We start from the raw sequence: 57,671 nt of genomic DNA, 5'->3' as shown, positions 1-57,671 counted from the left end.
CAATAATTCCGGCATTTTTTAACGCAATGAGCGCAAGGAATAAACCAATACCACCACCTATCGCAAATTTAAGCGACATCGGGATTGCATTGACAATCGCCTCACGAATTTTAAAGAAACTAATCGCAAGGAATACTACACCTGAAACAAAAACAGCTGCTAAAGCTGTCTGCCATGGCACTCCCATGCCCATACAAACCGAATAGGTAAAATAAGCATTAAGCCCCATACCGGGTGCCAAGGCGATTGGATAATTAGCAATAATACCCATCACTAAGCAACCGATTGCTGCTGCCAAACAGGTCGCAACGAATACGGCGCCATGATCCATGCCGGTTTCAGATAAAATGAGTGGATTGACAATGATGATGTAGCACATTGTTAAAAATGTAGTTACACCAGCAAGAACTTCTGTTCGAAACGTGGTTTTATTGTCGCTTAACTTAAATAAACGCTCTAACCACCCTGCCGAAGAATTGGGCGCCGCCATAAGTAGCCTCTATGCAAAATCTGAGCTGTGGAATATGTACTTCTATGTAGGTATCTGAGCAATCTTGTTTTTCTGTTCAGATCTCTAGACAAAAATCTTAAATAGACGAAGCAACAAATATGCCACTCATTTGATTTCTGCTGTCATACACAGAAAATAGCCACAGCCCCTCTTGAAACACAAAAAAGCTGCATAACCCCTATGCAGCTTTTTTACTATACGTTCAATAAGTTTAACAGATTCAACAGCAACATGATCAAAATTTATGAAAAGATATGATCAATGGCACACTTTTTAAAGCAAATCACAATCACCCCTGTGCTTAGAAAAAAACTTTTTTATCACTGATATATTTTTGCAAATTATATGAAGCTAAATTGCTATGACTAACACGGTTAGGATTACGTTCGATGGTCTGCAAATTTTTTTCAGCTTCTTGGATGATCCTCATGAGCTCTTGATGTCTTTTATTTTGGGTATCTAAATATGCCCAATACCCTAATACAAATACAATACTCACGCATAACACTATTAATACTTTATTGATCATTATTATTATCTCTATGTTTTTAATGTTAATGATCTTAACAAAAAAAAAATAAGGTTGTGAATACTTTCACATTTATTTACAATAATTATTAACTACACAAGTTATTGATATAAAAATGTTTTCCAATATACAATTTAAAAAATTGATTAAAAAGAAAACTTTTCACTTAAAAATTCATTTTTAAAAATAGCTATATTATTTTAAATGAAACTTATATAAAATTCTTGGCCCATTTTTATTTTTAAGTATATTTAAATTTATCGTTTACTTTAACTTCATTATATTATTTATTGAATTTTCATATATTTCTTTCATTATTTAATTGTAAAAAGCCCACCTTCATCAATAAAGTGGGCTTTTATAAATTAATTAACCTGCGACTTCTTCAACTTTAGGTTTTACTTTTACAAGATCAGCTTCATAGATGACATCGTATTCTTCTAAATTTAAATGATGTAAACGCTGTCTAAGCTTTTTCAATGACCATGGCCATGCTGCAAAGTTACGACCATTTGCATCAAGGTAATAACTCTTACAACCACCACTATTGAATACTGTGGTTTGTAAATGCTTTTGTACAAGCTCATTATGCTTTTTAATTATTTCTGATTTTACAGAAAGTTTAGCAATACCTTTCGCTTTCATTTGCAATAAACCATCTACAATATATTGCAGTTGGGCTTCAGCAAGACCAATGAATGAGTCATAAACCAAGACATTCGGCCCTAGCATAAGAAATGCGTTCGGTACATTTTCAATGTTGGTTCCTAGGTAAGCTTCCGGTGAGGAGTCTTTCCAGAGTTCTGCCAGACATTCCCCTTTTTCGTTATGTACCCGTTTACCAATGGGTGGATGGGACACTTCAAAACCTGTACCCCAAATAATCACATCTACTTCGTGACGTTCACCGTTAGCTGCAACCACGGTGTTGCCTTCCACTTTAACTAAGCCATGTGGAATAAGTGTGGTATTCGGTGCTTGTAATGCTGGATAATAATTATTGGCAAATAAAATACGCTTACAGCCAATATCAAAGTTAGGTGTGACGTTTTTACGTAAAACTGGATCTTTAATTTGTAACTTTAACAATTGTTTCGCAGCAAAATTGACAGGCTTTAAAGCTTTTGGGTTGCGTAAACCAAAATTGATGACATTTAAGGTGCCTGCTACAGTCTGGCGCCAAGTGGCCTGTATTTTTGGGTATTTGGCAATAATTGATTTACTCAACTCCCCCAAATCCGTATCCGGTTTTGGCAGTACCCAAGGGGCTGTACGTTGGAATACAAACAGTTCTTTTGCTTTAGGCTGAATTTGGGGCACAAACTGGATGGCAGATGCACCAGTACCAATCACGGCAATACGTTTTCCAGTTAAGTTATAATCATGGTTCCATTTCGCCGAATGGAACATTTCACCAGTAAAGGTATCTAAACCTTCAAGGCGTGGAATCTGGGCTTCAGTAATTGGACCTGTAGCAAATAGAACTGTTTTAGCAATATATAAACCAGAGCTTGTCTCTAGTTTCCAGACATTTTTTACATTGTCCCATTCCGCTTTTAATAGTTCGGTATTGAATTCAATTAAGGACTCTATATCAAACTCACGGCTTACATTTTCTAAATAACTTAAAATTTCCGGCTGACGTGCAAATAAATGGCTCCATTTTGCACTTGGAGCAAACGAGTAAGAGTATAGAGCCGAAGGTACATCACAACCACAGCCCGGATAGGTATTTTCACGCCAAGTACCACCAACGCGGCTTGCTTTTTCAATAATTTTAAAATTAGTTAAGCCTGCTTCATTTAGCTTAATTGCAGCAGCAAGACCAGAAATACCCGCACCGACAATAAAAGTGTCATAAATATGTGCAACTTCTTGGGTTTTACGGGTGCGTGTATTTGTTCTAGGTTTAGTGACCATAATTTTTCTGCCTATACAAAATTTTATTTAAATAACTGATACGAAAGCCCAAGGAACTTTGCATATAGCGTTGGAGATGTCCTTTTCATAAGCCAGAATAATTTGGCGTCGATCTGTGGCGTGGTGTAGAGCTGCCCACGATCTAATCGATTCAATGTTAAAGTTGCAACTGCATCGCTGGTCGTCATGGCATAGTTCATGAGTGCATGGTCTGCAAGCTTGGAATAACGCCCCGGAATACGACCATTTTTAATGATATTGGTTGGCACCAAAGTCGGGCAAAGTACATTGACTTTAATATTGAATTTGCGAAGCTCGGCTGAAAGGGTTTCTGATAATGCCAAAACACCCGCTTTCGTTACATTGTAGACACTCATTTCTGGTGCTGCGGTATACGACGCGGCAGAAGCCACATTAATGATTGCACCGTAACCTAGTTTTTTGAACTTTGGCACAAATGCATGACAACCATGAATAACACCCCACAGATTTACATGCATACACCATTTCCAGTCTTCCAAACTCATTTCATCAAATTTGCCACCTAGACCTACGCCAGCATTATTAATGATGAGGGTTACAGGATGATCAAGTAACTGCTCTGCCTGATCAGCCAAAGTCTGTACTTGTTCTGCTTGCCCAACATCGCACTGTACAGCAAATGCTTTTTGTCCCAACTGTTCAATTAACTTTACGGTTTCTTCAGCAGCTTCTAAATTAATATCTGCGCAGACTACGCTGCCACCACGTTTTGCCAGTTCAACTGCAAAGCTTCGTCCAATCCCACTGCCTGCCCCAGTTACGACCGCATATGCGTTTCGGCTCGGCTGGTCTTTCTTACCAAATAAAATCATAGTAAATCCTAAAAAATTTTAGGGAGACGGCAGTAATTGTCATATTACTGCCATGACCAATAGGCTTATGAAACTGCACGAACTGGTGGTGTGAATTCCTTCACAAAGTAAGGCGCAATTGCACCGCCCTCGTTAAGTAATTTCTTTTTGTAGTACTCCAGATATTCGGTCGTGTCATGATCATTTGGATGGAAGTCTGGACGTAAGTAATCAAAAATCTGACCAATGGTGCTACCAAATACGCCATCTTTTGGACTAAAAATTAAGTTGACGCCACGACGTGCATCTTTCCAGAATTTTCTGGTCAACAGTTCTTTTGGCTTACGCAGTAGAGGTACAAATAAAGTTGCTGTTGGAATAAGCCCTAAAATAGTAATGAAAGCCATTAAAAAGCCCGTTGCCCGTAACGGATAATTACCGTTTAAAACCTGATAGACGTCATAAGCAATATCTTTATGCTCAGATTCTTCAAGCATATGCCACATCCATAAGGCACGACTTTTGGCATCGTCGGTATAATAGAAATTCTTTTCATGCTTCATCATGTATTCGGCAAGTACCGCTGTAAAATGTTCAATACCCGCCATGAGTGAAAGCTTTAATGGTTGCGGGAATTTTAAGAACACATATTTAAAGAAGTTCTCACCCAAGAAACGATAAAAATCGACCGGATATTCCAGCTCTTTAATTGCATCATTGAACTCATTATGCAATTTTGAATGGATGGCTTCTTGACCAATCAGCGAAGTAACACGCTGTTTTAAAATCGGATCTTGAATAAATTCACGGTGGTGACGAGCTGTTTCAATCACCAGATCTTCACCATAGGTCAAAAAAACCGAAAGCGTTGCAAAAAACAAAGTTGCAAACTGGTTGTTGACGTAAAACTCGATATCAATTTCTTTACCATCAAATCCGATATTTAAATGGCGAATTGGGATAGTTCCTTTATTTGAAAAATCTATCTTTTGATACTGAGCTATAACTGATTTAGGAGAAATAATATTTCGGATAGCTTGAGCGACCATTTTCGACACCCTATAAAATTTGTTAAATACAAGGCAGCATCGAATCAAACAGCTAAAGTTGTCTTTGGATTATTTCTTGCAATCTTTAACTGCTCTCGAACAAAAATTTGCTCGAATACCTCTGCCTTGTCATGTTTTATGAACTTAAGCGTTGTTAAGTTCACCAAATCAGGTTAAATAGTGCGCTTGCTATAACACTCTAACAAGGACAAAAAAAGCCAATCCATTTTGAAACTTTTTGCCAACTCAAATATTTTTCGATTATTTTAAATTATTTATATAACCTACTATTATTCATTATTTTTTAAATAAAATACATTTGTCCTAAAATGATAAAAACATGGCTTAAAAAGATAATATACGAAATATTCTGCCTATTTCTATACTTACCTTAGTTCTATATTTGATCGTTCCAAAAATCACACCAAGCTTTCTGTTTTTAGAGCTTTATTGCACAAATGAAAACGATAAACTGCATTCAGAGAAAAAATTGGATGAGGAGAATAAATCATGTTTGATATGCGTTTATCTCATGAGCGTGGTGCAGCACATCATGGCTGGTTACAGTCAAAACACACGTTTTCATTTGCAAATTATTGGGATCCGAAACAAGTTGGCTTTTCAGATTTGCTTGTGATTAATGACGATACGGTTGCTCCATCAAAAGGCTTTGGTACTCACCCTCACCGTAACATGGAAATTATTTCTTATGTGCTTGATGGTGCGTTAGAACATAAAGACTCAATGGGTACAGGTTCGGTTATTGTGCCTGGTGATATTCAGTTAATGAGCGCAGGCCGTGGGGTTGCACATAGTGAATTTAATCACTCTGCTCAAGAAAACGTGCACTTCTTGCAAATTTGGGTAGTTCCAAATGAAGTGAACACAACACCGGGCTATCAACAATTGCATATTTCCGAGGAAGACAAACGCGGTAAATTGCACTTGATGATTTCACCAAAAGGTGGCGAAAAAACTTTATCCATCAAACAAGACATTAATATTTATTCTGGTCTTTTTGATGGTGAGGAAACAGCAGAGTTTGCAATTCCTGAAGGTCGTTATGTTTACCTACATGTGGCAAAAGGCCGTATTGAGGTAAACGGTAAAACCTTTAATACCGGTGATGCTGCGCGTATTCGTGATGGAGGCAAGTTATCATTTACCAATGGTGACAATGCTGAAATTCTGATTTTTGATATGCGTCCGGAAGAAATTCCAACCATGCCATAAACAATAAAAACACCTGCGTAGAAGTATACGCAGGTGTTTTTTTATCGCATTTGAAAATCTAAAAATTATGATTGATCTTCTGAGCGTGCCATTTCGGTATTGATATAACTCATAATCATAGTGGTTAGTCCCTGTACCATTTCATCAAAACTAATAAATGGGTTGGGTAAAATAAGATGTCTTGCAACGTTAAAAATACCGCTATTAATACAAATATAGGTAATTACAGGTAAGTTATTAATTTTTAAATATTTAGGATTATGCATCATATACTTCATGATGACTTCCATTAAAGCCTGTTCAATTTTTGGAATATATTTATCATATTGCAACTCACCTGCATAACGTAAAACGGTTAAATAACGGTCATTATTTTTCTTTAATAAATCACTGAACGTATAAAAAATCATTTCAATAACAGGTTCTAACTCCAACTCTAAAATTGTAGGAGTTAGCTCTTTAATCATGTCTAAAATTTCACTCACAAAGTAGTGATTCATCGCATCATAGATTTCTTCTTTGTTTTTAAAATACTCATAGAGTGACCCCACACTCACCCCTGCAATTTCTGCAATATGACGTGTAGTGGTACCACTTGGTCCATGCAATGCTACAGCAATAAAACCTGCTTCAATAATGGTATCGACAGTGACTTTGGCTCGTGCCTGACGGGGTTTTCGCGTAGACATATTTTCTTATAAATAATCCGAACATAAGCTCAGATTAGCATGTAATTTAGCCCTACCCTAATAAAAAAACAAAATCCGAATAGTTGTCAACTTTCATGAAATATTTCTTTTAAAACTACAGTGAAATACAGTTATAAGTTCTTTTATGTTTGAGTATTTCTTTTTAATTACATTAAAATATTTAAATAAAAATCAATATACTAATAAATTTTAAAACTAATTTTTTATTTTATAAAAACATGAAACTTTGGATTTAGAAACTTGAAAAGTTACCCGAATTGAATCCGAACATAAACTCAGATTAACATGAAAAAATCTAAAAAGAGGTTGAGCCGTTTTACTGAACTTCCCTCTTTTTCCCGTTATTCAGTCAAATAATCACACAAATAACGGAGCAACATCACCGTAGTCAGTAAGCAGAGAAAACTGCTTTTTGAAAATGGAATTTACAGTGCCCTGTTGCAAATCAAAGCTTTTGGTTTTCGACGTAGCCGCACTATCACTGATTGATCTGAAGGTGTCACCATGATCTCGACCACAGTTAAAAAATCACTAAACAAAATTAAATTTTACCGTGAAATCGAGTTACCGGATTTTGCCAGTAAAAAATCCATCCCAATCCGTCATTTAAATATCGGATTTGAAGGTAAAGAGATTGATGTTGAATTCTATATGAACAATCAATTTGCCACGATGTTTTTTGCTACGCTTTCAGTATTTCTGACTTATGGTGAAGATCTGGTGATTGAAACAGCTCGTCATCACCGTGAATTTATTCAAGACCCAGTTTTAAAACAGCGTGTTACTTCATTGATTGGACAAGAGGCGATTCACTCTAAACTGCACAATGAATATAACGATGCACTTAAAGATGTTGAATACCCTGTCGATTTATACCGTTTCTTGGGCGAAAACTTCTTTAAATATGTGTTTTTGAAATTCCCGCAACCGCTTAAATTATCGATGATGGCTGGTATTGAGCATTTTACTGCGGTACTTGCCGAATACATGATGAAGCACGAAAAGAATTTCTACTATTCAGATGATGCAAAAAGCCGTGCTTTATGGATGTGGCATATGCTTGAAGAATCTGAGCATAAAGATATTGCCTATGATGTATATCAATTACTCAATGGTAGCTACCCACTACGAGCTTCTGGCTTCTTCTTAGCTTTCTTTACTATTTTAGGTTTAATCCCAGCAACTACCTTGTTTATTCCGGTTTTAAGAAAACCACAGGAAATGTTGACTAGAAAATTCTGGAAAGACGCGCGCCGTGGTGTAGGGCTTATTTTTGGTCCAAAAGATGGTGTATTCGGTAGCACCATTGGCCAGATTTTTGATTATTTACGTCCTGACTTCCACCCAAATGATCATGACACGACCGAATATTTAGAGTACTACAAAGACAAATTACTCAAAGAAGGTGGCGCGATTGCACCTTACTTTGTGAAGGAATTTACCCCACCTGTACGCTTGTCATAACTGGCTTGCAACCAGCCATTACTTAATGGCTGGTTTTCCTTAAATCTATTTCGGGATGAATCATGATTTTATTTGGCAAAAAGAAAGTTAGACCAAGCCAAAAAGCTTATGCCGTCGTGACGGGTGCAGGCAGTGGAATTGGACGAAGTTTTGCAGTTGAACTGGCAAAACGTGGCGGCAGCGTAGTCTGCGCAGATATTAATTTAGAAGCTGCTGAAGAAACTGTAACGCTGCTTGAACAACAGGGTGCAAAAGCATTTGCAATGCATTGTGACGTAGGTAATCCTGAACATGTCACAAATTTGGCTGAAACTGCTGAAATTTTACTTAGTCATCCTGTCACCCTTGTCATTAATAATGCGGGTGTAGGTTTAGGCGGTAAGTTTGACGAACTCAGCCTAGAAGACTGGAACTGGGTCATGAATATTAACCTGTGGGGTGTTATTCATGGTTGTCATGCATTTGTGCCAAAGTTCAAAAAACTAGGTTACGGTGCAATTATTAATGTAGCTTCTGCGGCATCTTATACCGCAGCACCAGAAATGACTGCTTATAACGTAACGAAAGCGGGTGTTCGTGCGTTGTCTGAAACACTTTCGGCTGAGCTTCGCAAATTCAACATTAAAGTGAATGTGCTCTGCCCGACCTTGGTGCCTACCAATATCATTAAAAATGGTCGTATTCCGGGCCGTTATTCAAAACTTGCAGACCATGCGCTCATGAACTACGCACTCACCACAAGTGATGATGTAGCCAAACTCACACTTAACCGTCTTGATCAGGATGAGCTTTATACCATTCCTCAAATCGATGCGAAGTTGTTCTGGCTGATGAAACGTGCATCACCAAGTTTGTATACCAAGTTTCTTGGTACCTCTTACAAATTATTTAAATAAGAAATTTTATAGGTAGTACCCATATGACTGCTCAAATGAAAACAAATGCATCAGCAAAAAAAGCTGTCAATTCACCTAGCCATATTTACGATAGCTTTATTGTCGGTGCCGGAATTTCCGGTATCGCCGCAGCGATTCGTCTCGACCAAGTTGGCTATACCAACTATAAAATTATTGAAAAAGCAGGACGTGTGGGTGGCACTTGGCGTGAAAACACCTATCCGGGCTGTGGCTGTGATGTACCTTCGGCTTTGTATTCTTATTCGTTTGCACCTAGCGCAAAATGGAGTCACTTATTTGCGCGTCAACCGGAAATCTTAAGTTATTTAGAAGATGTAAGTAACGAGTTTAATATCACGTCTAAAATTGAGTTTAACAACGAACTACTCAATGCTGCTTGGGATGAATCACGCCATTTGTGGGTACTTGATACAACTACTGGTCAATATCTATCTCGAACTGTTATTTTTGCAACAGGCCCAATTACCGAAGCCCAGATTCCACGTCTTGAAGGTTTGGATACCTTTACAGGTGAAATGTTCCATTCAGCGAAATGGAATCATGACTACGACCTTACTGGAAAACGCATTGCTGTAATTGGTACAGGTGCATCTGCTATCCAGTTTGTGCCACAAATTCAACCTAAAGCCAAAGAGCTATTTGTGTTCCAACGTACAGCTCCTTGGGTACTGCCAAAACCCGATACAGACTTAGGTGAGTTTAGTAAATCAATTATTGCAAAATATCCAGCGATTCAGGCAAGTTGGCGTAAAAGTGTAGCGCTAACCCTCAATGCGATTAATTTTGGTTTACGTAACCCACTTGCGCTAAAACCAGTAAATGTACTCGGCAAGCAATTACTTAAACTTCAAATTGCAGACCCTGAGTTACGTAAAAACGTAACGCCTAATTTTGATATTGGCTGTAAACGTATTTTGTTTGCTAATAATTACTACCCTGCACTACAAGCACCAAATACCACGCTTATTCCACATGGCTTAGTTAAAGTCGAAGGCAATACGGTGATTGCAGCTAATGGCGAACGCCATGAAGTTGATGTGATTATTTGGGGTACAGGTTTTGAAGTATCTCACCCACCAATCGGCAAACGTGTGTTTAATGAAAAAGGCCAACGTTTAAATGATTTGTGGAAAAATAGTTCACCGGAAGCTTACTTAGGAACTAACATTGAAAATGTACCAAATGCATTCTTAGTGTTGGGACCAAACGTACTGGTTTATGACTCATTTATTGGTTTGGCAGAAGCACAGCTCGACTATATTGTAGATGGCTTGTTAAAAATTAAAAACAAAGGAATTAGCAAGTTAAATGTTAAGGCTGATGTAATTAAAAAGCACAACGACTTGGTGCAAAAGCACTTACAAACAACTGTATTCAATAGTGGTGGCTGTAAGAGTTATTACCTTGATGCTAACGGTCGCAACTTTGCAGCATGGCCGTGGTCATTGAAAAAGCTTAAACAACGTTTGAAAAAATTAGATTTGAAGGATTATGAAGTTACATATCAAATGTCAAAGACACATTAATTTGTAAATTTGACCAAATCAGTTGTAAGGAATGGGCAGTGTATTTTAGATTTTCATGAAATACACTGCCTTCTTCATTCAATCTTCAAGAAATAAAAGAACAGGTTAAAGATGAAAGAAGGTCAATCAAGTCGTACTGCCGAAGCCGCTGCTGCTTTACGTGCGAATCACTTTAAAAATACGACAAACCCTGTATTTTCAGATCCCTATGCTTTTGAAATGACCAGTAAAGGTTGGAAAAAGCTTTTATCTACACCACTCATTGTTAAATTAATGAATTCACCCATTTTAAACCGTACCTTAGGTTTATTGAGTGGGCAGGTTGTCGGCCGATCACGTTATGCCGAGGACTTACTTAACCAAGCTGTTCAACACAATATTAAGCAATATGTTTTGGTTGGAGCGGGTTTAGACTCTTTTGTACTCCGAAAATCACAGCATTATCCAACTTTAAAAATTTTTGAAGTTGACCATCCTGATACTCAGGCTGCCAAACAATCTAAACTCAAAAAATTAGGCGAACTTCCCTCTACTGTTGAATTTGTTTCTATTAATTTTGAAAAAGAATCTATCTCTGAAGCGCTTGCCCGAAGTCGCTATGTACGAAAAGCTCCGGCTTTCTTTTCTTGGCTGGGCACCACTCATTATTTAAAACCAGACACTACGCTACAAACTCTAAAAAGTATTGCTGAATTTGCTGCAAACGGCAGCGAAGTGGTACTCGACTATTCAACCGATTTTCAGGAATTAAAAGGTATTGAGCGACTTGGGAGTATGGGCGTTGCACAGTTTACCCATTTGCTCAAAGAACCTTTATTAGGTCAATTTAAACCTTCAGATTTACATCAGGCGGTTGAAAAAATGGGTTTTGAAGTAGTCGAAGACTTGTCTGGTGAAGCTATTACTGAACGTTATTTTTATAACCGTGCCGACAATATACGCCATACATCGGCAACACGTTTGCTACATTTACGTTTAAAGAAATAAAGATACTTTGACTATTGGCTATTTAACCGCATGGCATGAGGTGTTTTCCCATGCCATCTTTTATAAGCATGAATAAAACTGGCAGGTTCGGCATAACCTAACCACTCGGCAATTTGCTCAACAGAAGCTTTTGGTAATGCCAAATATTGCTCTGCTAAGACCTGTCTAACCTCTTCACGAATCTGGATAAAAGTCATTCCTTCCGATGCCAAGTGACGGCGCAGGGTTCTTATATTTAAATGCAGTCGATCAGCCACTATATCCATAGATGGCATTTCCCCACGCATACTCATCAGCTGCTGTTGCACTAAGGTTGTAAATTTATTTTGTGATTGGCGCTTTTCTAATATTTGACGACATTGTTCTTCTGCAGTGTGCAGAACCAACTCATTCGCCATGAGTAATTTTTGATCCACTTTTTGCGGATCAAGAATTACAAAACTTTTAGCTGCGCCAAATTCTGGCATGATCCCAAATAAATTTCGATAAGGCTCGGCATCACCTTTGGGTTGGAAAGAAAAAGCCAAATATTGGCAAAAATTGTCCTGCACCAAATCTCGCTGTACCGTAATGAGTGCAGCCGCATCGCGTTCAATAATGAATTGACGCACTGAAGATGGGATATCTTGCTCATCAATTTCGATACGGATTCCTTGCGGTGTATCCGACACATCAAAGCGGGTAAAAGCAAAGGTTAAAGTAAAATAGGTTAAAGCCAAATCCAGTGCTTCACGAATGCTCGCACTACTCATCAGAGCCATGCCTAATGGCCCAAATGTGGTGAAATGATAGCGTGTGCCCACCTCTAAGCCTAATGTCGGTCTGTCTCCTAGTTGCTCAACCAAGTTATGAATCAACTGTAATTCCTGATGGCCTGTCACCACCATATTAGGGTCAAGTAATTGTTGTTGGCTAAGCCCAGTTCCTTGCAAAATTGTCTGATAAGAGATGCCTGATTCCATCGAGAAATCAGCCATTAACCGAACACTATGTACACTGCGTTCAAATGCCCATGCATACTTCACTGTATCGCTCAGAATGTCCTCGAATCACAATATTTTGTCCTCATCCATCCTCTAAATCAAGTTAATAAACGTCTATTCTGCATACAGGAAATTGCGATTTTTTCGCTCACTGTTTTTAAGGATTTTAGAGCAGCCTATGTTTAATTCGTCGTCTAATTCAAATAAAAATGTACGCATCGCCATTATTGGCACTGGCTTTGGTGGTCTAGGACTTGCCATTCGTCTCAAACAAGCAGGTTTTGAACAATTTACTCTATTTGAAAAAGCTGCCGATGTAGGTGGTGTCTGGCGTGACAACACTTATCCGGGCGCTGCATGTGATGTGCCGTCACATCTTTATTCTTTTTCTTTTGAACAGGAACTTGGTTGGAAAAATCGCTACGGGACATCTCAAGAGATTTATCAATATTTACGTCACTGTGCCGATAAATATGATCTTCGCCCGCACACCAAATTTAACACTGAAATAGCCAGCGCCGAATTTGATGCACTGCAAGGTGTATGGCACATTCAAAGTACAACTGGTGAACAGTTTGAAGCTGAATTTTTAGTGGGTGCGGTAGGCCAACTCAACCGCCCTGCCTATCCAAAACTTAAAGGCATTGAAAACTTCAAAGGTAAGGCATTTCACTCAGCGCGTTGGGACCATGACTATGACTTAACTGGTAAACGTGTTGCAGTCATTGGCACAGGCGCAAGCGCGATTCAGTTTGTACCTGAAATTGCAAAACAAGTGGCTCACCTAGACGTTTATCAACGCTCAGCGCCCTATGTTATTCCAAAACCGGATCGGGTTTACCAACCTTTAGAGAAAAAAGCTTTCCGTAAACTGCCGATCTTGCAAAGTCTAGACCGCGCCTTGCAATATGGCCATCATGAAATTCGCCTACTTGCTTTTACAACTTCACTTAATGAAATGCCTTTGGCGGAATACATATTCCAGCGCCACATTCGAAAAGTTGTTAAAGATGGGAAGTTACGCCACCGCTTAATGCCGGACTATCCAATTGGTTGTAAACGTATTTTAATCTCTAACCACTGGTATGAAACGCTGACCCAACCTCATGTTGATGTGATTAATACCGGCATTCAAGAAATTACTGAACATGGCATTTTAGACACGGAAGGAAAGCTGCGTGAAGTTGATGCCATTATTTACGGTACAGGTTTTACAGCGACTGAATTTATGGCGCCAATGCAAATTACTGGACTTGATGGGCGTACATTAAAAGACACATGGAAAGATGGTGCTGAGGCTTATTTAGGTCTAACAGTAAACGGATTCCCTAACTTCTTTATGTTGTATGGACCAAATACCAACCTCGGGCATAACTCAATCGTCTATATGATTGAAAGTCAGGTGAATTATATTTTAGATGCACTGCGCACTACTTTGAAAAATAACCTGCTGTTCACCAACATTCGTGCCGAAATTCAACACGAGTTTAATCAAAATATTCAGGAAAAAATGAAAAAAACGGTGTGGGCACAAGGCTGTACCAGTTGGTATCAAACTGCTGATGGCAAAAATACCAATAACTGGCCAGGTTTTACCCTTGAATATCGCCAACGCACTCGTCGCTTTGACATTGAAAACTACACTCAGGTGTCGGCTATTTCTTAAATACGCTTCGCCATAGGAAATGAGAAAAATAAACGGAGAATTTTATGAAGTCTTTTAAAAATAAAGTCGCAGCTGTGACAGGCGCGGGTTCAGGTATTGGACAAGCAATTGCAATAGCCCTCGCCAAACAAGGCTGTCATCTGGCACTTTCTGATATTAGTGAAGCCGGGTTAGCCAAAACAGTCGAGCTTTTGGCACCTTATTCTGTCAAAGTCACCACTCAAAAAGTTGATGTAGCTAAGCGTGATGAAGTTGCCACTTGGGCAAAGGCAGTAGCAGATGAACATGGCCAAGTTAACCTGATTTTTAATAATGCTGGTGTCGCAATAGGGAGTACGGCTGAAGGTGTGAGCTACGAAGATCTTGAATGGCTCATTGGTATTAATTTTTGGGGCGTGGTTTATGGTACTAAAGAATTTTTACCTTACTTAAAGCAAAGTGGTGATGGGCATATTATTAATATTTCCAGTATGTTTGGCTTAACAGCTCAACCGACCCAAAGTGCTTATAACGCAAGTAAATTTGCCGTTCGTGGTTTTACTGAATCCTTGCGCCAAGAACTTGATATGCAAAATACTGGTGTGAGCGCGACTTGTGTGCATCCGGGTGGTATTCGCACCAATATTGCCAAAGCTGCACGTATGAATAATAGCGTCCAGTCTTTAGGAATGGACCCGCTAAAAAGCCAAGATGCTTTCGATAAATTACTTCGCACCCCTGCTGATGATGCAGCTCAGCAAATTTTGGAAGCTGTTCGTAAGGACCGTCGCCGTTTACTTATTGGAGCCGATGCAAAAGCCGTTGATGTAATTCAGCGTATTCTGCCGCAAGGTTACCAAAAGATCTTTGCAGCCGCGACAGCTTGGCAAACACGCCTACTCAACAAATCAGCAAAATAAAAATAGTGGTCAGCATGCTCTTAATCTTAAGGGATGCTGACTAATCTCACATGCTTAGTATGAGTCCTTATTATGAAGCAACTTCTTGCATGGACCATCCGTACCACACTACGTCCAGCTTTATCCCCTAAAACACCACTAAAGCTACAACGTTTTTGTAGTGATGCAGCCAGTGCTATTGTGCTTGGGCCTCGTGGTTATCAAACAAAAAAGCAAATAATTGCTCAAGTTCCTACGCTTCATATTCGGCCTAAGACCATTAAGTCAGGTCGCGGTATTTTGTATTTACATGGTGGTGGCTATGTCGTGGGCAGTAGCAAAAGTCACGCTAAACTTGCCGCTCAGATCGGACATGTAGCTCAAGCACAAGTCTGGTTACCTGAATATCGTCTGGCCCCAGAACACCCAAGCCCTGCTGCTATTGAAGATGTCGTTACAGTCTATAAAACTTTACTTGCTTACGGACAAGACCCTAAAAAACTTGTAATTGCGGGTGACTCCGCTGGCGGCGGGCTGAGCTTAAGCACCGTAATTGCTTTACGAGATGCTGGTTTACCTTTACCAGCGGCTTTAGTTTTACTTTCGCCTTGGGTTGACTTAAGTCTTTCAGGAAACACAATAAAAACTCATGCTGCTCAAGATGCAATGTTGTCAGAGGACTGGTTAACTTGGTGTGCAAAAAACTATTGCGGCCAAAAATCGGCAACCGATCCAACGTGTTCCCCACTCTATGCTGACTTAACCGGATTACCACCAGTTCTGATCCATGTCGGTACCGAAGAAGTTTTATTAGACGATGCAAAACGACTTGCTGAACAGACTGAAAAATACGGCATTCCGACGAACTTAAGGGTTTATGACCAAGTCGGACATGTTTTTCAATTTCATGCAGGTATACTAAAGGAATCTAATGACTCCATTGAGCGCATTGGGCAATTCATTGATAAACATACAGAGTCAATATAAAAAATATCATTAGACAGGAGCCTTCATCATGACAATAAACAATTATGACTATGATTACCTCATTATTGGTTCAGGCTTTGGTGGTAGTGTTTCTGCTTGCCGTTTAACTGAAAAAGGCTACTCGGTTGCCGTAATGGAAATGGGGCGACGCTGGAAAGCTGAAGATTTTGCTAAAAACAACTGGAATACCCGCCGCTGGATTTGGCGTCCGGGCATGAAACTTTTCGGTTATTTCAACATGCGTTTTTTTCGCCATGTCACCATTATTTGCGGTAACGCCGTAGGTGGCGGTTCAATTACCTATGCCAATACCCTACTGGTTCCACCTGAACATATTTGGGATGAAGGCACGTGGGCAGATGCCGCGGACTGGAAAAATGAAATGCCTCAGCACTATGCTGAAGCAGAACGTATGCTTGGCGTGACTGATAATAAAATTTTCGGCCCTGCCGACCACATGCTAAAGAAAATGGGTGAAGCAGTCGGTGTCGGCCATACATTTAAACCTACTCGTGTTGCCACTTTCTTTCCACCGGAAGGTGAAGAAGGTGGGAAGACCTACCCGGACCCTTATTTTAACGGCGAAGGTCCAGATCGTGGCACTTGTACCGCATGTGGCGGTTGTATGACGGGTTGTAAACACAACGCAAAAAATACATTAGATAAAAACTATTTGTACTTTGCCGAAAAAAATGGCGCTAAGGTTTATGAAGAAACCAAAGTAGTTGACGTTAAACCTCTCAATGGTAAAGCCGATGGCAGCGATGGTTATGAAGTCACGACTGAATGTTCAAGCTCATGGTTTAACAAGCAACGTCGTACTTGGCGAGTTCGTAATGTGATTTTCTCGGCATCTTCTTTAGGGACACAAGAGATGTTGTTCCGTTTAAAACAGTCCGGTTCTCTGCCAAATATTTCTGATGATTTGGGTAATCGGGTTCGTACCAATGCCGAGTCGATTTTAGGTGTTCGCTTTTTTGGTAAAGACGTCGACATGAGTAAAGGTGTTGCTATTGGTTCAAGTATTTACATTGACCATGACACTCATATTGAAGCGACTCGCTACCAAAGTGGTTCAGATGCCATGGGCCTTATGTGTACTTACATGGCTAAAGGCAAACCGGGTTGGACACGTATTTTCTTTTGGTTATGGGCACTCATTTGCCATCCATTTATTTTCCTTCGCATGAGTAATCCTGTCAGTTTTGCACGTCAAACCTTAATTTTCTTAGTGATGCAAACTGCCGATGCCTCAATCAACATGCGTTTAAAACGTAACTGGTTTTGGCCTTTTGGCAAGGTATTATCGAGCGAAGGTAAAAAGCTACCTGTTTATATTCCGCAGGCCAATGCATTTACCGAAAAAGTTGCCAAAATGTTTAATGGCCACCCCATGACGACCATTACCGAAATTTTGTTTAATGTACCTTTTACAGCTCACTGTATGGGTGGTTGTGCAATTGCTTCAAGTCCAGAGCGTGGTGTGGTAGATGGACAAAATCGGGTGTTTAACTATAAAAACTTATACGTTGTAGATGGTTCAATGTTAGGTGCAAATTTGGGGGTTAACCCAAGTCTCACCATTACGGCTCTAGCAGAACGTGCAATGTCTTATATTCCGGCTAAACATACTTTAGAAGAACAAACTTATACTCAAACCCATAATGAAGTTTTAGAAGCAGCAAAAGTATCTGCTTAACCACATCCAAAAGCAGGTTAAAACCTCAAATAAAAGGTTTTAACCTGCTTTTTTAATATTTAAAATTTAAAGGTGTAATCGACATTCAAACGTGTTTCATTTGCCGAGTGGAAAGTCATATTCGTTGGCATGTCATTACGGTAGTGAGAAAAGCGGGCCCGCATTCCTAAGCCTTTTAACTTGCCTTCTGGAATTTTATAACCCAAATCAAACTCTAGCGAATCTTCTTTAAATCGCTGATCGCCATATTGCAGTAAATCAATATTTTCACCTTTAGCATAACGGGTCATAAAACGTAGTCCGTTTAATGAAACATCCCCTATCCGTGCATTTTTAAAGTCATATTCATAACGAATCGAGTAGACTTTTTCGTCTTTATTTGAGTAGTCCGAACTCATAAAATCAAGCACAACCGGACTTTCAGTTCCCGACAAAAATGGCAGACCAGTCGAGCCAAACGACTGCATGTAGCCCAAAGAAACCGTATGATTTTGATAGTTCAAACCAAATAAGCCACTAATATGTCGGTTATCGACCTCTCCTATTTTTTTACTTCCAGTTTCTTCACTATTAAAAAACCGCACATCACTTAAAAAGTTAAGCTGGTCATTCAAAGGTTTTTTGCCGTTAAAGCCCAAAAATTGTTGCTGGTAAATGTCTTTGAGTTCAGCATGATAAGCACGTAAACGGTAGTCTTTTAACTGATAACTTCCACCTAAAGTATAAAACGAGTCAGTGGTGGCAGCTTTGTTAAATCGATGATTGATATTGTCTGTTCCAACATCGGTATAACGAATTGAATCGCGCTGCCGTACTTCGTCGACATAAAACCCTTCAAGTTGAAGATTTGGAATTTCATTTGAAACAAAACGGATACCGCGATAAGTCTGAGGGAACAAACGTGCTGGCGATGAAAAAATGGTCGGTAACTGTGGAACTAAATCTCCCACAAAAAGCTCATTTTTTCTAAATTTAGCCTTCCCAGTAATGCCTATTTTTCCATAATAATCATCACGCGAGTTATCAGGATTAACTGGGAGTAAGCCACTCCTTGCATAGTCATCAGCACGGCTTCCCATCAGGTTAAAACCTGCCATTGCCAGTACATCAACTCCGAACCCAACTGTCCCTTCGGTATAACCAGACTGTCCTTTAAAAATTAAACCCTGTGCCCAATCTCTGGCTGCTGTATAGGGATATGGATCTTTTTTATAGTCTCGGTCAAAGTAAAAATTACGGAGTGTCAGCTCAGCTTTACTGTCTGCTATAAATTCGGCATGCACAACTTGACTAAATAATGGGCACAAGCATACCCCCACCCATAATGGTGTCTTTTTCATTTTTTAACTCAACTATTTAATTTTTAATGGATTAAGGTGCTGTTTTAAGTGAGAAGTTTTGCTCTTTCTTACTTCGGTAAAAAGCGCTACCCAAACTCAAAATCAGGAAAATAGCTAAAATAAAGACCACACCGTAATAGGCATATAGCGTTGCAGGTGCTATGCCTTTATCTAAGAAAATGCCTGCGACTGTTGGCGATAAAATTGCCCCAATTCGTCCAAAACCAATTGCATAGCCCACGCCCCGACTACGAATTTCAGCATCATAAATTGTTGGAGAAATCGAATATAAACCTGCCACACAGCCATTAATGAGCGTGCCAAGTAATAAACCGACTGTGAGAGCAATGCTCACTTGAGATGAAACGGCGACAAATAGGAAAACACAGACAGCGGTTAATCCCAGAAATAAGCTGAGGGCATAGAAAATTTTCATACGTGAAGCAAGTAAACCAATAATGGCTGCCCCGAAAATACCACCAATACTAATTAAAATACCGGTACTTACGCCTTGTTCAGGCGACATTCCCATTGAAATCAGAATTTTTGGTGTCCAGCTCATGACAAAGTAAAAGCCAAACATCACTAAAAAGAATGCAAACCAAAGGCAAAGTGTCTGGAACCCCTGCTGCCCTGAAAATAATTTACCAATATCACCTGTATTTTTTTGATTATTCTTGCCGTAATAAGGTAAGGCTTTTAAAGCAGTTAAACCCATACGATTTACTGTTGCGTTAATACGTTCTAGTGCCTGTTTTGGTCTTTTCGCCAACAAATAATCTAAAGATTCAGGTAATAACCATGCGCTAATTAGTAACATCATTATGGTTGTGATACCCCCTGCCAAAAAGATTGAACGCCAACCTAAATGCTCAATCAAGGCCAGTGAGAGTACTCCGCCTAGTGTCGCACCAATGCCATAACCTGTAGACATTAAACTCACTGCGAGACTGCGCCAGCGTGCATTGGCATATTCACTTGCCAAGACATTACTACTCGCAAGAATCCCGCCCACCCCAATTCCGGTAATAAACCGAAGTGCGGCCAAAATGCCGTGACTTTGCACTAAAGCACAGCCCAACATGCTAAGACCTGCAATTACAAGACAAACCAAGATAAGTAAACGGCGACCGATTTTATCGGCTAAAGGTGCGAGAAAAATTGAACCGGCAGCCATACCAAAAAGACCTGAACTCAGCAATAAGCCAATTTGTGCGCCTGAAAGTGACCATTCTGCTGACACGGATGGAGCGGTAAAAGCCATTACCATCACGTCAAAGCCATCAATAATATTGAGACAAATACAGATCAAAATGATGAACCATTGATAACGGCTCATATTATTGTGATTGATCTCACTTAGAACATCTCTTTCCATTTGTGCATCTCCCAATGTGGATAAGAGATACACACGACATTGCTAATATGAGCGATTGGGTGGTTATGCATATCCGTATCCATCATGACCTAGAGGAATATTTGTTTTTTTGAGCATCCTGCTCTTTTTCTATACTGAATATTTGGATCCAAAAAATCAACTAAAATTATAAATTGATTATTAAAACATCTATAAACATATAAATTATATAAGTATAAAATTATTAAAAACATAAAATTAGATTGTTTGAATATTTTTATGGATCCACAATAAAAAATCTATTATGATCGATTCCAGAGCATTTTTTAGCCAAAAAAGCTCTGTTCATTTCCATGGAATGCAAGATGCATTTATAAAACTTCAAAGGATTGTTGTTATGAAACTCAAAAGAGTAAGCCAGCTTACATTGGGACTTTTTTTTGCCAGCCAATTGTTTTACACAGCGCAAGCAGCATCTCCAAAAAATCAACAACCACCGAATATCATGATTATTTTGGCCGATGATCTTGGATTTTCAGACATTAGTGCCTATGGCAGTGAGATTAAAACACCTCATATTGACAGCCTGTTAAAGCAAGGAAAAATGCTTTTCAATTTTCATGCTTCATCAATGTGTTCACCTACTCGTGCACAGCTTATGACAGGTGCAGATAATCACTTGGTCGGTTTAGGTGCCATGTATGAAACTTCAAAACGACAAGAAAAATTGGTTGGCGCCGATAGTCCGCGTGCACTGCTCAAAATTGATGGATATTCAGGTCACTTAACGCAAAATGCTTATACACTCGCAGAAATTTTAAAGACTAAAGATTATTACACCTTCATGGTCGGTAAATGGCACTTAGGCTATGCTCCCGAACAAAACCCTAAAGCCCGTGGTTTTGATCAATCTTTTGCCCTGCTCGATGGCTTCGATTTACATTTTAAAGACCAACCTAAAAACTATCCGCGCAACACCCAATACACGGAAAATGGTCAAAAGGTCACACTGCCTGACAACTACTATTCAACCGACTTTTTTACACAAAAAGCTTTTGAGTACTTAGATAAAAATAAAGCGCAGAAACCATTTTTTGCCTACCTAGCCTATACAGCTCCACACTGGCCAATACAGGCACCAGCTCATTATAGAGACTTATATAAAGGTAAATACGATCAAGGCTACGATGCGATTCGCAAACAACGCTTTGAACGTCAAAAGAAATTAGGATTAATTCCTACAAACGCAGAATACCCAACTGAAAGTGGTAATCAGGCTTTAGGCACTAAAAGCTGGAATGAACTCACCCCACAAGAGCGCAAATATGAAGCGCGTAAAATGGAAGTTTATGCTGGCATGGTCACCCAGTTAGACGACCGCGTGGGCGATGTTGTTCAATATCTTAAAAAGCATCATTTATATGACAACACTTTGATAGTGTTTATGTCAGATAACGGCGCTGAAGGTGGTGATCATAATTTCCCAATGGGTGATGCCGACAATCGCTATGAAAATATAGGTAACGCCAGCTCATATGTTTACATGGGACCACGCTGGGCCGAAGTGAGCAGCACACCATTTACCCACTGGAAGTCAGCTGCTTCAGAAGGTGGAGTACGTGTTCCATTTATTGTTAAATCGCCTGTACAAATTTCTAAACAACGTGGAATCAACAATAACTTTGCGACAGTCAGAGATATATTCCCAACCGTTATGGAACTAGCGGGTATTCAAAATAATCAAATCTATCCAACTTCAAGCACTAAAATTAAACCGTCTGGTTTTAGCCTAATTCCTGCTTTTAAGGATAATACTGCCCGTATTCGCCCTGTTAATTATTATGACTTTAAAGAATTGCATGGCAGCCGCTACGCCAAAACTGACGAATGGAAACTTGTTGAAAACTCACCTTCTAAATTTAAAAGCCACGGTTGGGAACTCTACAATTTAAAAACAGATTTTAATGAGCAACATAATGTTTATGCAGAACATCCTGAGATCGTCAAAGTCTTAAATAATAAATATTTAAGATATGCCGATGAAAATGGTGTTGTGGATTTTGAGCAATACAATAAAAAGTAGAGAAAACCAGATGAAACAAATCATGATGCTTTCATCGTTTCTCTTACTTTGTGCGTGCCAAAAAACCACGCCTCAACTAGAACAGACCACCTTGCCCGACTTAGGCAGCAAAGCTAAATGTAATTCTTATTCGGGGCTTCCTTCGGGTTGGCCTAAAAACAAAGAAGCCGGCATGGTCAAGCTTCCGCAAGGAAAAATTGTTTTAGGCACCACACAAGGTTATGAAGATGAACGCCCATTAAACTTACAGGCAACTTCCGTTCCCGCTTTTTTAATTGATGCAACTGAAGTCACCAATGCCCAATTTCAAGAGTTTGTTAAACAAACGGGTTATGTCACCGATGCAGAGAAGCAAGGCGGCGCAGCTATGTTTGTACAACCTGAGCATCCAGTTGAAGAATTACAGTGGTGGAAATTTGAAAAAGGGGCCAATTGGAAACACCCATGGGGCCCAAACAACCCTAAACAACCAGCACCTCACGAGCCTGTTCGCATGGTGACATGGAATGATGCTTATGCTTATGCAAACTGGCTCGGTCATGACTTACCGTCTGAGCTTGAGTGGGAGTATGCAGCCAAAGGTTTTCAGCAAAACTCCGACATTGGCCCCACCCATGAAGGCCATATTGTAGCCAACTTCTGGCAAGGTGAATTTCCATACAAAAATGTTCAGGAAGATGGTTTTAAGGATGTGGCCCCTGTTGGTTGTTTTAGCAAAAACCCATTTGGCTTATACGACTTGATTGGCAATGTATGGGAATGGACGCAAACACCCTATACAGGTCCAAGAGATCATCATATGGGAGATCCATCGAAATATCGGCAAAGTCACGAACAGATTTTGCAATACACGATTAAAGGTGGATCTTATTTATGCGCTACCAACTATTGCGCGCGTTATCGTGCTGCCGCGAGGCATCCACAAGAACTCGACCTTGCCACCAGCCATGTCGGATTTAGAACAGTAAAACGCTTTTAAACGGATTTAAAAATGAAGCATATTTTTATTTATGGGATTTTCTTCTCAGGGACGACCCTTGCCTGCTGTTTAGCTCATAGTGCAGTCGATGTTAATTTTCAAAATACACTCACGCTAAAAACATTCAACTTCGACAGACAATATGAAAATGGGACCAGCCCCGATACTCATAGCTTGAGCCAAGGTCTGATCTATCGTGGCGACTGGTCAACCAAACTTAATGAGGTTCAGCTACACCTCAATCCAAGCATTCAATATGCTTATCGCCTAAGTAACGACCAACACACCAATGATATGGTCATACCCTTTGACCCTAACACTAAGAAACAAGCGCAAGACTATGTTAAATATGGCTTAGGTGCTGGAGTTGAATATCAAAACTTTCGCATGAATATAGGTGAAATTATTCCCGACTCACCACTTACCCCACAAGTCGACACACATCAATTACGAGTGAACTACAAAGGCTTGGAATTAAAATATAAGACACCGCAACAAAATTTCGAGCTGGGTTTGATTAACCGTTATTCACCCAAAAATGAGGAGGACTATCACAAACTCGCCATATCAAAACATGAATCTGACGGACTCTATTTCTTTCAATGGGACGGCAAAACACCGCGGTACCACTGGAAATTTTACAATGGTTACTTAACCGACCTCATCAATCAAAGTTACTTTGCTTTTGATTATCAATGGACAAAGCAGCACACCACAAAATTACGTGTGTTTCGCCATGACGATGTCGGCAAATCAAAGCTTGGTGAATATGATAATACGTCTATAGGCGCTATGCATTTCACCAAACATGGCAACTTTACAACCGGAATTGGCTATCAAGAAAACTTTGGCAAAGATGGTATTCCAAAACTCGATAATATGCCCATTCCTCACATGGTGAACTGGACCTTAGGCGCGTTTACCAAAGCAGATGAAAAGTCTTATCATTTCGTTGCTTCCTATGACTTTAAAAACTATATCAAGGGTTTAAAAGTGACCTATAAATATATTTATGGCGACTCTTTTCAGACCATGAATCAAAACGATTTTGAGCAAGAAAGTGATGTGTTGATTCAGTACGATCTAAATGCTTGGATTAAAAATCTTAAATTTCTTTTCTTAAATATTAACTACGACACCAAACATGGCAAAAGTCTGGATGAACAGCGCATGATGCTTCATTACACTTTTAATTTCTAAATTTTCACGGCCCATAATGGCTATAGTTACAGCCATTATGGATCCAAATTAAAACAAATAAAAAAAATTTCCCAAAAACTCCAAAGAAACGTATAAGTCCTTAACAATAGTTAAAAATATACAAATTAACCAACTTTAAAGAACAATATTTTTGAATAAATATACTGCTTATCAATTGACCAATATTTTTATTTATTATAAATTGGATCCAATAAGTGATAAGGAGTCGTCACAAATGTTTATTAAAAATGCTTGGTATGTAGCTTGCCGTCCAGAAGAAATCCAAGATAAACCATTAGGTCGCACCATCTGTGGTGAAAAAATCGTTTTTTATCGTGGTAAAGAAAACCAAGTTGCAGCCGTTGAAGATTTTTGTCCGCATCGTGGTGCCCCACTCTCACTTGGCTATGTCGAAGATGGCAATCTTGTCTGTGGTTATCATGGCTTAGTCATGGGTTGTGACGGAAAGACCATTTCAATGCCAGCCCAACGTGTAAATGGTTTCCCTTGCAACAAAGCATATGCAGTTGTTGAAAAGTTCGGCTTTATTTGGGTATGGCCAGGTGAAAAGGCTTTAGCAGATGAAGCAAAACTCCCAACTTTAGAATGGGCAGATCATCCGGAATGGAGCTATGGCGGAGGCTTGTTTCACATTCAGTGCGACTATCGCCTAATGATCGACAATCTAATGGATTTAACCCATGAGACCTATGTTCACTCAAGCAGTATTGGGCAAAAAGAAATTGATGAAGCCCTGCCAGTGACTAAAGTTGACGGTGACCATGTCATTACCGAACGCTATATGGAAAATGTGATCGCACCTCCATTTTGGCAAATGGCCCTTCGCGGCAATCATTTAGCAGATGATGTACCTGTCGACCGTTGGCAACGTTGCCACTTCTTTGCGCCAAGTAATGTCCACATTGAAGTAGGTGTAGCGCATGCTGGACATGGTGGTTATCACGCACCGAAAGACAAAAAAGTGTCCTCAATTGTGGTCGATTTTATTACACCGGAAACTGAAACATCACATTGGTATTTCTGGGGAATGGCGCGTAACTTCCAGCCAGATAATGCTGAACTCACCGATCAAATTCGTGAAGGCCAAGGCAAAATCTTTACTGAAGATTTAGAAATGCTGGAGCAACAGCAGCAAAACATTTTAAACAATCCACATCGCAAGTTACTGATGCTCAATATCGACGCAGGTGGTGTCCAGTCCCGTAAGGTCATTGACCGACTCCTTGCCGAAGAAAATAAAACACCTCCTGAAACGTCCACACAGAAGTTTCCAAACATTCGGATTATTTAAAGGAGCATGAACATGGACGTTATCATTCAAAAAATTCACCAGCTCACCCCGACCATTCGTGCATTTGAATTGGTTGCAGCAAATGGTACAGAGCTGCCGAGTTTTGAAGCAGGTGCACACATTGATGTGCATCTGAAAAATGGCCTCACCCGTCAGTATTCACTTTCAAACTGCTGCACTGAAAAACATCGCTATGTCATTGGTGTTTTACATGATGCCAATTCACGCGGTGGTTCACGTTGCATTCACACTGAATATCGTGAAGGCGATCATTTAAAAATTGGTGAGCCGCGTAATTTATTTGAAATTCACCCTCACACAAAGCAAGCGGTTTTATTTGCAGGCGGTATTGGTATTACCCCTATTTTGTCGATGGCGTATCGGCTTAAGTCGGCCAATATTCCTTTTAAATTACACTACTTTGTTCGTAGTCATGAAATGATTGCCTTTTATGGCAACTTAACCGAGCACTTTGGTGAACAAGTCCATTTTCATATTCAAGATCAGCCAGATACCGAATGTAATATGGCAGAGGTTTTGGGCCGAGCTTCACCACATAGACACTTATATGTATGTGGACCTACAGGATTTATGCAGTTTGTCATGAACGCGGCCGAACAAGCAGGTTGGCATAGCGAACAGTTACATCAAGAGCATTTTGTCGCGCAAAAAGTAGATACGTCTAATGATGAAGCTTTTACAATTGAAGTGAAAGGTACAAGCCGCCGAATTGAAGTATTGCCAGAGCAGACTGCTACTGAAGCATTAATTGCGAATGGTTTTGATATTCCTGTTTCATGTGAACAAGGCATTTGCGGCACATGTATTACCCGTGTTGTAGAAGGTATACCTGATCATCGCGATTTATTTATGACCGATGAGGAACATGCACTAAATGACCAATTTACGCCTTGTTGTTCTCGTGCAAAAACTAAACATCTTGTAATTGAGCTTTAATTCTGGAGTTCCTTTATTCAAAAATAAAGGAACTTTTCACTTTAAGCGCTGAGAACATTTCTTAGCGTTTCACCTAAAATCACCACACTACTGTGTTCGCGCATTAAGGTTTCAGCACGCCCTGCCTGACGATTTACCAATGCATCGAAAATCGAACAATGCTGTAAATGCGCATAGTGCAAACGGCGATATTCCGATAAAGCTTGGTTCTGGTCATAGGTAATGGCTTGGGCAGAAGCCATTGGCAATTGGTTGTTTTTTGCTAAGGCTTGGATGAGCGCAACGTTTTGCGCCCCCTCAATAATGGTGTCATGAAAGATGACATTAAAATGATGATAACGTTCTAGCTCAGCATCACCAAACTCGTCTTTTTCATTAAAGAGTTTTTCAGTTTCCTGAATGCAATGTTGCAACGTCTTTTTCTGATCTTCGCTTAAGCCTTGCTCTGCCAAAGTTTTCGCAGCCAACCCTTCAAGCACACCGCGTACTTCAAGTGCGTCATGCACCAGTTTTCCGGAAATTTCACGAACCGTATAACCACGAGTTGGGTTTTTAATGAGGAGACCTTCTTGTTCGAGCAACCGAAAGGCTATACGAACAGGCTGGCGTGAAACGCCAAGTAACTCGGCAGTAGGAATCTCGGCAATTCTGGCACCGCCTTCAAGTTCCCCTGAAATAATCATTTTTCTTAGTTTTAGTAAAACTTGTTGTCCTGAAGACATTCGTTGCCACACATCATCAAAAACGTCACTTCGATGCTAGCAAGTTCATTTGCAAAATGAAATCAATTTTCTGTGTGAATCAGTACTTAGCAATTTAACTCAACCTAAACAAACACACTTATTTAAAATTTTTAAGGTTATTCACCATAATATCGAGATTATTACGAATTAAATAAGCCAAGTTAATATCAATGCCTTCAAGCATTTTTTCTTCGACTTTTAAAACCACTTCATTGCATTTGTTTAATTTTTCAATCCCGCTTTCGGTCAGGGTAATTAAAATACGGCGGCCATGTGTCGGGTCCGGTTTTTTCTCAATCCAGCCATTGACCAGTAAATCTTGCAAGATTTTATTGGCAGATTGAGGCTTTATGAAAGAACGCTCAGCAAGCTTGGCATTGGATAAATTACTTTTTGAAGCTAAAACAGAAAGTGCGGTAAATTGCGGTAAGGTAATTTCAAGCTCTTTTAAATGTTCTGTTAAATGTTTACTAATAATTCGGTCAACACGAGCAATCATGTAACTTAACTTAGGCTCATCTTCTACTTTTTTTTGAACTAAATTCGAACGTACCATAACCTTTCAATCATCATAAGAAAATCTGTAGTGAAAGTATGAGGTTCTAACCCCATACTTTCGTTAAAACTTAGCGAGCACCTGAGCTTTGTACTAAATGTACAGGCTGTTTAGGTTTTTTGACAAGAAGTAATGCAGAGATCGCTGCAATTAAAATCACTGGAATACTTGAACCAATCACGATGGTCGAGCTTTGCCCAAGCGAGAGTAAAAAACCAGCCATTAAAGGTCCAGCAAACGAACCAATACGCCCGATTGCAACCGCAGCGCCAACTCCGGTTCCACGCATTTCGGTTGGATAATACATGGCAGCCAAACCATACAACGCCGATTGCCCACCCACAATGAATAAGCCACAACCCACTGCCGAAAGTGCAAGTAAAGCAACGGTTGGAGAAATTGCTAAACAGCATAGTGAGAATAAAATGCCGAGATAAATTAGCTTAATCACAAAGCTCATGCGTAATTTATCAAGCAATACGCCCATCAGAACCGAACCTAAAATTCCGCCAACGTTATAGCCCATCTGTACATAGTTCGCCTGTAGTTTTGATAATCCCTGCGCACCCATGAGTAACGGCAACCAGTTCAACAAGAAATACAACACCACCAGCGTGCAGAAAAAGCTTATCCAAAGCTGAATGGTCGACATACGACGCTCTTTGGCAAATAAAACCTCAAAGAATGGCGTGGTTTGCTGTGCTTGAACTTTGCGTTGCAGGTAGTCATTTGACTCAGGTAAAAAGCGCATAATCAGTGGGATTAGTAAAATAGGCGCAATCCCCCCGATATAGAAAATATGACGCCACTCTGCATCGCCTGCCAACGACATAGCAACGACGGAAGTGAGTAAGCCACCAAAAGGAATGCCACTATACATCACACTAACCGCAGTACCTTTGTGCTGGTCAGGTACAGCTTCAGAGGCAAGCGTAATCATCATGGGTAGCGCCCCACCCATTCCCAAACCCGTACAAAAACGAATAAGCAGTAACAGACTAAAATTGGCCGCATAGGCGGTTAGCAAAGACATAATTCCAAAAAGTAAGATACTAAAAATCAGAATTTTCTTACGCCCGACAATATCGGCAAACCGACCACCTAATATTGCGCCTGGGAGTGTTCCCAAAATTGCAGCACTAAATGCCCACGCCATCTGGGCATTATCTAACATAAACTCAGCCCGCATTCGTGGAGCGGCTACCCCCATTGATTGAAGATCAAAGCCTTCAAAAATCGCTATGGCAAAGCACAGTAGCAACGTGATTTTTGCCCTTGAAGGCTGTCCTGATATTTTTTCCATTGTGTTGTCCTTTATTGACTAGTCGTTCCATTTAGCCCTTTGTGTATTATTTTTAAACACACCAAAAATATCAGTTAAACTTATTAAAAAATCAACATATTTTTATTTAAAATTAATTTTTAAAATAATTAATTTTTAAAATACAACAAATTATAAAATATTTATGAAATTTTCCAAAAAAGACTTGAATGTAAGTTTAACTGATATTAGATTAAATCCCAGCACAGCAAGAAATCATTCAAGGAGTATGAAGATGAGTTATGAAAACCGCTGGGAAACAGTAGATGTTAAAGTTGAAGATGGAATTGCATGGGTCACTTTAAACCGCCCTGAAAAGAAAAATGCCATGAGCCCAACCCTCAATCGTGAAATGATTGATGTGCTTGAAACCCTTGAGCTTGATCAAAATGCTAAAGTTTTGGTTCTGACCGGTGCAGGCGACTCTTGGACAGCGGGTATGGATTTGAAGGAATATTTCCGTGAAGTCGACACTCAACCTGAGATTTTCCAAGAGCGTATTCGTCGTGACTCATGTCGCTGGCAGTGGCAACTTCTTCGTATGTATTCAAAACCAACCATTGCTATGGTCAACGGCTGGTGCTTCGGAGGCGGTTTCTCACCTTTAGTGGCGTGTGACCTAGCAATTGCAGCAGATGAAGCAACTTTCGGTTTATCTGAAATTAACTGGGGCATCCCACCGGGCAACCTTGTAAGCAAAGCAATGGCAGATACGGTAGGTCATCGTGCATCTTTGTATTACATCATGACGGGTAAAACTTTTAGCGGTAAAGAAGCCGAAACCATGGGTCTTGTGAACAAAAGCGTACCGCTTGCCCAATTAAAAGCAGAAGTAACTGAACTTGCAAATTGCTTACTCGAGAAAAACCCAGTAGTTCTTCGTACTGCTAAAAATGGCTTTAAGCGTTGCCGTGAACTGACATGGGACCAAAACGAAGATTACTTATATGCCAAACTCGATCAATGTATCCACCGCGATACTGAAAATGGTCGCCAAGAAGGTTTGAAACAATTCTTAGATGAAAAATCAATTAAACCGGGTTTACAGAGCTATAAACGTACTGGTTAACTTTTGATTCTTTAATGGCAATGTAAGGACGCAACCCATGCAAAATGTACAGTTACTTATTCACGGTCAATCTGTTGATGCATCAAATCAGGCAACTTTTGAGCGTATTAGTCCAATTGATGGAACGGTAGCAACTAAAGCTGCTGCTGCAACATTGGAAGATGTTGATCGTGCAATCGATTCGGCACAGCAAGCTTTTAAAGTATGGTCGAAACTCTCGCCTACCGAACGTCGCTTACGTTTATTAAAAGCAGCCGATTTAATGGACCAAAAAACCGAGCAATTCATTGAAACTGGAATGCAAGAAACAGGTTCAACTGCAACATGGTATGGGTTTAACGTTCATCTTGCTGCCAACATGTTACGTGAAGCCGCAGCCATGACCACACAAATTGACGGAAGTCTGATTCCGTCAGATGTGCCGGGCAATCTTGCGATGGGTGTGCGAGTTCCTTGTGGTGTGATTGTAGGAATTGCACCTTGGAATGCCCCTGTCATTTTGGCAACACGTGCGCTTGCTATGCCTTTGGCTTGTGGTAACACGGTGGTATTAAAAGCATCTGAAGCTTGTCCAGCAACACATCGTTTAATTGGTGAAGTGTTACATGAAGCAGGTCTAGGTGAAGGTGTGGTCAATGTGATTACGCATGCCGCTGAAGATGCACCACAAATTGTGGAGCGCTTAGTGTCTCATCCAGCCGTGAAACGCATTAATTTTACCGGTTCAACCAAAGTCGGCAAAATTATTGCCGAGACTGCTGCTAAATACTTAAAACCTGTTTTACTTGAATTGGGTGGTAAGGCCCCTGTCGTGGTTTTAAATGAAGCTGACATTAATGAAGCCGTAAATGCAGTCGCTTTTGGAGCGTTCTTTAATCAGGGGCAAATTTGTATGTCGACCGAACGTGTTTTGGTTCAAGACAATATTGCCGACCAATTTATTGAAAAACTGATTGAAAAAACTCGCTCTATTCGGGCAGGTAATCCAACTTCAAAAGACAATGTACTCGGTGTTTTAGAAAGTTGCCGCGCTGCAAACCGTATTCAGCATTTGCTGGAAGATGCTCAAAACAAAGGGGCTGACTTACCTTTAGGCATCCATATTGAAGATACCACCATGCAACCGACGCTGGTGCTCAATATTAAACCTGACATGCTGCTTTACCGCGAAGAATCATTTGGACCTGTATGCACAGTTCAACGTTTTTCAAGCATTGAAGAAGGCATAGTACTGGCAAATGACAGCGAGTTTGGTCTGTCTTCGGCAGTGTTTAGCCAGAATATTTCACAAGCATTAGAAGTCGCTAAACAGATTGATTCGGGTATTTGTCATATTAACGGCGCAACCGTACATGACGAAGCTCAAATGCCATTTGGCGGAACAAAATCGAGTGGATACGGACGATTTGGTAGTAAAGCATCTATTGCCGAGTTTACCGATTTACGCTGGGTTACCATTCAAACCCAATCACGTCATTACCCGATTTAGTCAGGCTAATACGAAGACAAACAGATTAAATAAAAATTGCATGATGCAAAAAAATAAAGCGCAGTGATGCGCTTTCCATGGAGTGAAAGAAATGCAAATGAATGCCACTCAATCACAAGACCGCGAACGGTTCGTAAAATTAGGGCAACACGATATTCATTATCACTATAAAGATCAAACGCTCTATATCAGCCCAAAAGAGCAATTAAAACCGTATCCACAAAAACTGACAGATCGGTTAATTCATTTTGCACAAACCAAACCCGACCATATTTTTGCAGCAAAACGCAATGCTCAAGGCGAATGGGTCAAACTGAGTTATGCAGAAGTTCTACAACGCGCATGGCACATTGCTCAGGCTTTGCATGACCGTAATTTAAGCCAAGAACGACCACTCATCATTTTAAGTGGTAATGATCTCGAACATTTAACACTCTCTATGGGTGCCATGCTGGCGGGTGTGCCTTTCTCGGCTATTTCCCCTGCCTACTCTCTGATTTCTCAAGACTTCGGCAAACTCAAACATGTGTTTGAAGTGCTGACACCTGGTATGGTTTATGCCAGCGATGGACAAGCTTTTGCCAAAGCCATTCAGGCATGCATTACATCCGATATTGAAGTGGTGACCAATAAAGGAATAGTGGGCGATCAGATCTGCACGTCTTTTCAATCGCTGTTAGATACACCAGTTTCAAATGTTCAAGAGTTTTATCAAACCCTTGATGAAAACCAGATTGCCAAATTTCTGTTTACATCAGGTTCAACTAAATTACCTAAGGCTGTACCGACCACACATTTAATGTTGTGTGTTAATCAGCAAATGTTATTGCAGACTTTCCCTGAGTTTGAAGAAACGCCGCCTGTCCTACTCGACTGGTTGTCTTGGCACCACACATTTGGCGGCAGTCACAATGTCGGCATCGCACTCTATAACGGCGGTACCATTTACATTGATGATGGCAAACCCGTTGCAGGAAAATTTGACGAAACCATTCGTAATCTCAAAGAAATTTCTCCAACCGTTTATTTAAATGTGCCAAAAGGTTGGGAAGAACTCACCGAAGCGTTAGAAAAAGATGAAGAATTAAGAGAGCGCTTTTTTGCCAAAGTTAAAATTTTATTCTTTGCCGGTGCTGCACTTTCAGAAGCGGGCTGGAACAGACTCGATAAAATTGCTCAGCAACATTGCGGAGAAAAAATCCGCATTATGAGCGGATTGGGCATGACCGAAACTGCTCCCTCTTGTGCTTTTACAACTGGCCCACGCGTAATGGCTGGCTTTATTGGTTACCCTGCTCCGGGATGCGAAATTAAGCTAGTTCCATGTGGTGACAAACTTGAGTTTTGCGTTCGTGGCAAACACGTCATGAAAGGCTATTGGCGCTTAAAGTCGGACCAACAAAGTACTATTTTTGATGATGAAGGCTTTTTCCATACAGGCGATGCCGTTCGTTTAGTCGATGTCAATGATCCAACCAAAGGCCTAATGTACGACGGACGAATTGCCGAAGACTTTAAACTCAATACAGGCACTTTTGTGAATGTCGGCACACTACGCAACAAAGTGCTTATTCAAGGTAATTTACTCATCCAAGATGTTTGTATTACTGGTTCAAACCTGAATGCTATTGGTTTTCTGATTTTTCCAAAATTAGACGCTTGTGCTCAATATGCAGGTCTTAAGCTGGGCGAACATTCTGCAGCAGAGATACTGCAACACCCTAAAGTCCAACAATGGTTCCGCCAATTTTTAACGACCTTTAATAAAGATGCGACTGGCAGCTCAAATACAGTCTCAATGCTTTATTTAATGACCGAGCCACCTCAGTTAGATGCCGGCGAAGTGACCGATAAAGGCAACCTTAATCAAAGCAGTATTACGAAACGTCGTGCCGCTTTAATTGATGAGCTTTATCAAAAGCAGACTGATAACCCACTGATTATTCGGGTGCCCACCTTAAAACAATAAGCAATTGAAATAAAAAAGGAAGCTCAAATTTCGGTTTGGGCCTTAGCCTCACTTTTGCCAAAAAAAGGTTCAATATGCCACACGATACAGAATTTGAACTATTTCGGGACAGCTATCGCAGGTTCTTAAAAGAACAGGTTGCTCCATACTACGAACAATGGGAACACGATGGCCTTATCCCACGTGATCTATGGCTTCGTCTTGGGGAAAATGGTTTTTTGTGTGTTGATGTGCCTGAGGAATATGGCGGCTATGGCGCTCCTGTTCATTACTCCCTCATGCTGGTTCAAGAAACTGCTCAAGCGGGCTTTGCGTCTTTAGCTGTTGCCATTGGTGGGCAAAATGAGTTGGTCTCTCCTTATCTACAAAATATCGGATCCGAAGAGCAAAAACGTTATTGGTTACCCAAAATGGTGACAGGTGAAGTCGTCACTGCAATTGCCATGACAGAGGCCAATGCGGGTTCAGACTTACAGGCTATACGCACTCAAGCCATTTTAGAAAATGGCCAATATCGTGTGAATGGTTCAAAAACGTTTATCTCAAATGGCTTGCATGCCGACCTGATCGTTCTGGTAGCAAAAACTGATCCTCAAGCCAAAGCAAAAGGTATTTCGATTTTTTTAGTTGATGCAGCTTTAGACGGTGTTAAAAAAGGCCGCTCTTTACAAAAAATCGGACTCCATGCCCAAGATACAGCCGAACTATTTTTTGATGATGTTTGTGTGCCTGTAACTCAGCGTTTGGGGGAAGAAGGACAAGGCTTTGCTTATTTAATGCAAGAGTTACCTCGCGAACGTTTGAGTATTTCCATGATGGCTTTGGGGTCAATTTTAGGCGCTATCGAACTGACCAAAGACTATGTATTAGAGCGTAAAGCTTTCGGGCAACCTTTAAGCCACATGCAAAACACACGCTTCGTGCTCGCAAACGCGCAAATCAAAGCCAAAGCCACCCAAGCTTTTGTAGACCAATGTGCGGCGCTTTATCAACAACACCAGTTAAGCGTGACTCAAGTTGCCGCACTGAAATGCTTTATTACCGATGTCCAATGTGAAGTGATTGACCAATTACTTCAGCTTTTTGGTGGCTACGGTTACATGCAGGAATACCCGATTTCACGCTTTTTTGTGGATGCGCGGGTACAAAAAATTTATGGGGGAACCAATGAGATTATGAAAGAAATCGTCGCCCGAGAACTGCTCGGAAAATAATTCGATTTAAAAACCAAACAAGGCAGACACAACAACTATGCCTTGTTGAAAACAAAAAATGTTATTTCAGGAAGAAATGCTATGTCGAAATTATGGATGTACTCTACCCTTATGCTCTCAGGTTCAGTGTGGGCTGGCAGTTTTATTGATAACAGTTCAGTAGAACTCACCACGCGAAATTTCTATTTTGACCGCGACTACCAAGAGCAATCTGCTTACCCTGCTGCCAAGGACTGGACACAAGGTTTTATTCTTAAAGCCAATTCAGGTTATACCGAAGGGACTGTCGGTTTTGGGCTGGATGTGCTTGCAACGGCAGGCTTTAAACTCGATGCTGATGCCGAGCATGGCGGTACAGGAAACTTACCTAGAGACACGCGCACCAATGAGCCTGCTGACTCTTATGGCGAAATTGGGGTCACAGCAAAAGCGAAAATGAGCCAGACCGAGCTACGCATCGGTACGCTAATGCCGATGAACCCAGTTTTAGTGGCTTCACCTGCTCGTTTGCTTCCTCAAACCTATCGAGGCATTTCACTGACCAGTAAAGATATTAAAGATTTTGATTTACAGGCAGCCTACCTCGATAAAGTGAATCATCGGGATTCGACCAACTATGAAAAAATTAAAATTTCAGGCGTAAATGGACGCTTTAAAAGTGCTGAAACTGATGGGCTTTATTACTTAGGTGGAAACTATCAGTTTAATCCTGCATTGAAGCTCACAGCTTTTTACATGGATGTTGACGATCTTTATAACCAAACCATGGTCGGCGCTTTACACCAACATAAAATTAATGACACCACCAACTTTAGTTCACAATTACGCTACTACCGCAGCCGAGATGACGGACAAGCAAAAGCAGGCTTAGTCGATAATGACCTCTATCATGCGCATTTCGAACTTAAACATCAAAACCATAAATTTATTTTTGGGACTTTCCAACATCATGGCGACACCGCGTTCCCGTATTTAACGGGAGGTGAAACTGGACTTCTTATTGATACATGGCCGGGCGAGTTTTTAAACCCAAAAGAAAAAGCCTATAGCTTCCGTTATGAATATGACTTTAAAGATTATGTTCCGGGTTTACGTTTTATGACCCGTTACACCACAGGTCACAATATTTATGCACCCAATTTAGGCGGAACCAATCTAAAAGAACGCGAAACAGACTTTGATTTAGGCTACACCATTCAAAGTGGCTGGTTAAAAAATCTAGGGTTACGCGCGCGCTACGCCATTTATGACAACAACATGCTCTCTACAGCGAATATCAAACCTGTAAACGAAACCCGTATCAACATCGACTACACATGGAAATTTAAATAATTAAAACCAGAGGTTCTGTCACACATAGAACCTCTTTTTATTTCGGGAAATTCATCATGAAGAAAGTTTTAACGCTACTCTGCGGAATTTGTCTCATTGGCCTAACTCATGCCGAAACGCAATATAGCCCACCACCTATTCAGCTTGAACCTTTAGCAAAATTTAGTGTTGATCTAAATGCGCCTGTTTGGGAGTTAGGCACCACCAGTGATGCAGGTAAACGCCGAGTTATTCCTATTACAGGCGGGACATTTGAAGGTAAATCCCTTAAGGGCCGCATTTTAAATAATGGCGCAGATTGGCAAATTGTCGACAGTAAAGGACTGGCCATTATTGATACGCGATATTTGTTAGAAACCGATGATGGTGCGCTTATTTACCTTCAAACCAAAGGTTACCGCCATGGCTCGGCAGAGACGCTAAAACAGCTTGCCCAAGGCAAAGATGTCGACCCGAAAAATTACTATTTCAAAATTACCATGCAGTTTGAAACCAGCTCACCCAAATATTCATGGCTTAACCAGACCGTTGCAGTAGGTAGTGCAATACGTTTGGGTAAAGCTGTTATTTATGATGCCTATACCCTGAAATAATAATTTTTATAACACCTACAAAAAGGATGGACCCTTCATTATGGATCAAAAAACTTTAGAACACTTACCGCCCATCCATCACCATTTGGGTGGACATAATATCCATTGGAATGACCAAAACACTGAACTCACCATCCACTACACAGCCCTAGAAAGCTTTACCAATCCACGCGGCACCGTTGAAGGCGGCATGATCTGCGCCATGCTTGACGATGTGATGGGACTTTTTGCATATCTCGCCAATGACCATAAACCCGCTACTACCATTAACTTAACGATGGATTTTTTAAAGCCCTGTGCTGTGGGCGAAGTCATTACAAAATGCCGATTCATTAAACAAGGCAAAACCGTACTGAATCTCGAAAGTGAAGCTTGGCAAAACAACAAAATGATTGCACGAAGCACAGCTAATTTTCTGGTTTTAGATTAATTACAAACATTCATTCAATAAGGATATGAATAAATGAATTACACCAACAATAAACGAATTTTGATGCACTCCGCTTTAGTGCTTGCCATGCTTGGTTCTTTGGCAGGCTGTGGAAGTGATAATGATGACACAACGGTTCCCTCAACAACCAAACCACCGCAGTTGTCTCCTGCTGTTGGCGTAAAAATGACAGGAAGCTGTTCAGACTTACTCGGATTTCAGTACAACAATACCGTTATTAGCTCAGCTACCCTTCAAGAAGCAGGCACATTGACGGTCGCCAATAAACCGATTGGTGCACATTGTTTGGTCAAGGGTTATATGGATCAACGGGTAAGCCCTGTCGATGGACAAACTTATCAAATTGGTTTTGAAATGCGTTTACCTGTTGATTGGAACGGCCGTTTCCTCTATCAAGGTAATGGCGGAACCGATGGCAACATAGTGCCTGCAACGGGTCAGGTCGGCAGCGGCGGTCCACTCACCAATGCCCTACATGATGGTTTTGCGGTCATTTCTTCCGACGCAGGACATAATGCTTCACAAAATCCAATGTTTGGTTTAGACCCTCAAGCCAGAATTGACTACGGTTATGGTGCAATTACCAAACTCACGCCTATGGCAAAAAACCTAATTAAAGCCGCATATGGTAAATTGCCAGACCGCTCCTATGCAGGCGGTACATCTAACGGTGGGCGTCATGCCATGATTGCTGCAACTCGTTTGGGCGACCAATATGATGGAATTTTAGCAAGTACACCAGGTTTTCACTTACCTCGTGCAGCTGCGGCTCAACTCTATACAGCACAGCAGCTCCGTCGTGTCGCAACAGATGAAAATGACCTAAGTACCGCACTTACTCTTTCAGAGCGTAAAGTATTAGCAAAAGCGATTTTAGATCGATGCGATGCTTTAGACGGTGTTGCAGATGGACTGGTTCAAGATGTCGAATCTTGTCGTACAGCTTTTGATATTCATAAGCATGTACCCGTTTGCTCAAGCACAAGAGATGGTACTTGTTTAAGCACCGAACAAATTGAAGTATTAGCCAACATTTACCGAGGTCCTGTAAATTCGGCTGGACAAGCGCTCTATGCAACCCAGCCTTTCGACCCCGGTTTAGTCGGTAGTAACTGGGCAAGCTGGAAATTCGAATCTTCGGTGGGAACAGCACGTGACCCCGTTGCAGTCGGCATTCTTTTTCAGGTTCCACCAGACCCAACTGTGACTCAAAACTCTAGACAATTTGCCTTTAATTTTAACTTCGATACCGACTATCCAAAACTCTCGGCAACCAATGATGTATATACCGAAAGTTCCATGTCATTCATGATGCCACCCGATGAACTCAATCTAGATAAACTCCGTAATCACGGTGGAAAAATGATTGTAGTACAAGGCACAGCAGATGGCGTTTTCTCTGTAGATGACACCCAAAATTGGTACGATCAACTGCTACAACACTATAAAAATGATGCGAAAGGTACAGCGCCTGAATTTGCGCGTTTCTTTAGAGTTCCGGGTATGAACCATACCCGTGATGGCATTGCGACCGACCAATTTGACGCATTGACTGCTTTAGTTAATTGGGTGGAATATGGGCAAGCACCTGACAAAATCATTGCGACTGCACGCGGCGCAGGTAATCCGAATGGACAAGTGAATACTGAACTTCCTCAAGACTGGGCGCCTGACCGTACTCGTCCACTTTGCCCTTACCCACTGATTGCTCGTTACAATGGTCAAGGCGATAGCGAAAAAGCTGAAAACTTTAGCTGTAAATAGCACCCAAAAAATTAAAAGAGAGCTTAAATAAGCTCTCTTTTTTATCTTAATCTTAGCTCAAGCTTTACTGCTTAAACTTTTTAATACTTTTAGACAAATGAGCTCGCATCATTTGTCTAGCCAACAAACCATCCTGATCGACAATTGCGTTATAAATATTGACATGATCATGGTGAACCGCTTTTAAATATTCTTCGCGATTTTCAGGACTTTGCTCAATAGATTTAACACGTGCACGTGGAATAATTTTTTCACCCAGATACTTCAAAAAATCAACGAAATATTGGTTTTCAGAAGCTTCAGCAATGGCAATATGGAAATCATAGTCAGCTTTTACCGTACCATCATTTGCATCTGAAGAAATATGTCGTTCAAAGTCTTCAAGCGCAGCTTTCATTTTATCAATATGGATTTGCTTACGGCGCTCAGATGCTAAAAAGACAGCTTCAGACTCAAGGCTAATCCGAAGCTCAAGCAAGGAAATAATGTCATTAATGGTTTCTAAACTGGCATTAGACAACAGAAAGTTTTGCTCAACAGTCTGCTCTTTTACAAAAGTACCAATCCCGTGACGAGTCTCGACAAATCCTAATGAACGCAACTCAGTAATTGCTTCGCGAATGACAGAACGGCTTACTTCAAAAGTTTCAATTAATTCAAGTTCGGTCGGGATCTTTTCTCCAACTTTAAATTCTCCAGACTGAATTTTTTCGATCAGTTGTTCTACAATAATCTGGCTTAGTTTTTTTGTTGATCTAGGTTTAATTGCGCTAGACATAATCTGAAGAACTCATGAAATGTTGAAAAAAATTATAAATTTCATTTTACTATAAACTTAGCCGATAGTCATATTCGGTTTTTAGACCCCTAAGTTATTAAAAATAAAATATTTTCTCTCACCTATTAAACCACTACTCATATTTAAAAAGTAAGCAATTTGTGCTTATTTAAATATTTAACAATTCATTGAATAAGTTAAAAAATATGCAGCTCAATAGCATTGATTGAGCTGCACAACTTTTAAATTTGAGCCTGAGTTAATTGCCCATTGACCAGACGAGTAATCTGTAGTGGATTACTATCTTTTAATGCATCGGGTAATAAAACTTGTGGTGTATTTTGGAAACATACCGGACGCAAGAAACGCTCAATTGCTCCCGTACCTACCGAAGTGCCACGGGCATCACTGGTTGCAGGGAAAGGGCCACCATGTACCATAGCATCCGATACCTCTACGCCTGTCGGGAAACCGTTAAACAATACACGGCCAGCTTTACGAGTTAACAAATCAAGAAGTTCGCCTGCTTTGGACAACTCATTTTCATCACCAATAATCGTTGCCGTAAGCTGTCCACCTAAAGCCCCGATCCCTTTTAACAAAGTCGCTTCATCCTCTACGCCAATCACAATCGACATTGGCCCGAAAACTTCATGTTGTAGTTTTGGGTTGCCTGACAATAAAACAGATTGATCCGCTTTAAACAGATGTGCTTTTGCTTGAGAAACTAGCTCGGCCTCTTGTCCTGTCGCAATAACTTCAAAACCAGCTTCGCTGTTTAGAGCATCAATACCTTGACGGTAGCTTTTTAAAGTTCCTTCATTCAACATGACCTGAGGCACAGCTTTTTGCGTGCTTTCAGCTAAAGCTGCTACGAAACTGTCAAATTCAGGACCTTGTACGCCTAAAATTAACCCTGGTTTTGTACAGAACTGGCCACATCCCATATTAAATGAAGCAACCGTATCTTGTGCGATTTGTTCACCACGAGAATTCAGCGCCTGAGATAAAACCACTACAGGGTTCACACTCGACATTTCAGCAAAGAATGGAATTGGCTGAGGACGGCTCTGCGCAAGGTTATAAAGTGCCATTCCGCCTTCAAGAGAACCCGTAAAACCAGCTGCGTGAATCAGGGGATGTTCTACCAAGTTTGCGCCAATACGGCCACCAAAAATCATATTGAATGTGCCTTTAGGCATATCGCAAACTTCGATTGCTTTTTCAATGGCTTCTGCAACAAGCTCAGCAGTTGCCATATGGCCAGAGTGTGCTTTAAAGACAACCGGACACCCTGCTGCTAAGGCAGCTACGGTATCACCGCCTGCAGTTGAAAATGCAAGTGGGAAATTACTCGCGCCAAACACAGCAACCGGTCCTACCCCAACTTTATATTGACGCAAATCGACACGCGGCAAAGGCTTACGTTCTGGTAATGCCACATCAATACGGGCACCATAAAAATCGCCGCGGCGTAAAAGTTCAGCAAATAGTCTTAGCTGGCCAGTAACCCGCCCTGTCTCCCCTTGAAGACGAGCAAGTGGCAAACCTGTTTCAAGTGAAGCGACCTCTTGCAGGTTCGCACCTAATGCTTCAATTTGGCGAGCAATCTCTTCTAGAAAAGAGGCACGTTGCTCTTGAGAAGTTTGGCTATAAACTAAAAAAGCGTTATGTGCAGCTTGAGCAGCCTGATCTACTTCTTCAAGTGTTGCCTGACTAAATATATAACCTGTTGGCTGATAGTCTTTTGCAGCTATACTTTCTAGAGCTGGCACATTTACAGCAATGCGTTGACCATTAATAAACTGCCGACCGTTATTTTTACTCATTTTAAAGCTCCAATACCTAAACAGTTAGAATTATTGCGGACCAAGTGTCGCAATGAGCGCAGCCAAATCTTCATAGTCTGCTTGAGTTAAATCACTTAATGGTGGACGCACAGGACCGGCATCATGCCCAACAATTTTGGCACCTGCTTTAATCATGCTTACCGCATAACCTGATTTACGGTCGCGAATTTTAATCAGTGGCAAGAAGAAATCTTTAATCAAACGATTGGTTGTTTCAAAGTCATCACTGCGAAGCGCGTTATAAAACTCCATAGCAGTCTTTGGAATAAAGTTAAATACAGCTGACGAGTAAACTGGGCAACCTAAAGCTTTATATGGCGCTGCAAAAACTTCTGCTGTCGGCAAGCCACCTAAATATGACAAACGGTCTCCAATAGTTTGAGTCACTGCCGTCATCATATCAATTTGGCCAGAGCTGTCTTTAAAACCGATTAAGTTCGGGCACATCTCAGTTAACTTTTGGATCGAATCGAGATTTAATCTTGATACGCTACGGTTATAAAAAATTACGCCAAAGTCTACTGAATTACATACTTGCTTAACGTGTTCAATTAAACCCTCTTGGCTTGCTTCAGTTAAGTAATGCGGCATTAACAAAATACCGTGTGCACCTAAGCGCTCTGCTTCTTTTGCCTGTTCAATCGCCTGACGTGTCGGACCACCTGCCCCAGCAATAATCGGTACACTGCCTTTGCATGTATCTACCGCAGTTTTAATTACTTCAGAATATTCATTGCCAGTTAATGAGAAAAACTCACCTGTACCACCTGCAGCAAATAAAGCACTTGCACCGTATGGAGCTAACCACTCAAGACGTTTTGCATAAGAAGACTTATTAAAATCTCCGTTTTGATCGAAATCTGTTACGGGGAAAGACAGTAAACCATCAGAAATAATGTTTTTTAACTCAAGTGCATCCATTTGCAAGTTTCCATACGTGTTTATGTTGTCAGACATCTTACATCATCAATCTAATTTCTTTCAATATCTTTTTTCTTTTTAAAATTAATTTTTTTATAGCAATAAAAAAGCTGCCCCAAAGGACAGCTATCAATTCAATATTTAAATACAAATCGAGTCAGATTAACGAACCAAACATGGCTTTTTATTATTAAAAGTCCAATTAGGAATTAGAAATTGCATCGCATCCGCATCATTACGAGCTCCTAAACCTTTTAATTTATAAAGTTCATGGGCTTGATTAATTCGGTCCCAATCAAGTTCGACACCAAGTCCCGGTGCTGTTGGTACCTGAATTTTACCGTCTTTAATTTCAAGCGGTGCTTTAGTCAGTTGATCTGTACCTTCTTGCCAAATCCAGTGCGTATCAATTGCAGTCACATTACCCACGGCAGCCGCCGCAACATGGGTAAACATGGCAAGGGAAATATCAAAGTGATTATTTGAATGCGATCCCCACGTTAAGTTATACATTTTACATAACTGAGAAACACGCACCGAACCTTCCAATGTCCAGAAATGCGGGTCAGCTAATGGAATATCAACAGCTTGCAATTGAATACTATGCGACATTTCCCGCCAGTCGGTCGCAACCATATTCGTGGCGGTCGGTAACCCCGTTGCCCGCTTAAACTCAGCCATAATTTCACGGCTTGAATAACCTTGCTCTGCACCACACGGGTCTTCCGCATAGGCCAGCACACCTTTTAAATGTTTACCTAAAGCAATTGCTTCATCTAAAAACCACGCACCATTTGGATCAAGCGTCACACGTGCATCCGGGAAACGGCGCGCGATAGCTGTAACAGCTTCGGCTTCTTGTTCGCCCTGTAACACGCCACCTTTTAACTTAAAGTCTTTAAACCCATAACGGTCATAAGATGCTTCTGCTAAACGCTGCACAGCCTCAGGTGTTAACGCTTTTTCATGACGGACTTTATACCAATCATGGTTATGTTGAGGTGTAGTCGCATAGTCTAATGAAGTCTGTTTGCGGTCACCAATAAAGAATAAATACCCTAATACTTCAACTTCACTACGTTGTTGCCCTTCACCAAGTAAACTTGCGACATTCACATTTAAATGCTTACCAAGCAAATCAAGTAATGCTGACTCATAAGCCGTTACAACATGAATTGTGGTACGTAAATCAAAGGTTTGATTGCCTCTGCCACCACTGTCACGATCAGCAAAAGTTTGCTGAATTTTTTTGAGCAAATTTTTATATTCGCCAATCGGTTGTCCTTCTACCAAGGCTTTAGCATCATTTAGTGTCGCTAAAATTTTTTCTCCGCCCGGAATTTCACCTACACCAATATTTCCAGAATTATCTTCAATAATGAGTATATTACGAGTGAAATAAGGTCCATGCGCACCACTCAAATTGAGCAGCATACTGTCATGTCCGGCAACAGGGATTGCTCGAATGGATTTAACAATAGGTGTAGAGGTCGCCATTAAAATACTCCTTGGCATACTGATACTATTTTTTCATCACCAAAACTTATAAGACATCAGACAACTTGTCAATATAAACTCGCACAAAAATTATTTTTCGAGCCTACTTGCCAAAATAATATTTTTAATCATATGATGTCATACATCTAAAGGCGCGGTTTTAGAATTAGGACTATAGAGTAGATACAACATTCCGTTTTCTCATCTATTCTATCGATGAATTTGACATGACGTCACCTATTTCACGGATATGCAAATAGGTCGATTATTAAAAAGAGTTTGTATATGGATAATCTGCAAACAAATATTGCTGTAGTGACTCAGCAAAGAGCCAAGCATACAAAAACTCGCTATTACATTCTTGCGATGATTTTTTTGGTCACGGCTTTTAATTACGGTGATCGTGCAACTCTCTCAATGGCAGCAACGCCAATGTCTCATGAACTGGGAATTGACTCAGTCACCATGGGTTATATTTTCTCGGCCTTTGCATGGGCCTATGTGATTGGTCAAATTCCAGGTGGCTGGCTACTCGATAAGTTTGGTGCTCGCCGTGTATATTTCTGGAGCCTGTTTTTATGGTCTTTGTTCACTGTTTTAATCGGTTTTACCGACATTTTAGGTGATACTGCGACCATCATTACTTCACTCTTTGTACTCAGATTTTTAGTCGGTTTGTCTGAGTCGCCTGCTTTTCCGGGTAACAGTAAAATTGCTGCTGCATGGTTTCCAACCAAAGAACGTGGAACTGCCGCTGCCATTTTTAACTCATCCTCTTATTTCTCGACCGTACTTTTCGCTCCCCTCATGGGTTGGCTTGTTGCAACCGTCCACTGGCAGTCTATTTTCTGGGTCATGGGTGGTCTTGGAATCATTCTTTCCTTTATCTGGCTCAAGGTCATCTATAGCCCGACCAATCATCCAACAGTAAATCCTGAAGAAGTAAAATACATTGCTTCAGAAGGTGCTTTACTCGATATGGGCGAAAACAGCCAAAACGCTAAAAAAGAGAAAATTACTTGGAGTAAAGTTAAACAACTGCTTGCTTCACGTATGATGCTCGGTATTTTTATTGGTCAATATTGTGTAAATACACTGACCTATTTTTTCTTGACTTGGTTCCCTGTTTACCTTGTCAAAGAAAGACATCTCAGCATTTTAGAAGCGGGTTTTGCAGCGGTTGCACCAGCACTCTGTGGCTTTGTAGGCGGAATTTTAGGTGGCTTAATTTCAGATAAGTTAATTCGAATGAATTACAGCTTAAGCTTTTCGAGAAAACTCCCTATCGTAGTCGGCTTCTTGGTCTCAACCTCAATCATTATGTGTAATTACGTCGACTCTCAAGCAGCAATCGTATTCTTTATGTCCTTATCATTCTTCGGTAAAGGAATTGGCTCTTTAGGTTGGGCTGTGATGTCTGACGTTGCACCAAAAGAAATGGTTGGTTTATCAGGTGGAATGATGAATGCATTTGGTAATACGGCAGGAATCGTGACCCCAATTGTGATCGGCTATATCTTGGCAAGTACTGGTTCTTTCAACCTTGCATTAACTTATGTCGGTGTACATGCCATCGCAGCTGTCATTTGCTATACCGTTATTGTCGGCAAGATTCAGCGCTTCGAGTTAAAACCTACCTCTTAAACCTTTACACCATAACGCTTTACTAACTTAAGCGTTATGACCTCTCTTCAAATGTATACAAGGAACGATCATGCTGAAGCCTCTCCTAATAAGAATCAGTCCTCTCGATAATGTAGCCATTGTAGTCAATGACGGTGGCTTACCATCCTCTACATATATTGAAGAATACCAACTCACCTTGGTTGATGAAGTACCACAAGGACATAAGGTTTTATTGGAGCCGTTAAAGCAAGGTGAAGCAATTGTTCGTTATGGCGAAATCATTGGCTATGCCAACAAAGATTTACCCGCAGGTTCTTGGGTAAATGAAGCCGTTACCCAAATGCCAGAGGCACCTGAGCTAGATACTCTTGAGTTAGCAACTCGCCCCGACCCCAAGCTTCCTCCACTGACCGGATATACATTTAAAGGTTATAAAAATAAGGATGGCTGCGTCGGCACAAAAAATATTTTAGGTATTACGACCAGTGTTAACTGTGTAGAGGGTATTGTCGATTATGTCGTTAAAATTATTGAACGTGATTTACTTCCAAAATATCCAAATGTAGATGGTGTAGTTGGATTAAACCATTTATATGGTTGTGGTGTGGCAATCGATGCACCCGCTGCAATTGTTCCTATTCGTACCATACATAACCTTGCACTCAATCCTAATTTTGGTGGAGAAATTATGGTGGTGAGTCTGGGCTGCGAAAAAATGCAACCCGAACGACTTTTAAATATTCCTAAAGAAAACAAATATATTCCCCTAGCAAACGAAGATATTATTCAATTGCAAGATGAGCGCCACAACGGTTTTGAAAGTATGGTGAATCATATTTTAACCGTGGCAGAACAACACCTTGAAAAGCTTAACCAACGTACTCGAGAAGAAGTTCCAGCCTCTGAATTAGTTGTAGGAATGCAATGTGGGGGGAGTGATGCATTTTCCGGAGTTACCTCTAACCCTGCCGTTGGTTTCGCAGCTGACTTGATTGTGCAATGTGGCGGTACAGTCATGTTCTCTGAAGTTACGGAAGTCCGCGATGGTATTCACCTACTTACTCCACGTGCAGCAAATGAACAAGTTGCCAAAGATCTAATTCGGGAAATGAAATGGTACGATGACTACTTAGCAGCAGGCCAAGTGGACCGAAGTGCCAATACCACACCAGGTAATAAAAAAGGTGGACTGAATAACATTGTAGAAAAAGCGATGGGATCAATTGCAAAATCGGGCCGCTCACCGATTGTAGAAGTTCTCGCACCGGGTCAAAGACCGACTAAAAAGGGTTTAATTTTTGCGGCCACCCCTTCGAGTGACTTTATCTGTGGTACGCAGCAAATGGCATCTGGTATTACCGTTCAAGTCTTTACCACAGGTCGCGGTACACCCTACGGGCTGGCAGCCGTACCTGTCATTAAAATGGCAAGCCGAAACAATATTGCAAACCGTTGGTATGACCTGATTGATATCAGTGCTGGCGATATTGCGATTGGGAAGAAAACTATTGAAGAAGTGGGCTGGGAACTTTTTGAGCTGATTTTACGCGTGGCTAGCGGTGAGAAACAAACGTGGTCGGACCGTTGGGGTATTCATAACTCACTCGCTGTATTTAACCCTGCACCAGTGACCTAATAAGGTTTAAAAGATGAGGCATATCACCTCATCTTTCTTATTTCCCCTATTAATTACGACACATTTCACTAAAACTTAACAGCGCTGCTAAAATAACATCGAAAATTAAGAACTGTATTTCTCTATGCAAAATCAGACTGCTTCAAACCTCCCTTCTACACAACTTGGAAAAGCACTGCTTTGTCTTATGACGTCGGCATTATTGTTTTCCATTATGGGAGTGTGCATTCGTTTTGCTTCACAAACGGTAGATAACGCGACTGTCGTGTTTTTTAGAAATGCAGTAGGTTTATTTATTTTTATTCCGATGCTCTTTAAACAGGGGCTAGATTTTATTAAAACCGATAAACTCTGGATGCATACTTGGCGAAGTATTGTCGGGCTAGCCGCCATGTATGGTTTTTTCTATGCCATTGCGAACTTAAAACTATCGAATGCTATGGTTTTTAGTTACTCATCTCCTATCTTTATTCCACTCATTGCATGGCTTTTCTTAAAAGAAAAAATTACCAAATCGATGATTTTTGCCGCTGTGATTGGACTCATTGGGGTTTTATTTGTCGCTAAACCCGATCAAGGTCTATTTAACGCATTATCTTTTATTGGCTTGGGTGCATGCTTTTTATCAGCAATGGCCTTTGTCACCGTAAGAGCTTTAACCAGTACAGAGCCGCCTGAGCGTATTGTTTTTTACTTCTGTGTTTTTGGTAGTTTAATTTCCTCTATTCCAATGTTTTGGCATTGGCGTATTTTCACTTGGCATGAACTAGCATTACTGATTGCCGCAGGACTTTTAGCAAATATAAGCCAACTGTTTATGTCTTATGCCTACAGCTTAGCACCGGCAGGACAAATTGGCCCAATGAACTATATTGCCATTATTTTTGCAGGAATTTGGGGATTTGTTTTTTGGCATGAATTACCGGATTTATTCAGCATTATCGGCATATTTATTATTTTATTTGCCATTTTGCTCTGTAATCCATTTTTGCAGAAAAAGTTACTTTCTCGATTAAAATAACAAACAAACCTTAATCTAATTGAGGTACTGTATTCGATACTCATTTGGTGAAATGCCTGTCCAGTGACGGTAGGCTTTTCGAAAGTTAGAAGTATCTGAAAAGCCAATTCTCTCAGCAATTTCATCTATGGTTAAAGTTGTCTCTCGCAAATACTCATCGGCAAGACGGCGCCGAGTCTCATCTAACAATTCTTGATAGGTTAAATCAAAACCTGCCAAACGCCGATGTAAGGTCCGCTTTGATATATGTAAGCGTTCAGCCATTTCTTGAGCTGATGGAAAAAGCCCTGTTCCATCCAATAGTATTAAACGAATCGTTTTCACCAACTCAGGCTCTTCAAGTTCAGCAGCACCTAGCATCCGCTCACAAAACGACTTACACATGTCCGCAGTAATCGGGTTGGCATTTGGACAAGGTACATCGAGCCACTTTAAATCAAAGTGCCATTGCATTACCCCCGCATTAAACTGAACGGGACAATGAAAAACTTTTTCATATTCTTCTGCATAGTCAGGCGCTGGGTATGGTAATAAAAGCTTCTTCGCTTGAAATGGTCCTTCAAGCACCCGTTCAATTAAGGTTTGCATGGAGCTAAACCAAAACTCGCACACTAAAGGCAAAAGCTTACCAAGTGCAATAATGTCCTGCCCTTCAAAAACGGCAACATCATCCCGAATATAAAAAGACTTCTTTAAAATAGGCCCTGCAAGCTTAATGTGTCGAATGCCAAGCTCTACCGCTTGTCTAAAATTACGTGAGGAATATAACGCATAGCCATACACTCCAAAATCTGACAGTCGCTGCTTTTGTCCCGCTCGTAGTCCGATCAAGGGATCATGAGATAGCTTTTGAATATTTTGAAATAGCTGGATTTTTTGAACTTGAGAAATATATAAAGAGGATTGATTCATCGCATCTAGCGAAATATTTGTGCCAGATAAAACATCTGATATTGAATGGCCTTGCAAACCCATTTCATCAAATAAACTGGTCAAACCTAGCAAATATGTATTGGCACCTAAGGATGTATTATCATAATTTCCTTCAATAACACTATTTGCATTTTTATAAATATTTTTAGGCATTTAATTCACACCATCCCTAGAGTGACGTGCATAATGGCACTAAACTACCTCTTGTTGTCTCAATTTAACATCGACCATACGACGCTTCAAGCATAAAGTATGATAAGCAAAAGTATGGAAGGAACAATAATGGAAAGCTCCACTTTAAAAGAATATAGCGGCTCTGCCACTGAACATATGGAACTTATTTTTTCCAAACAACGTGCCAATTTTGAGGCAGATCCCTACCCAAGTCTTGAGGCACGTCGCACAAAGCTGCATCAACTCAAAAAACAAATTATTCGTTATCAAGATGCTTTAGCTGCCGCGATTAATGCTGACTTTAGTTCAAGATCACTCGATGAATCTAAACTACTAGATTTGCTTGGTTCTGTGTTGGAAGCTGATCATGCGATTCATCATTTACGCCGCTGGATGCGTCCAAGTAAACGCCGTACCGAGCTTTTATTTTTATCAAACCGTTTAAGTGTGCAATACCAACCTAAAGGCGTGGTTGGTGTGATTGTTCCTTGGAATTTCCCTGTTTATTTAGCACTTGGCCCGCTCATTGCAGCTTTGGCTGCGGGCAATCGAGTCATGATTAAACTCCCTGAAATTACTCCGAATACTAATGCAATGCTAAGACGCATGCTTGCCGAAGTCTTTAATGAAGATGAAGTGGCTGTGTTTGGTGAAGAAATTACAGATCCAGCTAGATTTACCACTTTGCCATTTAACCATATTGTATTTACAGGTTCTCCTACCATTGGCAAAGTTGTCATGCGAGCTGCTGCTGAAAATCTAACACCTGTTACACTTGAGTTAGGTGGCAAATCACCGGCTATTGTGAGCCGTAATTATCCACTTGCCGATGCTGCAAAACGCATTACCCATGGTAAAGCAACTAATAGTGGTCAAATCTGTGTAGCGCCTGACTACGCGTTGGTTCCAAAAGAAAGTATTGATGAGTTTGTGGATGCAGCAAAATCCAGCTTTATAAAAATGTTTGGTCAAAGCATTGAAAATAATGAGAATTACACATCAATTGTGAACGACCGCCATTTAAAACGTATCCAAGCTATCTTGACCGATGCGCAAGAAAAAGGTGCCCTTATTATTCCTTGCGATACTTATAGCTTTGACCAACAAGGTCGCAGGATGCCTGTGCACATTGTGCTGAATTGCACGCCAGACATGCGGATTATGAAAGAAGAACTCTTTGGCCCTATTTTACCTGTGGTGGCTTATGATTCTTTAGATGATGCGATTACCTATGTGAAATCGGACGAACGGCCTTTAGCACTTTATTGCTTTACGCATAGCTCAGTAGAACGCGACCGGATTTTACGTGAAACTCATTCGGGTGGTGTGACCATCAATGACTGGGGTTGGCATGTAGTTAACCATGATGCTCCTTTCGGGGGTATCGGCAACTCAGGTATGGGTTCATATCATGGCGAAGAAGGTTTCCGCGAACTTTCACATGCAAAAACTGTATTTATTCGTCATCGGTTTTTCCCGACTCAGCTTTTCCACCCTCCTTATGGAACATTCCTTCAAAAGTTAGCGATTCGCTTTTTCTTGAAAAAAGGCGATCCAAATATTAAGTAACCATTATAGAAAAAGCCTCGTAATGAGGCTTTTTCTATAACAAACGACCTGTAATAGATCTATTAATTTGTTCTTCTGTTAAACCAAAATCTACAAATCGATTTCTTTTAGTTTTTTCAAAAACATAATCTTTTAAATACTCTAATAAAGTTATATTTGTTTTTTCTAATACACAGTCGTCAGCATCATGTAATGACCATATAAAGTCATCATTTTCAGCAGTTAATAGATAGTAAAAATATGTCTCATACTCTCTTGATAAGTAAAACATTTTCATATCAACAGGATCTAGTTTACCTTTACTTGTTAATATATAACCCAAATCTTCTTTTTCAGATTGTTGAGCATGTCTAAACTTGTTTGGGTTCCATAAATTTTTATACATATAGAACTCATCACTCCATATTAATCCCCCAGAACACCTCCCCATTTGAAGAAGAAATTCTCTAAATTGTCCATGTATATCAAGATTAAGATTTTTAGCAATCAACTCTACCTCTTTCTCAGTATAACCTTGTACTTTTTCAGGATAAAAAGGAAGTTTTGTTCCCTCAACACGGCAGGCAGATAGTTCTTTAACAAAATCGATCATTTTCTTCTCAATAAATTAATTTATATATAGACTAAATAAATTTCCAAATGAAAAATTTACTATTTTATAAAAATTACTCTTCCAACAATTCAAAGTTAAAAAATTTAAAGAGAATTCTATCCTCTTCTAATTGATTTAAGTTGTATTTAACACCATCCCATCCATCTAAATTTTTCTCAATATACATTCTACAAAACTGAGTAAACCTATTACCAACATCATTCAGACAAAGATTAGTAATATTAAAGAATCTAATTTTTATTTTTTCACTATATATATCCGATAAATCTTTGGCTAAAACCATATCTAAATTATAGACTCCATCAAAGTCATCAAAATATATATTAATAGAGTATAATTGATCATATTTAACAAATTTTCCATTTAAATTATCAATATCACACATGGCTAAATTCTCCTCTCTTTCATTTTTAATATTTTAAAATAATTGTAAAAGCTAAAACAAATCACTTGAATGCTTATCTGACAAGCATGATTCCTCATAATCAAGAAAATCACTCTTATCATCTAAACATTTTTTAATTAGAGCATAATCAACCTTTTTAGGTATATTAATTGCATAATAGAGTCCACCTTCAAACCCCTCCCAACCACATAAATGAGACTCCAAAGTAGTTAATATTTTTTCAATATATTTAATATCGTTATTTAAAAATACAATTCTTAATGTTGAATTATTAGATGGCTTTATTAAATCATCAAAATAGAGCGTTTTATCATCCATTTCAACCTGAATAAGATCATTAAATGCAAGGTTAGGCGCAAAGAAAGGAATACTTCTAACAAAGTATTGATCAGTCTTGCACATCTCTCCCCATATTAACTCTTTTGAGAGTTCATTGTTTTTATCTAAGTAGTCTATTACAATTTTTTTATTATTCATGATATAAACTTTTATTTAAATATTTGTTGTTTAAATGATATATATTTTAAATACTATTTCCCCCTTATAGATTTAATCATAATATCCTTCTATAAATATTATAATTGCTTCAACTGGTAAAAATGGTTCTTCTTCATAATTCGGCTCATAAAAGCCTATCCCAAATTTAAATGAAGTTAGACCATCCCCATCAATAGCAATATCTTTATCTAATGAAGCCATTAGTTTATAAGCTTCTGATGCAGAAATATTAAATATCTCTATACCATTAAAAGCAACTTGAGCGGGTTCATAAAATTCTAATGCTATAGTTTTATCAGCACTATCATAATATATATTAATACCAATTTCATCATAGCCATCAGTAGCAGACTCTGAATAAGAATTTCGCCAAAATGCTCTAGGCTCATACTCAGAAAAAACCTTTCTTACTTCTTCTCTTTTCATACCAAACTTAATTAAACCGGCTCCAACGTATGGGGTTATCTCAAACATTATTTTCTCATTTTTTAACGAATTAGTAATTAAACAACTGATCTATATATAACTATATATTATACAATTTTTACCATATCTCATTTCAAATTTTATTTGTATACCTCTTATCTTTTTAAGTTGAACTTCTTTCAATCAGCTCCTTCTTTTAAAAATAAAAAAGCTAGACATGCGCCTAGCTTTAAAAATGTTTCATCCTCTAGCTTAAATATAATCAACCTTTTGTGCTTTTAAAATATCAAGCTGCAACATCTTTTTCTTTTTATATTTATACGCAATAAACAAACCAATAAACCAGATTGGTGAGCACTCAAGTGCAATTAAAGTATCATGGTCCAAAGCCAAAATTACGATAGTAAACACTAAAAACAACATGGTCATCCAAGCCATAAATAATCCACCCGGCATTTTATATTTTGACTGGATGTGTAGTTCAGGGCTTTTCTTACGATAATAAATATATGAAAGCACAATCAGCATAAATGTAAAAATACATAAAATTGAAGTGAGTGCTGAAATAATCGTAAAGGCGGTCATGACATTAGGCACAATAAATAAAATAGAAGTACCAACCGTTACGCATGCCATTGAAAATACGAGTCCGCGAATTGGAACTTTTCTTTTTGACAGCTTACTAAAGCTTTTAGGTGCATCGTTGTCTAAAGCCAAACCATATAGCATACGACTGGTTGCAAAGATTCCACTATTTGCAGAAGATAAAGCCGAAGTCGCAACAACAAAGTTGATTAAACCCGCCGCAATTGGTAATCCAACCAAGGTAAACATTTCTACAAATGGGCTCTTTTCTGGTGAAACTTTTGCCCAAGATGTGACCGCAATAATACAAACCAATGCGCCTACATAGAATAATAAAATGCGTAAAGGAATAGAGTTAATTGCTTTCGGAAGTGAAGTATGCGGGTCTTTGGTTTCAGCAGCAGTCGTACCGACAAGCTCAATACCCACAAATGCAAAGATGGCAATTTGAAAGCCTGCCAAGAAACCTGTTACACCATAAGGAAACATTGATTCTGTTTCAAACAAATGACTCATTGAGGCCTTAACACCATTTGGTGAAGTAAATCCAATCCCAATTAAATAAATACCAGCCAGAATAAATAGAATAATTGCAGTAATTTTGATGAGGGAGAACCAAAACTCAAGTTCACCAAAAAGCCGAACGGCCACAAAATTGAGTATGGTTAAGATCGCTAATGAAGTAAATGCTGGAATCCAAACGGGTAAATCTGGATACCAAAACTCCATGTACCCTCCGATCACAATCACGTCTGCAATCGCAGTAATAATCCAATTACACCAGTAGGACCAACCAAGGAAGAACCCCGCCCACGGACCGAGATAAGCCGTTGCAAAATCGGCGAATGTTTTAAAATTGGTATTCGCAAGCAACAATTCACCCATTGCCCGCATCACGAAGAAAAAGAAGAAACCAATAATTAAATAGGTTAAAACAATTGAAGTACCCGAAACACTTAATGTTTTCCCGGAACCCATAAATAATCCAGTACCAATTGCACCACCGATTGCGATCATTTGAATATGACGATTTGTCAATGAGCGCTGCAATTTCTCTTCTTCTTGCTCAGTCATATGTTGACTACCAAGAAGATCTCCTTCCAGGAATTGCTTTCCGTTATTCTTACTCATGTAATATTTACTCCAATTTATAGCAACCGTCGTAAATGCTTTAATAATAAATAAATTATATGATTATTAATTTAGTCCATTAAACCATTCTAAAAATATTATTAAATCACTTAAGACCTTATAAATTCCTTTTTAAAAGCCATCACCTATAACAATAAAAATTATTCATCATTCCTTTCCTTCATTATTATATTAGCCTGCATTTAAAAATATAATTTTGAAAAATTCTTAAAATATATAAATTAATTACACATTTTATTGAATTATCTTTTATATAATAAAACAGGCTAATTAATCCCAGCTCAGCGAGCAAGATTGTATTTATCCATATACCCATCTTGCGCTAGCGATAATATAGTATTCCTTCTTAAATTTGGTGAAATGTATAGTATTTCTGTTTAATTAACAGCCATTCGCAAATGTTCTGTTTCTTTAAGTTTGTTCACTATCTGTGGGTTCGAGTCCTGTTTAACATGGACGCTTAACACACGGACTAAACCACCATTTTCAGCATTTAATTGTTTTGCTTGTGCTTTTGTTATTTGCAATGACTCCTGATAAGGTGTGCCGAATACAAGAATGGCTCGATAATTTTCATAGTTATCGTTGGCCACAATATAGGGTTCATCACCTGAACTAAGAGGAATAGACTCTACAACTTGCACAGTTAAAATCTGGCTTTCTTTAATTGCTCGTAAATTTTCAATATCTGCTTGCAGCGTTGCACCACCATCAAAAATATCTATATAGCCTTTGTAGCGCAGTCCTTCTTCAAGCAAGAGATTGTAGGCTGGTCGAGTATTGGGATGAACAATACCAATCGCGGCTTTAGCATCATCAGGCAGCATATCAACATAGAGTGGATGTCTTGGCATCAGCTCAGCAATAAAAGCCTTTTGTCCCACCCCACTCAAATAATCGGCTTTGGTAAATTCAATATTAAAAAACTTATGGCCTACCGCATTCCAAAATGGTGACTGCCCATTTGCATCAGAGTATCCACGCATTTCGGCAACAATCGTTTCTTCAAAATATTGGCGAAAGGCAGAGAGAAACAAGAAACGGACTTTAGATAAAAATTTGCCATTTTTATTTAAGCGATAGTCAGGATCTAAAAATAAAGTACAAAGCTCACTACAGTTAGTATGGTCATTACTCAAATACAAAGTAAGTAAAGCGTTATAAACACTTAAGGGTTCTGAAGCGTGAACTTGGGTTCCTACATGGAAATTGTACCAAGGTTCTTTTAAACCAAGAGCGACTTCAATACCGCAAACCCCGACAACTTTGTTGAGTTCAGTATCTTCTAAAACAAATAAGTAAACCTGATCTGCCTTTGGGAGTTCGCCTGCGACTGTCTTACACGCCCGTTCAATACGAGCAGCAAGTTTTTCCATATTTGGCTGCAAAGATGTCAAGCCAAAACCTGCTTTTTGCGCCAACAGGTAAAGGTCATTAACATCTTTAGGTTCAATGTAGCGAATAATCATCATGCTGCTTGTTCATCCTTTTGAATTTCCACAAAGCGAGCAAGCGCACGTTCAAAGCGTTTTAGACCTTCATCAATATCAGCAAATGGAATGATCAAAGAGGGCGTAAAACGGACAACATTTGGACCAGCAATAAGACTCAGCAAACCTTCTTCGCCCGCAAGGTTATTGATGTCTTTTGCTTTACCAGCGAATTCATCTTTTAATGCACAACCAATCAATAAGCCTTCACCGCGAATAGTTTTAAAGACTTCATATTTTTCATTTAATTGATTTAAAGCGTTTTTATAGTAGTCATGACGCTCTTTAACACCCTTCAGCACTTCAGGTGTATTAATAAACTCGAATACTGCACCTGCAACCGCACTTGCTAACGGGTTACCACCATAAGTCGTACCATGTGTACCCACTGAAAAATGTGGAGCAAACTTATCAGTTGTTAACATTGCACCGACTGGAAAACCACCGCCTAGTGCTTTTGCAGTAGTTAACACATCTGGAATAACACCAGAGTTCATGTAGGCATACAGTGCACCTGTACGGCCAACACCAGTTTGTACTTCATCAAAAATCAGTAAGGCACCGAACTCATCACACAGTGCTCTTAAGCCTTTTAAAAATTCGATGTCAGCAGGAATAACTCCGCCTTCACCTTGGATTGGCTCAACAATGACTGCACAAGTTTGCTCATTAATGACTGCTTTTGCAGCTTCTAAATCGTTAAAAGCAACGTGATTAATGCCATTTGGAAGTGGTGCAAAGTCTTGTGAATATTTAGGTTGACCACCCGCTGAAACGGTAAATAAGGTACGGCCATGGAAAGCATTGTTAAATGCAACGATACCGCTTTTACCAGCTATACCACTGTCTAGCCCAACTTTACGCGCAAGTTTTAA

50 protein-coding genes (1 of these 50 running past the window's edge) are annotated in these 57,671 nt (G+C 39.9%); 26 read left to right on the top strand and 24 right to left on the bottom strand.

Translation table 11 applies throughout. From position 1 onward, the window contains the following. The 5 genes from G9371_RS16945 to G9371_RS16925 form a co-directional block, all read right to left on the bottom strand. Positions 1-490, bottom strand: partial view of an NCS2 family permease gene (locus G9371_RS16945; protein ID WP_000729980.1) — the beginning only. 830 nt of this gene lie to the left of the window's left edge; the window shows 490 of its 1,320 coding nt (coding positions 1-490); its start codon is at positions 488-490; its stop codon lies off the left edge, out of view. 322 nt (positions 491-812) lie between these two features. Beyond that, positions 813-1,040 (bottom strand): hypothetical protein, encoded by a 228-nt coding sequence (locus G9371_RS16940; RefSeq protein ID WP_000608974.1) that lies wholly within the window; start codon positions 1,038-1,040, stop codon positions 813-815. Positions 1,041-1,409: 369 nt separating this feature from the next. Further along, complete coding sequence (locus G9371_RS16935; protein ID WP_029424276.1) at positions 1,410-2,960, bottom strand: flavin-containing monooxygenase; 1,551 nt, start codon at positions 2,958-2,960, stop codon at positions 1,410-1,412. Positions 2,961-2,983: 23 nt separating this feature from the next. After that, positions 2,984-3,814: an SDR family NAD(P)-dependent oxidoreductase gene (locus tag G9371_RS16930; protein ID WP_000599996.1), complete on the bottom strand. Its 831-nt coding sequence runs from the start codon at positions 3,812-3,814 to the stop codon at positions 2,984-2,986. Positions 3,815-3,879: 65 nt separating this feature from the next. After that, complete coding sequence (locus tag G9371_RS16925; protein WP_000226456.1) at positions 3,880-4,842, bottom strand: metal-dependent hydrolase; 963 nt, start codon at positions 4,840-4,842, stop codon at positions 3,880-3,882. A gap of 510 nt (positions 4,843-5,352) precedes the next feature. Between G9371_RS16925 and G9371_RS16920 the strand changes: the two genes are divergently transcribed. After that, on the top strand, positions 5,353-6,075 hold the full coding sequence (locus G9371_RS16920) for a pirin family protein (RefSeq protein WP_029424277.1): 723 nt from the start codon (positions 5,353-5,355) through the stop codon (positions 6,073-6,075). A gap of 65 nt (positions 6,076-6,140) precedes the next feature. Here G9371_RS16920 and G9371_RS16915 read toward each other — a convergent pair whose 3' ends face one another. After that, entirely contained in the window at positions 6,141-6,764 is a 624-nt protein-coding gene (locus tag G9371_RS16915) for a TetR/AcrR family transcriptional regulator (RefSeq protein WP_000107496.1), read from the bottom strand. Between the two features lie 525 nt (positions 6,765-7,289). Here G9371_RS16915 and G9371_RS16910 point away from each other — a divergent pair. From G9371_RS16910 to G9371_RS16895, 4 genes are all read left to right on the top strand, one after another. After that, complete coding sequence (locus tag G9371_RS16910; protein ID WP_000626177.1) at positions 7,290-8,249, top strand: metal-dependent hydrolase; 960 nt, start codon at positions 7,290-7,292, stop codon at positions 8,247-8,249. Positions 8,250-8,311: 62 nt separating this feature from the next. After that, a complete protein-coding gene (locus G9371_RS16905) occupies positions 8,312-9,145 on the top strand; it encodes an SDR family NAD(P)-dependent oxidoreductase (protein ID WP_029424278.1) in 834 nt (277 codons plus the stop codon). A 23-nt stretch (positions 9,146-9,168) separates the two neighbouring features. Next, positions 9,169-10,692 carry a flavin-containing monooxygenase gene (locus tag G9371_RS16900; protein WP_029424279.1) on the top strand — a complete coding sequence of 508 codons (1,524 nt, stop codon included), beginning with the start codon at positions 9,169-9,171 and terminating at the stop codon, positions 10,690-10,692. Positions 10,693-10,803: 111 nt separating this feature from the next. Beyond that, positions 10,804-11,679 carry a class I SAM-dependent methyltransferase gene (locus G9371_RS16895; protein WP_029424280.1) on the top strand — a complete coding sequence of 292 codons (876 nt, stop codon included), beginning with the start codon at positions 10,804-10,806 and terminating at the stop codon, positions 11,677-11,679. A gap of 11 nt (positions 11,680-11,690) precedes the next feature. On the opposite strand, the gene G9371_RS16890 is transcribed toward G9371_RS16895, so the two are convergent. Next, entirely contained in the window at positions 11,691-12,704 is a 1,014-nt protein-coding gene (locus G9371_RS16890; RefSeq protein ID WP_029424281.1) for an AraC family transcriptional regulator, read from the bottom strand. Positions 12,705-12,840: 136 nt separating this feature from the next. Here G9371_RS16890 and G9371_RS16885 point away from each other — a divergent pair, with 136 nt between their 5' ends. The 4 genes from G9371_RS16885 (at position 12,841) to G9371_RS16870 (ending at position 17,892) form a co-directional block, all read left to right on the top strand. Then, the gene (locus G9371_RS16885) at positions 12,841-14,328 is read left to right on the top strand and encodes a flavin-containing monooxygenase (protein ID WP_029424282.1); all 1,488 of its coding nucleotides are present in this window, start codon (positions 12,841-12,843) and stop codon (positions 14,326-14,328) included. Between the two features lie 44 nt (positions 14,329-14,372). Beyond that, positions 14,373-15,227 carry an SDR family NAD(P)-dependent oxidoreductase gene (locus G9371_RS16880; RefSeq protein ID WP_029424283.1) on the top strand — a complete coding sequence of 285 codons (855 nt, stop codon included), beginning with the start codon at positions 14,373-14,375 and terminating at the stop codon, positions 15,225-15,227. A 72-nt stretch (positions 15,228-15,299) separates the two neighbouring features. Further along, a complete protein-coding gene (locus G9371_RS16875) occupies positions 15,300-16,193 on the top strand; it encodes an alpha/beta hydrolase (protein WP_029424284.1) in 894 nt (297 codons plus the stop codon). 28 nt (positions 16,194-16,221) lie between these two features. Continuing rightward, positions 16,222-17,892 (top strand): GMC family oxidoreductase, encoded by a 1,671-nt coding sequence (locus G9371_RS16870; protein WP_029424285.1) that lies wholly within the window; start codon positions 16,222-16,224, stop codon positions 17,890-17,892. A 59-nt stretch (positions 17,893-17,951) separates the two neighbouring features. Here the strand turns inward: G9371_RS16870 and G9371_RS16865 are convergent, their stop codons facing one another. After that, positions 17,952-19,232: an OprD family outer membrane porin gene (locus G9371_RS16865; protein ID WP_029424286.1), complete on the bottom strand. Its 1,281-nt coding sequence runs from the start codon at positions 19,230-19,232 to the stop codon at positions 17,952-17,954. A gap of 31 nt (positions 19,233-19,263) precedes the next feature. Beyond that, a complete protein-coding gene (locus G9371_RS16860; protein WP_029424287.1) occupies positions 19,264-20,610 on the bottom strand; it encodes an MFS transporter in 1,347 nt (448 codons plus the stop codon). Positions 20,611-20,986: 376 nt separating this feature from the next. Between G9371_RS16860 and G9371_RS16855 the strand changes: the two genes are divergently transcribed. The 5 genes from G9371_RS16855 (at position 20,987) to G9371_RS16835 (ending at position 27,120) form a co-directional block, all read left to right on the top strand. Continuing rightward, on the top strand, positions 20,987-22,672 hold the full coding sequence (locus tag G9371_RS16855; RefSeq protein WP_029424288.1) for an arylsulfatase: 1,686 nt from the start codon (positions 20,987-20,989) through the stop codon (positions 22,670-22,672). Positions 22,673-22,697: 25 nt separating this feature from the next. Then, entirely contained in the window at positions 22,698-23,651 is a 954-nt protein-coding gene (locus tag G9371_RS16850; protein WP_086221527.1) for a formylglycine-generating enzyme family protein, read from the top strand. 12 nt (positions 23,652-23,663) lie between these two features. Continuing rightward, on the top strand, positions 23,664-24,851 hold the full coding sequence (locus G9371_RS16845) for an OprD family outer membrane porin (protein WP_029424290.1): 1,188 nt from the start codon (positions 23,664-23,666) through the stop codon (positions 24,849-24,851). 235 nt (positions 24,852-25,086) lie between these two features. After that, positions 25,087-26,163 (top strand): aromatic ring-hydroxylating oxygenase subunit alpha, encoded by a 1,077-nt coding sequence (locus G9371_RS16840; RefSeq protein ID WP_029424291.1) that lies wholly within the window; start codon positions 25,087-25,089, stop codon positions 26,161-26,163. Between the two features lie 12 nt (positions 26,164-26,175). Further along, the gene (locus tag G9371_RS16835; protein ID WP_000382541.1) at positions 26,176-27,120 is read left to right on the top strand and encodes a PDR/VanB family oxidoreductase; all 945 of its coding nucleotides are present in this window, start codon (positions 26,176-26,178) and stop codon (positions 27,118-27,120) included. Positions 27,121-27,161: 41 nt separating this feature from the next. On the opposite strand, the gene G9371_RS16830 is transcribed toward G9371_RS16835, so the two are convergent. From G9371_RS16830 to mhpT, 3 genes are all read right to left on the bottom strand, one after another. Next, entirely contained in the window at positions 27,162-27,854 is a 693-nt protein-coding gene (locus tag G9371_RS16830) for a GntR family transcriptional regulator (RefSeq protein ID WP_081405555.1), read from the bottom strand. Between the two features lie 106 nt (positions 27,855-27,960). Next, the gene (locus G9371_RS16825; RefSeq protein WP_000252463.1) at positions 27,961-28,419 is read right to left on the bottom strand and encodes a MarR family winged helix-turn-helix transcriptional regulator; all 459 of its coding nucleotides are present in this window, start codon (positions 28,417-28,419) and stop codon (positions 27,961-27,963) included. Positions 28,420-28,489: 70 nt separating this feature from the next. Then, entirely contained in the window at positions 28,490-29,722 is a 1,233-nt protein-coding gene (gene mhpT / locus G9371_RS16820; protein ID WP_000411717.1) for a 3-(3-hydroxy-phenyl)propionate transporter MhpT, read from the bottom strand. A gap of 247 nt (positions 29,723-29,969) precedes the next feature. Here mhpT and G9371_RS16815 point away from each other — a divergent pair, with 247 nt between their 5' ends. The 8 genes from G9371_RS16815 to G9371_RS16780 all read left to right on the top strand — a co-directional run bounded on the left by G9371_RS16815 (position 29,970) and on the right by G9371_RS16780 (position 39,621). After that, a complete protein-coding gene (locus G9371_RS16815) occupies positions 29,970-30,809 on the top strand; it encodes a p-hydroxycinnamoyl CoA hydratase/lyase (protein ID WP_002040868.1) in 840 nt (279 codons plus the stop codon). Positions 30,810-30,846: 37 nt separating this feature from the next. Then, the gene (locus G9371_RS16810) at positions 30,847-32,298 is read left to right on the top strand and encodes an aldehyde dehydrogenase (RefSeq protein ID WP_001181809.1); all 1,452 of its coding nucleotides are present in this window, start codon (positions 30,847-30,849) and stop codon (positions 32,296-32,298) included. Positions 32,299-32,380: 82 nt separating this feature from the next. Beyond that, a complete protein-coding gene (locus tag G9371_RS16805) occupies positions 32,381-34,267 on the top strand; it encodes a feruloyl-CoA synthase (protein WP_171068539.1) in 1,887 nt (628 codons plus the stop codon). Positions 34,268-34,341: 74 nt separating this feature from the next. Continuing rightward, positions 34,342-35,481 carry an acyl-CoA dehydrogenase family protein gene (locus tag G9371_RS16800; RefSeq protein WP_001119793.1) on the top strand — a complete coding sequence of 380 codons (1,140 nt, stop codon included), beginning with the start codon at positions 34,342-34,344 and terminating at the stop codon, positions 35,479-35,481. An 81-nt stretch (positions 35,482-35,562) separates the two neighbouring features. Next, positions 35,563-36,813: an OprD family porin gene (locus tag G9371_RS16795; protein ID WP_029424293.1), complete on the top strand. Its 1,251-nt coding sequence runs from the start codon at positions 35,563-35,565 to the stop codon at positions 36,811-36,813. A 56-nt stretch (positions 36,814-36,869) separates the two neighbouring features. Beyond that, on the top strand, positions 36,870-37,406 hold the full coding sequence (locus tag G9371_RS16790; protein WP_029424294.1) for a DUF3237 domain-containing protein: 537 nt from the start codon (positions 36,870-36,872) through the stop codon (positions 37,404-37,406). Positions 37,407-37,446: 40 nt separating this feature from the next. Next, a complete protein-coding gene (locus G9371_RS16785; RefSeq protein ID WP_024437413.1) occupies positions 37,447-37,836 on the top strand; it encodes a PaaI family thioesterase in 390 nt (129 codons plus the stop codon). A gap of 33 nt (positions 37,837-37,869) precedes the next feature. Next, positions 37,870-39,621, top strand: coding sequence for a tannase/feruloyl esterase family alpha/beta hydrolase (locus tag G9371_RS16780; RefSeq protein ID WP_029424295.1), 1,752 nt, complete (start codon positions 37,870-37,872; stop codon positions 39,619-39,621). A 64-nt stretch (positions 39,622-39,685) separates the two neighbouring features. Here the strand turns inward: G9371_RS16780 and G9371_RS16775 are convergent, their stop codons facing one another. From G9371_RS16775 to gudD, 4 genes are all read right to left on the bottom strand, one after another. Then, positions 39,686-40,399 (bottom strand): FadR/GntR family transcriptional regulator, encoded by a 714-nt coding sequence (locus tag G9371_RS16775; RefSeq protein ID WP_000092890.1) that lies wholly within the window; start codon positions 40,397-40,399, stop codon positions 39,686-39,688. Between the two features lie 242 nt (positions 40,400-40,641). Further along, positions 40,642-42,228: an aldehyde dehydrogenase (NADP(+)) gene (locus G9371_RS16770; RefSeq protein ID WP_029424296.1), complete on the bottom strand. Its 1,587-nt coding sequence runs from the start codon at positions 42,226-42,228 to the stop codon at positions 40,642-40,644. Positions 42,229-42,258: 30 nt separating this feature from the next. Further along, positions 42,259-43,170 (bottom strand): 5-dehydro-4-deoxyglucarate dehydratase, encoded by a 912-nt coding sequence (gene kdgD / locus G9371_RS16765; RefSeq protein ID WP_000339250.1) that lies wholly within the window; start codon positions 43,168-43,170, stop codon positions 42,259-42,261. 162 nt (positions 43,171-43,332) lie between these two features. Beyond that, positions 43,333-44,667 carry a glucarate dehydratase gene (gudD, locus tag G9371_RS16760; RefSeq protein WP_005129160.1) on the bottom strand — a complete coding sequence of 445 codons (1,335 nt, stop codon included), beginning with the start codon at positions 44,665-44,667 and terminating at the stop codon, positions 43,333-43,335. Between the two features lie 285 nt (positions 44,668-44,952). On the opposite strand from gudD, the gene G9371_RS16755 reads away from it, so the two are divergent. The 3 genes from G9371_RS16755 (at position 44,953) to G9371_RS16745 (ending at position 48,950) form a co-directional block, all read left to right on the top strand. Continuing rightward, positions 44,953-46,311 carry an MFS transporter gene (locus G9371_RS16755; RefSeq protein ID WP_000369468.1) on the top strand — a complete coding sequence of 453 codons (1,359 nt, stop codon included), beginning with the start codon at positions 44,953-44,955 and terminating at the stop codon, positions 46,309-46,311. Positions 46,312-46,381: 70 nt separating this feature from the next. After that, positions 46,382-47,929 carry a galactarate dehydratase gene (gene garD, locus G9371_RS16750; RefSeq protein ID WP_029424297.1) on the top strand — a complete coding sequence of 516 codons (1,548 nt, stop codon included), beginning with the start codon at positions 46,382-46,384 and terminating at the stop codon, positions 47,927-47,929. A gap of 124 nt (positions 47,930-48,053) precedes the next feature. Next, the gene (locus G9371_RS16745) at positions 48,054-48,950 is read left to right on the top strand and encodes a DMT family transporter (RefSeq protein ID WP_001181016.1); all 897 of its coding nucleotides are present in this window, start codon (positions 48,054-48,056) and stop codon (positions 48,948-48,950) included. 15 nt (positions 48,951-48,965) lie between these two features. On the opposite strand, the gene G9371_RS16740 is transcribed toward G9371_RS16745, so the two are convergent. Then, positions 48,966-50,036: an AraC family transcriptional regulator gene (locus G9371_RS16740; RefSeq protein WP_029424298.1), complete on the bottom strand. Its 1,071-nt coding sequence runs from the start codon at positions 50,034-50,036 to the stop codon at positions 48,966-48,968. A gap of 129 nt (positions 50,037-50,165) precedes the next feature. Here G9371_RS16740 and G9371_RS16735 point away from each other — a divergent pair, with 129 nt between their 5' ends. Then, complete coding sequence (locus G9371_RS16735) at positions 50,166-51,626, top strand: coniferyl aldehyde dehydrogenase (protein ID WP_029424299.1); 1,461 nt, start codon at positions 50,166-50,168, stop codon at positions 51,624-51,626. A gap of 34 nt (positions 51,627-51,660) precedes the next feature. Here the strand turns inward: G9371_RS16735 and G9371_RS16730 are convergent, their stop codons facing one another. From G9371_RS16730 to G9371_RS16700, 7 genes are all read right to left on the bottom strand, one after another. Further along, positions 51,661-52,218, bottom strand: coding sequence for a hypothetical protein (locus tag G9371_RS16730; RefSeq protein WP_000564984.1), 558 nt, complete (start codon positions 52,216-52,218; stop codon positions 51,661-51,663). A gap of 73 nt (positions 52,219-52,291) precedes the next feature. Further along, positions 52,292-52,624, bottom strand: coding sequence for a hypothetical protein (locus G9371_RS16725; RefSeq protein WP_000332830.1), 333 nt, complete (start codon positions 52,622-52,624; stop codon positions 52,292-52,294). A 51-nt stretch (positions 52,625-52,675) separates the two neighbouring features. Further along, entirely contained in the window at positions 52,676-53,122 is a 447-nt protein-coding gene (locus tag G9371_RS16720) for a DUF4265 domain-containing protein (RefSeq protein WP_001060374.1), read from the bottom strand. A 72-nt stretch (positions 53,123-53,194) separates the two neighbouring features. Then, positions 53,195-53,569 (bottom strand): hypothetical protein, encoded by a 375-nt coding sequence (locus tag G9371_RS16715; protein WP_369812998.1) that lies wholly within the window; start codon positions 53,567-53,569, stop codon positions 53,195-53,197. Between the two features lie 252 nt (positions 53,570-53,821). Next, positions 53,822-55,285 (bottom strand): amino acid permease, encoded by a 1,464-nt coding sequence (locus tag G9371_RS16710; protein ID WP_029424301.1) that lies wholly within the window; start codon positions 55,283-55,285, stop codon positions 53,822-53,824. Positions 55,286-55,683: 398 nt separating this feature from the next. Continuing rightward, positions 55,684-56,778, bottom strand: a complete 1,095-nt coding sequence (gene astA / locus G9371_RS16705) for an arginine N-succinyltransferase (protein ID WP_029424302.1) — start codon at positions 56,776-56,778, stop codon at positions 55,684-55,686. Beyond that, the coding region (locus tag G9371_RS16700) for an aminotransferase class III-fold pyridoxal phosphate-dependent enzyme (protein ID WP_165471289.1) at positions 56,775-57,671 on the bottom strand (897 nt) is incomplete at its 5' end. The genes astA and G9371_RS16700, both read right to left, overlap by 4 nt.

Source organism: Acinetobacter sp. EKM10A, assembly GCF_011075215.1.
GTDB classification, from domain to species: domain Bacteria; phylum Pseudomonadota; class Gammaproteobacteria; order Pseudomonadales; family Moraxellaceae; genus Acinetobacter; species Acinetobacter baumannii.
The sequence above is the reverse complement of the archived record's forward strand: the minus strand, read 5'-3'. Positions and strand labels throughout refer to the sequence as shown.

What these genes read in the sequence shown, in the direction of transcription:
- G9371_RS16865 (WP_029424286.1), bottom strand. Translation starts at nt 19,232, where the DNA reads ATGAAAAAGACACCATTATGGGTGGGGGTATGCTTGTGCCCATTATTT.
- G9371_RS16800 (WP_001119793.1), top strand. Translation starts at nt 34,342, where the DNA reads ATGCCACACGATACAGAATTTGAACTATTTCGGGACAGCTATCGCAGG.
- G9371_RS16780 (WP_029424295.1), top strand. Translation starts at nt 37,870, where the DNA reads ATGAATTACACCAACAATAAACGAATTTTGATGCACTCCGCTTTAGTG.
- G9371_RS16745 (WP_001181016.1), top strand. Translation starts at nt 48,054, where the DNA reads ATGCAAAATCAGACTGCTTCAAACCTCCCTTCTACACAACTTGGAAAA.
- G9371_RS16925 (WP_000226456.1), bottom strand. Translation starts at nt 4,842, where the DNA reads ATGGTCGCTCAAGCTATCCGAAATATTATTTCTCCTAAATCAGTTATA.
- astA (WP_029424302.1), bottom strand. Translation starts at nt 56,778, where the DNA reads ATGATGATTATTCGCTACATTGAACCTAAAGATGTTAATGACCTTTAC.
- G9371_RS16825 (WP_000252463.1), bottom strand. Translation starts at nt 28,419, where the DNA reads ATGGTACGTTCGAATTTAGTTCAAAAAAAAGTAGAAGATGAGCCTAAG.
- G9371_RS16720 (WP_001060374.1), bottom strand. Translation starts at nt 53,122, where the DNA reads ATGAATAATAAAAAAATTGTAATAGACTACTTAGATAAAAACAATGAA.
- G9371_RS16850 (WP_086221527.1), top strand. Translation starts at nt 22,698, where the DNA reads ATGCTTTCATCGTTTCTCTTACTTTGTGCGTGCCAAAAAACCACGCCT.
- G9371_RS16920 (WP_029424277.1), top strand. Translation starts at nt 5,353, where the DNA reads ATGTTTGATATGCGTTTATCTCATGAGCGTGGTGCAGCACATCATGGC.
- G9371_RS16775 (WP_000092890.1), bottom strand. Translation starts at nt 40,399, where the DNA reads ATGTCTAGCGCAATTAAACCTAGATCAACAAAAAAACTAAGCCAGATT.
- G9371_RS16710 (WP_029424301.1), bottom strand. Translation starts at nt 55,285, where the DNA reads ATGAGTAAGAATAACGGAAAGCAATTCCTGGAAGGAGATCTTCTTGGT.
- G9371_RS16905 (WP_029424278.1), top strand. Translation starts at nt 8,312, where the DNA reads ATGATTTTATTTGGCAAAAAGAAAGTTAGACCAAGCCAAAAAGCTTAT.
- G9371_RS16845 (WP_029424290.1), top strand. Translation starts at nt 23,664, where the DNA reads ATGAAGCATATTTTTATTTATGGGATTTTCTTCTCAGGGACGACCCTT.
- G9371_RS16910 (WP_000626177.1), top strand. Translation starts at nt 7,290, where the DNA reads ATGATCTCGACCACAGTTAAAAAATCACTAAACAAAATTAAATTTTAC.
- G9371_RS16840 (WP_029424291.1), top strand. Translation starts at nt 25,087, where the DNA reads ATGTTTATTAAAAATGCTTGGTATGTAGCTTGCCGTCCAGAAGAAATC.
- G9371_RS16795 (WP_029424293.1), top strand. Translation starts at nt 35,563, where the DNA reads ATGTCGAAATTATGGATGTACTCTACCCTTATGCTCTCAGGTTCAGTG.
- G9371_RS16940 (WP_000608974.1), bottom strand. Translation starts at nt 1,040, where the DNA reads ATGATCAATAAAGTATTAATAGTGTTATGCGTGAGTATTGTATTTGTA.
- G9371_RS16930 (WP_000599996.1), bottom strand. Translation starts at nt 3,814, where the DNA reads ATGATTTTATTTGGTAAGAAAGACCAGCCGAGCCGAAACGCATATGCG.
- G9371_RS16735 (WP_029424299.1), top strand. Translation starts at nt 50,166, where the DNA reads ATGGAAAGCTCCACTTTAAAAGAATATAGCGGCTCTGCCACTGAACAT.
- garD (WP_029424297.1), top strand. Translation starts at nt 46,382, where the DNA reads ATGCTGAAGCCTCTCCTAATAAGAATCAGTCCTCTCGATAATGTAGCC.
- G9371_RS16895 (WP_029424280.1), top strand. Translation starts at nt 10,804, where the DNA reads ATGAAAGAAGGTCAATCAAGTCGTACTGCCGAAGCCGCTGCTGCTTTA.
- G9371_RS16725 (WP_000332830.1), bottom strand. Translation starts at nt 52,624, where the DNA reads ATGTGTGATATTGATAATTTAAATGGAAAATTTGTTAAATATGATCAA.
- G9371_RS16730 (WP_000564984.1), bottom strand. Translation starts at nt 52,218, where the DNA reads ATGATCGATTTTGTTAAAGAACTATCTGCCTGCCGTGTTGAGGGAACA.
- G9371_RS16790 (WP_029424294.1), top strand. Translation starts at nt 36,870, where the DNA reads ATGAAGAAAGTTTTAACGCTACTCTGCGGAATTTGTCTCATTGGCCTA.
- G9371_RS16715 (WP_369812998.1), bottom strand. Translation starts at nt 53,569, where the DNA reads ATGAAAAGAGAAGAAGTAAGAAAGGTTTTTTCTGAGTATGAGCCTAGA.
- G9371_RS16855 (WP_029424288.1), top strand. Translation starts at nt 20,987, where the DNA reads ATGAAACTCAAAAGAGTAAGCCAGCTTACATTGGGACTTTTTTTTGCC.
- G9371_RS16860 (WP_029424287.1), bottom strand. Translation starts at nt 20,610, where the DNA reads ATGGAAAGAGATGTTCTAAGTGAGATCAATCACAATAATATGAGCCGT.
- G9371_RS16915 (WP_000107496.1), bottom strand. Translation starts at nt 6,764, where the DNA reads ATGTCTACGCGAAAACCCCGTCAGGCACGAGCCAAAGTCACTGTCGAT.
- kdgD (WP_000339250.1), bottom strand. Translation starts at nt 43,170, where the DNA reads ATGGATGCACTTGAGTTAAAAAACATTATTTCTGATGGTTTACTGTCT.
- G9371_RS16785 (WP_024437413.1), top strand. Translation starts at nt 37,447, where the DNA reads ATGGATCAAAAAACTTTAGAACACTTACCGCCCATCCATCACCATTTG.
- G9371_RS16810 (WP_001181809.1), top strand. Translation starts at nt 30,847, where the DNA reads ATGCAAAATGTACAGTTACTTATTCACGGTCAATCTGTTGATGCATCA.
- G9371_RS16770 (WP_029424296.1), bottom strand. Translation starts at nt 42,228, where the DNA reads ATGAGTAAAAATAACGGTCGGCAGTTTATTAATGGTCAACGCATTGCT.
- G9371_RS16815 (WP_002040868.1), top strand. Translation starts at nt 29,970, where the DNA reads ATGAAGATGAGTTATGAAAACCGCTGGGAAACAGTAGATGTTAAAGTT.
- G9371_RS16875 (WP_029424284.1), top strand. Translation starts at nt 15,300, where the DNA reads ATGAAGCAACTTCTTGCATGGACCATCCGTACCACACTACGTCCAGCT.
- G9371_RS16885 (WP_029424282.1), top strand. Translation starts at nt 12,841, where the DNA reads ATGTTTAATTCGTCGTCTAATTCAAATAAAAATGTACGCATCGCCATT.
- G9371_RS16740 (WP_029424298.1), bottom strand. Translation starts at nt 50,036, where the DNA reads ATGCCTAAAAATATTTATAAAAATGCAAATAGTGTTATTGAAGGAAAT.
- G9371_RS16835 (WP_000382541.1), top strand. Translation starts at nt 26,176, where the DNA reads ATGGACGTTATCATTCAAAAAATTCACCAGCTCACCCCGACCATTCGT.
- G9371_RS16900 (WP_029424279.1), top strand. Translation starts at nt 9,169, where the DNA reads ATGACTGCTCAAATGAAAACAAATGCATCAGCAAAAAAAGCTGTCAAT.
- G9371_RS16870 (WP_029424285.1), top strand. Translation starts at nt 16,222, where the DNA reads ATGACAATAAACAATTATGACTATGATTACCTCATTATTGGTTCAGGC.
- mhpT (WP_000411717.1), bottom strand. Translation starts at nt 29,722, where the DNA reads ATGGAAAAAATATCAGGACAGCCTTCAAGGGCAAAAATCACGTTGCTA.
- G9371_RS16755 (WP_000369468.1), top strand. Translation starts at nt 44,953, where the DNA reads ATGGATAATCTGCAAACAAATATTGCTGTAGTGACTCAGCAAAGAGCC.
- G9371_RS16935 (WP_029424276.1), bottom strand. Translation starts at nt 2,960, where the DNA reads ATGGTCACTAAACCTAGAACAAATACACGCACCCGTAAAACCCAAGAA.
- gudD (WP_005129160.1), bottom strand. Translation starts at nt 44,667, where the DNA reads ATGGCGACCTCTACACCTATTGTTAAATCCATTCGAGCAATCCCTGTT.
- G9371_RS16880 (WP_029424283.1), top strand. Translation starts at nt 14,373, where the DNA reads ATGAAGTCTTTTAAAAATAAAGTCGCAGCTGTGACAGGCGCGGGTTCA.